Here is a 57,162-nt window from a genome sequence, read left to right as displayed (position 1 = left end):
ACCTTCTTCGGACCGCCGAGGACGACCTTGACGGTCTTGCTCTCCGCGCACTCCTGACCGATCGCCTCGAAGGCCGCCAGGTCCGCCCTGGCCTTCTCGAGGGCCATGATCGCCACTTCCTCGTTGCTCAGGGCGATGTCGATGGCGTTATCGGCCTCGTGGATCGCGTTGCGGAGGGCGGTGCCGGTCCGCTCCTTGTCCGCGACGACGCCGGGGACGAGGGCCTCGATCTCGGCCAGGGCCTTCTTCGCCAGCTCGACGGCCGCGGCGGCGGCCTCCCTCTGCTCGGGGGTGGCGTCCTCGGTCAGCTCCCGCTGGGCCTTCTCGGCCTCGCTGAGCTTCTCTCCGGCGGCCTCCCTGTCCTGGCCGACCTTGTTGACGGCCTTGACGGCGGCCTTGTACGCGATCACGAGGGGGTGGTCGGCCTTGTCGAGGGCCTTCCGGTCCGCCTTGGCCTTGTCGAGGACGGCGACGGCCGCGACGTGTGCCTTCTGCGCCTCGGTGACGGCGTCCTGCAGTTCCTTGTGCGTCGGCGGCTTGGCGTCCTTGCCGGCCGCCGGCTTCTGCGGGGAGGCGGACGACGGCTCGGTGCCGGCGAAGGCGGGGGCGGCGGACAGGAGCACGACCGGCGTGGTGACGGCGGCGGCCACTGCGGTCGCGAGAATGCGGCGGATCTTCACGTTGTGGACCTTTTCCTGGTCAGGGGGTCGAAAAAAGAGCGGGGCGTGCTCCTGCGGCTACTTCACGCGGCGCGACGCCACCGCGATCGTAGGTCCCGGCGCCCCGCCCCGGGAGACCCGTTTTCGCGGCCCGGATACGGGAGGAGGCACCATCGGGCACCCAAAGGGAACGAACGCGGACAGTTGCCCACGGAGGCCGCGCTTTCCGTGTGATCCATGTCATCCGCGCCCGGCGGCACGACCCGTAACGTGTCCCCCAACACCCGTGGAAAGCGAGGCAAGCACCGATGTCCGAGCACAGCCCGCTCGACCTGGCCGAGGGCGATCCCTTCGGCCCGCACAACCTCCCGTACGGCGTCTTCTCCACCGCCGAGGAGCCCGACCGGCGCCGGCTCGGCGTCCGGATCGGCGGGTACGTGCTGGACGCGGGGGCCGCGGCGCACGCGCTCGGCTCCCCCTACGCGTCACTGCTCGCACAGCCGAGCCTGAACCCGCTCCTCGCCGCCGGGCGGACCGCCTGGCGCGACGTCCGCCGGGCGCTCACGGCGTGGGTGACGGTCCCCGCGCACCGGGCGGACGTCGAGCCGCTCCTCCACCCGCTGGACGCGGTGACGCTGCACCTGCCGTACGAGGTCGCGGACTACGTCGACTTCTACGCGAGCGAGCACCACGCGACCAACGTGGGCCGGATCTTCCGCCCCGACGGCGAGCCGCTGACCCCCAACTGGAAGCACCTGCCGATCGGTTACCACGGACGGGCGGGCACGGTGGTGGTCTCCGGGACCGACGTCGTACGGCCCTCCGGGCAGCGCAGGGCGCCCTCCGACCCGGCCCCGGTCTTCGGGCCGTCGGTGAAGCTGGACATCGAGGCGGAGGTCGGCTTCCTGGTCGGCACCCCCTCGGAGCTGGGCCGGCCGGTGGCGCTCGGCGACTTCCGGGAGCACGTCTTCGGCCTGACGCTGCTCAACGACTGGTCGGCGCGGGACGTGCAGGCCTGGGAGTACGTGCCGCTCGGCCCGTTCCTCGGCAAGTCGTTCCAGACGTCGGTCTCGGCGTGGGTGACGCCCCTGGAGGCCCTGGACGCGGCCCGCACCGCCCCGCCCGCGCGGGACTTCCCGCTCCTGCCCTACCTGGACGACGCGGACGAGGAGGAGCAGGGCGGCTTCGACCTGCGGATCACGGTCGAGATCAACGGCGAGGTGGTGGCCGAGCCGCCGTTCTCCTCGATGTACTGGACGGCGGCCCAGCAGCTCGCCCACATGACGGTGAACGGCGCGTCGCTGCGCACGGGCGACCTGTACGGCTCCGGGACGGTCTCCGGTCCCGAGGTGGACCAGCGCGGTTCGCTCCTGGAGCTGACCTGGAACGGCCGCGACGCGCTCGAACTGTCCGGCGGGAAGCGGACGTTCCTGGAGGACGGCGACGAGGTCGTCCTGACGGCGTGGGCTCCGGGCCCGGACGGCACCCGGGTCGCCCTGGGCGAGGTCCGGGGCCGGATCGCCCCCGCCGTCGGCTGAGCCGCCCCCGGGGCGCGGGCCGCGGGCCGCGGCACGCGCCCGGGGTCTCAGACGGCCCGCCAGAGGGCGGGGGCGTTCGGCGGCTGCCAGCCGGGCTGGGCGGTGTGCGCCTGGAGGCAGACGTAACCCGTCCCGCCGTAGGTGGCGACGTCCCCGGCCCGGTAGGAGGTGCCCACCGCCCAGCTGCCCCCCGGCGGCTGGGTGGTCTGGGTGGGCGTCGGCGTCGGGCCGGGGTTCTGCGGCACGTCGAGGACGAAGTCGAAGGCGGCCTCGCGCGCGCCGCCCGCGTCCCGGACGGTCATGAGCAGCCGCGGGTCGAAGAGGCTGTCGGTGTTGTTGCGGGGCTCGCCCGGGAAGTACAGCTGCGTGGTGAGCACCGGGCGGCCGGGGGCCTGCGCCTTGACGTGGATGTGCCGGGTGCGGCCCGGGTAGAGGCCGGGCACGATCGTGGTGAGCTTGAAGGAGCCGTCGGCGCCGGTGAACTGGTGGCCGCGGAAGCGGAACCCGGTGTTGTCGTAGGCGCCGTTGGTGTCGGCCTGCCAGAAGTCCAGCAGTACGCCGGATATCGGCCGGCAGGCGCGCCCGAAGACGTATCCGCTGACGGTGAGCCGGACGCCGGGGGTGTTGGACTCCAGCAGGCTGGAGCGCAGCGGGGAGTTGGGCTTGAAGTACGGGCCCTCCATCTGCGCCGGGGTGGGGTCGTCGCCGTCGTCGCACGTGGGGGTGAGGGCGGGCGCCTCCTCGCCGCCGGTCAGGGTGCGGGCGAGCGCGGGGACGCCCATGAGCACCGCGGGGGCCGCCATGCCGGCCGCGAGCGCGGCCCGCAGGACGGTCTTGCGGCTGACGTGCCCGGTGCTGGTCTCGTGGTCCATGTGCCTGGCTCCTCGGGTGGGGGGCTGGGATCGGCAATGAACCTAGGGGCCCGCGGCACCGGGTTCGATGGACGGAACGCGGCGGTCGTGGTCTTTTCGGAAGCGCCCGGGGCTGCGGCCGACCTCCCTCCGGAAGAACCGGCAGAAGTAGGCGGCGTCGTCGAACCCGACCCGGGCGGCCACCTGCCGCACGGGCAGCCCGGTGGCGACGAGCAGCCGCTGCGCCTCCCGCACCCGCTCCTGGCGCAGCAGCGCGGCCGGCGTGCGGCCGGTGGCCGCCCGCACCACCTCGGTGAGGTGTCCGGGGGTCACCCCGATCCGATCGGCGCACTCCCGCACGGAGAGGCCGGCGGTCCCGGCGGTGCGGGCGAGCCGCAGGAACTCCTCGGCCAGGCCGCGCGGCGGCGGCAGGTCCCCGCCCGCGCCGCCGGGCAGCCGGGAGGCCCGGACGAGGAGCACGTGGAGCAGGGACCGCAGCACCCCGGCGAATCCGTCGGCCCCGTGCCGGTACTCCTCGGCCAGGTCGCCCATCAGCAGGCTCGTGCGCGCGTGGGTGGCGGCGTCGAGGTCGACCCAGGGCCGTTCCCCGAGCCGCCGCAGCAGTTCCTCGTCGTCGGGCCCGCCGACCAGGAACTCGGGCGTGAAGAGGACGAGCGACCCTTCGAGTCCGCGCACGCCCTCCCACTGGTGCACCTGTCCGGGCAGGATCACCCCGAGCTGCGGCGGCCGCACCTCGTACCGGTCCAGGTCGAGCACGTGGACGCCGCTGCCCTCGGTGACGTGCACGATCTCGTAGAAGGTGTGCCGGTGCGGGTACGCGGCCCGGGACATCGGTCCCATCGCGTCGAATCCCCCGGCCGCGAAGGGCACCCGGTCGGGCAGGCGGAGTTCGAGGCGGTGCACGGGCGGGTCGCCGGCCCTCGGGGCGTCGCAGGGGGTGCCTGGTAAGACGGTGGTGCCGCGCATCGTGCCGCTTCCCTTCCGAGGACTGGTACAGACCATTCGGGGCGGCTTCCACGATGGCACGGCGGCTGCCGGGGGTGAAGTGCGCGGAAGGGCCCGGCTCCTGGAGGAGCCGGGCCCTTCGCGCGCGTCCGTCCGGGGCTACCGCACGAACACGCTCGCCTGGTTCGCCAGGTCCAGGAAGTACTGCGGCGCGAGGCCGAGGACCAGGGTGACCGCCACGCCCGCCGTGATGGCGACGGTGGTGAAGGCCGAGGGGACGGCGACCGTGGGGCCGTCCGTCCTGGGCTCGCTGAAGAACATGAGCACGATGACCCGGACGTAGAAGAAGGCCGCGATCGCCGAGGAGATCACGCCGACCACCACGAGGGCGCCCGCGCCGCCCTCCGCCGCCGCCTTGAAGACCGCGAACTTCCCGGAGAAGCCGGAGGTCAGCGGGATGCCGGCGAAGGCGAGGAGGAAGACCGCGAAGACCGCCGCGACGAGCGGCGAGCGGCGCCCGAGACCGGCCCACTGGGAGAGGTGGGTGGCCTCGCCGCCCGCGTCCCGGACCAGGGTGACGACGGCGAAGGCGCCGATCGTCACGAAGGAGTACGCGCCCAGGTAGAACAGGACGGAGGAGATGCCGTCGGGGGTGGCGGCGATGACGCCCGCGAGCAGGAAGCCCGCGTGCGCGATGGACGAGTACGCCAGGAGCCGCTTGATGTCGGTCTGGGTGATGGCGACGATCGCGCCGCCCAGCATGGTGAGGATCGCGACGCCCCACATGACCGGCCGCCAGTCCCAGGTGAGGCCCGGGAGCACCACGTAGAGCAGGCGGAGCAGCGCGCCGAAGGCGGCGACCTTGGTTGCGGCGGCCATGAAGCCGGTGACCGGGGTCGGGGCGCCCTGGTAGACGTCCGGGGTCCACATGTGGAACGGCACGGCGCCGACCTTGAAGAGGAGTCCCATGAGGACCATGGCGAAGCCGATGAGGAGCAGCGCGTCGTTCCCCATGGTGTCGGCGAGCGCCGGGTTCACCGAGGCGACCGTCCCGTCGACGACGTCGGCGATCGTGGCGTACGAGACGGAGCCCGCGTAGCCGTAGAGCAGGGCGATCCCGAAGAGCAGGAAGGCCGAGGAGAAGGCGCCGAGCAGGAAGTACTTGACGGCCGCCTCCTGCGACATCAGCCGCTTGCGGCGGGCGAGGGCGCACAGCAGGTACAGCGGGAGGGAGAAGACCTCCAGGGCGATGAAGAGCGTCAGGAGGTCGTTGGCCGCCGGGAAGACCAGCATGCCCGCGACGGCGAAGAGGGCGAACGGGAACACCTCGGTGGTGGTGAACCCGGCCTTGACCGCCGCCTTCTCGTGGTCGCTGCCGGGCACGGCGGCGGCCTCGGCGGCGAAGGAGTCGACCCGGTGGCCGTGGTCGGCCGGATCGAGCCTGCGCTCGGCGAAGGTGAAGACCGCCACGATCGACGCGAGCAGGATGGTGCCCTGGAGGAAGAGGGCGGGCCCGTCGACCGCGATGGCGCCCATGGCCGCGATGTGGGCCTTGGTGGAGCCGTAGCCGCCGGCCGCCAGGCCGACGACGGCGGCGAAGGAGGCGGCGAGCGCGAGGACGCTCAGGAAGACCTGGGCGGTGTAGCGGCCCCTGCGGGGCACGAAGGCCTCGACGAGGACGCTGAGGACCGCGGCGCCGACCACGATGAGGACGGGCGCGAGCTGCGTGTACTCGATGTGGGGCGCCGGGATCTTCTCCAGCGGCTCGGCTGCGGTCGCCCACAGGGTGTGGACGGAGGATGCGACAGCGGGAGTGCTCACTTGGCCGCCTCCACTTCTGGCTGGGGGTCCTTCTGCTGGACGTCGGACATGGTGTGCCGCACCGCCGGGTTGACGACGTCCGTCAGCGGCTTCGGGAACACCCCGAGGAAGATCAGGACGGCGATCAGCGGGACGACCACGGCCAGTTCGCGCGGCCGCAGGTCGGGCAGCTTCCGGACCTCCTCCTTCACCGGCCCGGTCATCGTCCGCTGGTACAGGACGAGGGTGTAGAGCGCGGCGAGGACGATGCCGGTGGTGGCGATGACGCCGGCCACCGGGTAGCGGGCGTAGGTGCCGACCAGGACCAGGAACTCGCTGACGAACGGCGCGAGTCCGGGCAGCGACAGGGTCGCGAGGCCGCCGATCAGGAAGGTGCCGGCGAGCACCGGCGCGACCTTCTGCACGCCGCCGTAGTCGGCGATGAGCCGCGAGCCGCGCCGGGAGATCAGGAATCCGGCGACCAGCATCAGGGCGGCGGTCGAGATGCCGTGGTTGACCATGTAGAGCGTGGCGCCGGACTGGCCCTGGCTGGTCATCGCGAAGATGCCCAGGACGATGAAGCCGAAGTGCGAGATGGACGCGTAGGCGACCAGGCGCTTGATGTCCCGCTGGCCGACGGCGACGAGCGCCCCGTAGACGATGCTGATCAGGGCGAGGACGACGATCGCGGGCGTGGCCCACTTCGAGGCCTCGGGGAAGAGCCCCAGGCAGAAGCGGAGCATCGCGAAGGTGCCGACCTTGTCGACGACGGCGGTGATGAGGACGGCGACCGGGGCGGTGGCCTCCCCCATCGCGTTCGGCAGCCAGGTGTGCAGCGGCCACAGCGGCGCCTTCACCGCGAAGGCGAAGAAGAAGCCGAGGAACAGCCAGCGCTCGGTGCTGGTGGCGATCTCCAGGGAGCCGTTGGCCCGGGCCCCGGCGATCTCGGTGAGCGAGAAGTTCCCCGCGACCACGTACAGGCCGATGACGGCGGCCAGCATGATCAGGCCGCCGACCAGGTTGTAGAGGAGGAACTTGACGGCCGCGTAGGAGCGCTGGGCCGCCGCGTTCTCGTCGGAGCCCGCGTGGGCCCGGTCGCCGAAGCCGCCGATGAGGAAGTACATCGGGATGAGCATGGCTTCGAACAGGATGTAGAAGAGGAAGACGTCGGTGGCCTCGAAGGAGAGGATCACCATCGCCTCGACCATGAGGATCAGGGCGAAGAAGCCCTGCGTCGGCCGCCACCGCTTCGACGAGGTCTCCAGGGGGTCGGCGTCGTGCCAGCCGGCCAGGATGACGAACGGGATCAGCAGCGCGGTGAGCGCGATCAGCGCCACCCCGATGCCGTCCACGCCCAGCTCGTACCGGACCCCGAAGTCCTTGATCCAGGCGTACGACTCGGTGAGCTGGTACCGCTCGCCGCCGGGCTCGAACCGTGCGAAGACGATTCCGGCGAGGACGAGCGTGGCGAGCGAGACGAGCAGCGCCAGCCACTTGGCGGCGGTGCGGCGGGCGGCGGGCACGGCGGCGGTCAGGATCGCACCGACCGCCGGCACCGCTGCCGTCACCGTAAGGAGCGGGAAAGACATGGGAGTTACACCGCCCTCATCAGCAGGGTCGCGGCGATCAGCACCGCCGTACCTCCGAACATGGAGACCGCGTACGAGCGGGCGTAGCCGTTCTGGAGCTTGCGCAGCCGGCCGGAGAGCCCGCCGACGCCCGCCGCGGTGCCGTTGACCACGCCGTCCACCAGGGAGTGGTCGACGTAGACGAGCGAGCGGGTGAGGTGCGTGCCGCCCGTGACGAAGACGGCGTGGTTGAAGTCGTCCTGGAGCAGGTCGCGGCGGGCCGCCCGGGTGAGCAGCGAGCCGCGCGGGGCGACCGCCGGGACGGGCCGGCGCCCGTACTGGAGGTAGGCCAGGCCGACGCCGATCACCATGACGGCGACGGTGCAGGCGGTGACGGCGGCGGCGCCGATCGGCGGGTGGCCGTGCTCGTAGCCGGTGACCGGCTCCAGCCACTCGACGAACCCGGCGAACTCGAAGACCGCGCCTCCGGCGACCGAGCCGACGGCGAGCAGCACCATCGGGATCACCATGGACCTGGGCGACTCGTGCGGGTGCGGCGGGTTGCCGTTCTCGTCGGGCTGCCAGCGCTTCTCGCCGAAGAAGGTCATCAGCATCACGCGGGTCATGTAGTACGCGGTGATGGCCGCGCCGAGCAGGGTGACCGCGCCGAGGATCCAGCCCTCGGCGCCGCCCTTCGCGAACGCCGCCTCGATGATCTTGTCCTTGGAGAAGAAGCCGGACAGGCCGGGGAAGCCGATGATCGCCAGGTAGCCGAGGCCGAAGGTGACGAAGGTGACCGGCATGTACTTCCGCAGGCCGCCGTACTTCCTCATGTCGACCTCGTCGTTCATGCCGTGCATGACCGAACCGGCGCCGAGGAAGAGCCCGGCCTTGAAGAAGCCGTGCGTCACCAGGTGCATGATCGCGAAGACGTAGCCGATCGGGCCGAGGCCGGCCGCCAGGATCATGTAGCCGATCTGCGACATCGTCGAGCCGGCCAGCGCCTTCTTGATGTCGTCCTTGGCGCAACCGACGATCGCACCGAAGAGGAGCGTGACCGCGCCGACGATGGTGACGACGAGCTGCGCGTCCGGGGCGGCGTTGAAGATGTCGGCGGAGCGGACGATCAGATAGACACCGGCGGTCACCATCGTGGCCGCGTGGATGAGGGCCGAGACCGGGGTCGGGCCCTCCATCGCGTCCCCGAGCCAGGACTGCAGCGGCACCTGGGCCGACTTGCCGCAGGCCGCGAGGAGCAGCATCAGGCCGATCGCGGTCAGCGTCCCCTGCGAGGCCTGGCCGGTCGCCTCCAGGACCGGCCCGAAGGCGAAGGTCCCGAAGGTGGTGAACATGATCATGATGGCGATCGAGAGGCCGATGTCACCGACCCGGTTGACCAGGAACGCCTTCTTCGCGGCGGTGGCCGCGCTGGGCTTGTGCTGCCAGAACCCGATGAGGAGGTACGAGGCGAGGCCGACGCCCTCCCAGCCGAAGTACAGGAGCAGGTAGTTGTCGGCGAGGACGAGCAGCAGCATCGCCGCGACGAACAGGTTCAGGTAGCCGAAGAACCGGCGGCGCCGCTCGTCGTGCTCCATGTATCCGATGGAGTACACGTGGATGAGGGTGCCGACCCCGCTGATCAGCAGGACGAACGTCATGGAGAGCTGGTCGAGCTGGAAGGCCACGTCCGCCTGGAAGCCCTCGACGGGGATCCAGGTGAAGAGCCGCTGGTGCAGGGCCCGCTCCTCGGCCCCCTTGCCGAGCATGTCGGCGAAGAGCGCCAGGCCGATCGCGAAGGAGACGGCCGCGAGGAGCGTGCCGATCCAGTGGCCGACCCGGTCGAGCCGGCGGCCGCCGCAGAGCAGCACGGCCGCCCCGAGCAGGGGCGCCCCGACGAGCAGAGCGATGAGATTTTCCACGGTCAGCCCCTCACAGCTTCATCAGGCTTGCGTCGTCGACCGAGGCCGAGTGGCGGGCACGGAAGACGGACACGATGATCGCGAGCCCGACGACGACCTCCGCGGCGGCGACGACCATCGTGAAGAAGGCGACGATCTGGCCGTCGAGGTTGCCGTGCATGCGGGAGAAGGTGACGAACGCGAGGTTGCAGGCGTTGAGCATCAGCTCCACGCACATGAAGACCACGATCGCGTTGCGCCGGATCAGCACCCCGGCCGCGCCGATGGTGAACAGCAGGGCGGAGAGGTACAGGTAGTTGACGGGATTCACCGGTTGGCCTCCTCTTCGTCCCGGTCCCGGCCGAGCCGCTCCTCGGAGCGCTGCTCCAGGGCCTTGAGGTCGGCCATGGCCCCGGCGGACACGTCCCGGATCTGGCCCCGCTTGCGCAGGGTCCCCATGACGGTGAGCTCCGCCGGGGTGCCGTCGGGCAGCAGGCCCGGGACGTCCACGGCGTTGTGCCGGGCGTAGACGCCGGGCGCGGGCAGCGGCGGCACGTGCTTCCCCTCCCGGACGCGCTGCTCGGCGAGCTCGCGCTGGGTGCGGGCGCGTTCGGTGCGCTCGCGGTGGGTGAGGACCATCGCGCCGACGGAGGCGGTGATGAGGAGCGCGCCGGTGATCTCGAAGGCGAAGACGTACTTGGTGAAGATGAGGGCGGCGAGGCCCTCGACGTTTCCGCCGCGCGCGGCGTTGGCGGCGCCGAGGCCGGCGAACTCGGTGATCGAGGCGTTCCCGATGCCGGCGCAGAGCAGGACGCCGAAGCCGAGGCCGCAGGCGGCGGCCCACCAGCGCTGGCCCTTGAGCGTCTCCTTCAGCGAGTCCGCGGCCGTGACGCCGACCAGCATGACGACGAAGAGGAAGAGCATCATGATCGCGCCGGTGTAGACGACGATCTGGACGACGCCGAGGAAGTACGCGCCGTTGGCCAGGTAGAAGACCGCCAGGATGATCATGGTTCCGGCGAGGCAGAGCGCGGAGTGGACGGCCCTGCGCATCAGGATCGTGCACAGCGCGCCGACGACGGCGACGGTGCCGAGGATCCAGAACTGGACGGCCTCGCCGGTGGAGGTGGTGTACGCCGCGAGGGTCTCGGCGGCGAGGTGCGCGCTCACGCGTCCACCTCCTCGTCGGCGTCGTCCTTCTCCCCCTTGGAGACGGCGGTCTGGCGGACGGTGCCGGGCGCCGCGGTGGTGACGAGGCCCCGGTAGTAGTCCTGCTCGGTCATGCCGGGGAAGATCGCGTGCGGGGTGTCGACCATCTCCTCCTCCAGTCCCGCGAGGAGCTGTTCCTTGGTGTAGATCAGGTTCGCCCGGGAGGAGTCGGCCAGTTCGAACTCGTTGGTCATCGTCAGCGCGCGCGTGGGGCAGGCCTCGATGCACAGGCCGCACAGGATGCAGCGGGCGTAGTTGATCTGGTAGACGCGGCCGTAGCGCTCGCCGGGCGAGTAGCGCTCCTCCTCCGTGTTGTCCGCGCCCTCCACGTAGATGGCGTCGGCGGGACAGGCCCAGGCGCACAGCTCGCAGCCGACGCACTTCTCCAGGCCGTCGGGGTGGCGGTTGAGCTGGTGCCGGCCGTGGAAGCGGGGCGCCGTCGTCTTCTGCTGCTCCGGGTACTGCTCGGTCAGCCGCTTCTTGAACATGGCCTTGAAGGTCACGCCGAAGCCGGCCACCGGATTCTGGAAGTCAGACACCGTCCGTCTCCTTTCCATCACTCGCAGTAGCGGTATCGGGGGCGCCACTGGCAACGAGGTCCCGCTGGTGCCGCGGTCGGCGCCGGGGCACGGGCGGCAGGGTCTGTCCGGGCTTGGGCGGTACGGGGAAGCCTCCGGCCATCGGGTCGAAGTCCCGGTCCTCCTCGGGCGCGGGCGCCGCCGCCTTCGCCTTCCGGTCGCGGAAGAGGTCCACCACGAAGGAGAGGAGGAGCAGGGCGAGCACCGCCCCGGCCACGTACAGGACGATGTTCGTGAACGCGATGTTCTCGTTGCGCAGCGCCCGGACGGTGGCGACCAGCATCAGCCAGACCACGGAGACCGGGATGAGCACCTTCCAGCCGAGCTTCATCAGCTGGTCGTAGCGGACGCGGGGCAGGGTGCCGCGCAGCCAGATGAAGAAGAACAGCAGCAGCTGCACCTTGATCACGAACCAGAGCATCGGCCACCAGCCGTGGTTCGCGCCCTCCCAGAAGGTGGAGACGGGGTACGGGGCCCGCCAGCCGCCCAGGAAGAGGGTCACCGTCACGGCCGAGACCGTCACCATGTTCACGTACTCGGCGAGCATGAACATCGCGAACTTGATGGACGAGTACTCGGTGTTGAAGCCGCCGACGAGGTCGCCCTCGGACTCCGGCATGTCGAAGGGGGCGCGGTTGGTCTCGCCGACCATCGTGACGACGTAGATGATGAAGGAGACCGGCAGCAGGATCACGAACCAGCGGTCCGCCTGCGCCTCGACGATCGCCGAGGTCGACATCGACCCGGAGTAGAGGAAGACGGAGGCGAAGGCCGCGCCCATGGCGATCTCGTAGGAGATCATCTGCGCGCAGGAGCGCAGTCCGCCGAGGAGCGGGTACGTGGAGCCGGAGGACCAGCCGGCGAGGACGATGCCGTAGATGCCGACGGAGGCGACCGCGAGGACGTAGAGCATCGCGATCGGCAGGTCGGTGAGCTGCATCGTGGTGCGGTGGCCGAAGATCGAGACCTCGTTGCCCGCCGGGCCGAAGGGGATCACGGCGATCGCCATGAAGGCGGGGATCGCGGCGACGATCGGGGCGAGGACGTAGACGACCTTGTCGGCCTTCTTGACGATCACGTCCTCCTTGAGCATCAGCTTGACGCCGTCCGCGAGGGACTGGAGGAGGCCCCAGGGGCCGTGCCGGTTGGGGCCGACGCGGAGCTGCATCCAGGCGACGACCTTGCGCTCCCACACGATGGAGAAGAGCACGGTCACCATCAGGAAGGCGAAGCAGAAGACGGCCTTGACCGCCACGAGCCACCAGGGGTCCGTGCCGAACATGGACAGGTCTTCAGCGGCGAGCGGCACGCTCATGCCTGCACCTCCGTGACGTCGGCGGGGCGCGGGGTCGCCGGGCCGATGCGGACCAGGTCGCCCGGGCGGGCGCCGGTGTCGGAGAGGACGCCGTGCCCGGTCGAGTTCAGCGGGAGCCAGACGACGCGGTCGGGCATCTCGGTGACCAGGAGCGGGAGGGCGACCGAGCCGGCCGGGCCGGTGACCTCCAGGAGGTCGCCGTCCTTGACTCCGGTGTCGGCGGCGGTGTCGGCGGAGAGCCGGGCGACGGCCGCGTGCCGGGTGCCGGCGAGGGCGGTGTCGCCCTCCTGGAGGCGTCCGAGGTCGAGCAGGAGCCGGTGGCCGGCGAGGACGGCCTCGCCGTCGCCGGTGCGGGGCGCGGGCCGGCCGGGCTCGGCGGGCTCGGTGGCCCGCTCGTGGCTCCAGCCGCCGAGCCGGTCCAGCTCCCGCCGCACGGCCCTGAGGTCGGGCAGGGCCAGGTGGGCGTCGAGGGCGTCGGCCAGCATGTGCAGGACGCGGGTGTCGGTCGGGGCGAGCGGCCGGGTCATCTGCTCCGGCTTGAGCGCGGCCTCGAACATCCGGGCCCGGCCCTCCCAGTTGAGGAAGGTGCCGGACTTCTCGGCGACGGCGGCGACCGGCAGGACGACGTCGGCGCGGTCGGTGACCTCGCCGGGCCGCAGCTCCAGGGAGACGACGAAGGCCGCGTCGAGCGCCTCGCGCGCGCGTGCCGGGTCCGGCAGGTCGGCGACCTCGACGCCGCCGACGAGCAGGGCGGCGATCTCGCCGGTGGCGGCGGCCTCGACGATCTGGCCGGTGTCGCGGCCGTGGCGGACGGGGAGTTCGCGGACGCCCCAGGCGGCGGCGACCTCCTCGCGGGCGCGGGGGTGGGTCGCGGGCCGGCCGCCGGGGAGGAGCGCCGGGAGCGCGCCGGCCTCGACGGCGCCGCGTTCGCCGGAGCGGCGCGGGATCCAGACGAGCCGGGCGCCGGTGGCGGTGGCGGCGCGCAGGGCGGCGGTGAGCGCGCCGGGCACGCCCGCGAGGCGTTCGCCGACGGCGAGGACGGCGCCCTCCTGGCGGAGGGCCTCGGCGGCGGCGAGTCCGTCGCCGGTGAGGCCGACCCGGGAGGTGAGGGCGTCGAGCCACTCGGTCTCGGTGCCGGGGGCGGCGGGCAGCAGGGTGCCGCCGGTCTTCTCCAGGCCCCGGGTGGCGAACGCGGCGACGGCGTAGGTCTTCTGGCCGTGCTTGCGCCAGGCCTTGCGCAGCCGCAGGAAGACGCCGGGGGCCTCCTCCTCGGACTCCAGACCGACGAGGAGGACGGCCGGGGCGGCTTCGAGCGAGGTGTACGTGACGCCCGACCCGTCCAGGTCGCGGCCGTGTCCGGCGACGGCGGAGGCCAGGAAGTCGGCCTCCTCGCCGGAGTGCGTCCGGGCCCGGAAGTCGACGTCGTTGGTGTCGAGGGCGACCCGGGCGAACTTGGCGTACGCGTAGGAGTCCTCGACGGTCAGCCGGCCGCCGGCCAGGACGCCGGTGCGGCCTCGGACGAGCCCGCGGGCGGCGGCCTCCAGGGCCTCGGGCCAGGAGGCGGGCTCCAGTTCACCGGTCGCGGCGTTCCGCACGAGCGGGGTGGTGAGCCGGTCGCGCTGCTGCGCGTACCGGAAGCCGAAGCGGCCCTTGTCGCAGATCCACTCCTCGTTGACCTCCGGGTCCTCGGCGGCGAGCCGCCGCATGACCTTGCCGCGCCGGTGGTCGGTGCGGGTGGCGCAGCCGCCGGAGCACTGCTCGCACACCGACGGCGAGGAGACCAGGTCGAAGGGGCGGGAGCGGAAGCGGTAGGCGGCGGAGGTGAGGGCGCCGACCGGGCAGATCTGGATGGTGTTGCCGGAGAAGTACGACTCGAAGGGGTCGCCCTCGCCGGTGCCGACCTGCTGGAGCGCGCCGCGCTCGATCAGCTCGATCATCGGGTCGCCCGCGACCTGGTTGGAGAAGCGGGTGCAGCGGGCGCAGAGCACGCAGCGCTCGCGGTCGAGGAGGACCTGGGTGGAGATCGGGACGGGCTTCTCGTAGGTGCGCTTGACGCCCTCGAAGCGGGACTCGGCCTGTCCGTGGGACATGGCCTGGTTCTGGAGGGGGCACTCGCCGCCCTTGTCGCAGACGGGGCAGTCGAGCGGGTGGTTGACGAGCAGCAGCTCCATCACGCCGTGCTGGGCCTTCTCGGCGACGGGGCTGGTGAGCTGCGACTTCACCACCATGCCGTCGGTGCACGTGATGGTGCAGGAGGCCATCGGCTTGCGCTGGCCCTCGACCTCGACGATGCACTGGCGGCAGGCGCCGGCGGGGTCGAGGAGGGGGTGGTCGCAGAAGCGCGGGATCTCGATGCCGAGCTGTTCGGCGGCGCGGATGACCAGGGTCCCCTTGGGGACGGAGACCTCGATGCCGTCGATGGTCAGCGTGACGAGGTCCTCCGGCGGTACCGCCGCGCTGCCGCCTCCTGCCGGTCCGGACTCGGTGACGGTCATGCGGTCACCTCCTTGTGGTTGTCCGCCCAGGCGGTCGACTTGGCCGGGTCGAAGGGGCAGCCCTTGCCCGTGATGTGCTGCTCGTACTCCTCGCGGAAGTACTTCAGGGAGGAGAAGATCGGCGAGGCGGCGCCGTCGCCGAGGGCGCAGAACGACTTGCCGTTGATGTTGTCGGCGATGTCGTTGAGCTTGTCGAGGTCGGACAGTTGCCCCTTGCCGGCCTCGATGGCACGAAGGAGCTGGACGAGCCAGTACGTGCCCTCGCGGCAGGGGGTGCACTTGCCGCAGGACTCGTGGGCGTAGAACTCGGTCCAGCGGGTGACGGCCCGGACCACGCAGGTGGTCTCGTCGAAGCACTGGAGCGCCTTGGTGCCGAGCATGGAGCCGGCGGCGCCGACGCCCTCGTAGTCGAGGGGCACGTCGAGGTGCTCGTCGGTGAACATCGGGGTGGAGGAGCCGCCGGGGGTCCAGAACTTGAGGCGGTGGCCGGGGCGCATCCCGCCGCTCATGTCGAGGAGCTGGCGCAGGGTGATGCCGAGCGGGGCCTCGTACTGGCCGGGCGAGGCGACGTGTCCGGAGAGCGAGTACAGCGTGAAGCCCGGGGACTTCTCGCTGCCCATGGAGGTGAACCAGTCCTTGCCCCTGTTGAGGATCGCGGGAACGGACGCGATGGACTCGACGTTGTTCACCACGGTGGGGCAGGCGTAGAGGCCGGCGACCGCGGGGAAGGGGGGCCGCAGCCGGGGCTGGCCGCGGCGGCCTTCGAGCGAGTCGAGGAGCGCGGTCTCCTCGCCGCAGATGTACGCGCCGGCGCCGGCGTGCACGGTGAGTTCGAGGTCCAGTCCGCTGCCCAGGACGTTCTGCCCGAGGTATCCGGCGGCGTAGGCCTCGCGGACGGCCTCGTGGAGGCGGCGCAGGACGGGGACGACCTCGCCGCGCAGGTAGATGAAGGCGTGGCTGGAGCGGATCGCGTAGCAGGCGATCACGATGCCCTCGATGAGGGAGTGCGGGTTGGCGAAGAGGAGCGGGATGTCCTTGCAGGTGCCGGGCTCGGACTCGTCGGCGTTGACGACGAGGTAGTGCGGCTTGCCGTCGCCCTGCGGGATGAACTGCCACTTCATGCCGGTGGGGAAGCCGGCGCCGCCGCGGCCGCGGAGGCCGGACTCCTTGACGTACGCGATGAGGTCGTCGGGGCTCATCGCGAGGGCCTTGCGGAGGCCCCGGTAGCCCTCGTGGCGCTCGTAGGTCTCCAGGGTCCAGGAGTCGGGCTGGTCCCAGAAGGCCGAGAGGACGGGGGCGAGGAGCTTCTCCGGGCTGCTGTGGTTGATCTCGGTGGCCAAGGTCATCACTCCCCCTCCTGACCGGAGGTCTCACCGCGCGGGTGGACGATTCGACGGTGCGGCTGCTCGCCCTTGGCCAGTCGGAGGCCGACGAGCGAGGCGGGGCCCGCGCCGCCGGTGGCCTCGACGGCGCCGGGGCGCTCGTCGGGGAAGCCGGCGAGGATGCGGGCGGTCTCCTTGAAGGTGCAGAGCGGGGCGCCGCGGGTGGGTTCGACGGTCCGTCCGGCCCGCAGGTCGTCCACCATCTTCTTGGCGGACTCGGGGGTCTGGTTGTCGAAGAACTCCCAGTTGACCATCACGACGGGCGCGAAGTCGCAGGCCGCGTTGCACTCGATGTGTTCGAGGGTGACCTTGCCGTCCTCGGTGGTCTCGCCGTTGCCGACGCCGAGGTGCTCCTTCAGCTCGTCGAAGATGGCGTCGCCGCCCATGACCGCGCACAGCGTGTTGGTGCAGACGCCGACCTGGTAGTCGCCGGAGGGCTTGCGCCGGTACATGGTGTAGAAGGTGGCGACGGCGGTGACCTCGGCGGTGGTGAGGCCGAGGACGTCGGCGCAGAACGCCATGCCGGTGCGGGTGACGTGGCCCTCCTCGGCCTGCACGAGGTGCAGCAGCGGCAGGAGCGCGGAGCGGGAGTCCGGGTAGCGGGCGACGACGGCCCGCGCGTCCTCCTCCAGGCGGGCGCGGACGTCCGCCGGGTAGCCGGGGGCGGGGAGCTGGGGCATGCCCAGGCTGATCTGCTCGGTCATCGGTCGACGCCTCCCATCACGGGGTCGATGGAGGCGACGGCGACGATGACGTCGGCGACCTGGCCGCCCTCGCACATCGCCGCCATGGCCTGGAGGTTGGTGAAGGACGGGTCGCGGAAGTGGACCCGGTAGGGGCGGGTGCCGCCGTCGGAGACGACGTGCGCGCCGAGTTCGCCCTTGGGGGACTCGACGGCCGCGTAGGCCTGGCCGGGCGGGACCCGGAAGCCCTCGGTGACCAGCTTGAAGTGGTGGATCAGGGCCTCCATGGAGGTGCCCATGATCTTCTTGATGTGTTCGAGGGAGTTGCCGAGGCCGTCGGTGCCGAGCGCGAGCTGCGCGGGCCAGGCGATCTTCTTGTCGGCGACCATGACCTCGCCGGGCTCCAGGCGGTCGAGGCACTGCTCGACGATCCGCAGCGACTGGCGCATCTCCTCCAGGCGGATCAGGAACCGCCCGTAGGAGTCGCAGGTGTCGGCGGTGGGGACCTCGAAGTCGTAGTCCTCGTAGCCGCAGTACGGGTCGGTCTTGCGCAGGTCGTGCGGGAGGCCCGCGGAGCGCAGGATCGGTCCGGTGGCGCCGAGGGCCATGCAGCCGGCGAGGTCGAGGTAGCCGACGTCCTGCATGCGGGCCTTGAAGATGGGGTTGCCGGTGGCGAGCTTGTCGTACTCCGGCAGGTTCTTCTTCATGGTCTTCACAAACTCGCGCACGGCGTCGACGGCGCCGGGCGGGAGGTCCTGGGCGAGGCCGCCGGGGCGGATGTACGCGTGGTTCATGCGCAGGCCGGTGATCAGCTCGTACAGGTCCAGGATCATCTCGCGGTCCCGGAAGCCGTAGATCATGATCGTGGTGGCGCCGAGCTCCATGCCGCCGGTGGCGATGCAGACCAGGTGCGAGGAGAGCCGGTTGAGCTCCATGAGCAGGACGCGGACGACGCTGGCCCGGTCCGGGATCCGGTCGGTGATGCCGAGGAGCTTCTCCACGCCGAGGCAGTACGCCGTCTCGTTGTAGAACGAGGTGAGGTAGTCCATGCGCGTGACGAAGGTGGTGCCCTGCGTCCAGGTCCGGTATTCGAGGTTCTTCTCGATGCCGGTGTGGAGGTAGCCGATGCCGCAGCGGGCCTCGGTGACGGTCTCGCCGTCGATCTCCAGGATGAGGCGGAGCACGCCGTGGGTGGAGGGGTGCTGGGGCCCCATGTTGACGACGATCCGCTCGTCGTCGGCCTTGGCGGCGGACCGGGCGACCTCGTCCCAGTCGCCGCCGGTCACCGTGTAGACGGAGCCTTCGGTGGTCTCTCGCGGAGACGCGTGGGGAGTGGTCACGAGTAGGACCTCCGCTGGTCCGGAGCCGGGATCTGGGCGCCCTTGTACTCGACGGCGATGCCGCCGAGGGGGTAGTCCTTGCGCTGCGGGTGGCCCTGCCAGTCGTCCGGCATCATGATCCGGGTGAGGGCGGGGTGGCCGTCGAAGACGATGCCGAAGAAGTCGTACGTCTCGCGCTCGTGCCAGTCGTTCGTCGGGTAGACGGCGACGAGGGACGGGATCCTCGGGTCGGTGTCCGGGGCCGAGACCTCCAGCCGGATCATCCGGCCGTGGGTGAGCGAGCGCAGGTGGTAGACGGCGTGCAGCTCGCGGCCCTTGTCGTGCGGGTAGTGCACGCCGGAGACGCCGGTGCAGAGCTCGAAGCGGAGCGCCGGGTCGTCGCGCAGGGTGCGGGCCGTGCGGACCAGGTGCTCGCGCTCGACGTGGAAGGTGAGCTCGCCGCGGTCGACGACCGTCTTCTCGATGGCGCTCGAAGGGAGGAGGCCCTGCTCCTCCAGGGCGCCCTCGAGTTCGTCGGCGACCTCGTCGAACCATCCGCCGTAGGGGCGGGCGGCCGGGCCGGGGAGCCGGATCGAGCGGACGAGGCCGCCGTAGCCGGAGGTGTCGGCGCCGCTCTGGGCGCCGAACATGCCGCGCTGGACGCGGACCTCCTCGCCGTGGTCCCCGCGCTGGCCCGGCAGGTTCTGCGCGCTGAGGTCCTTCTCGGGGTTGGGTGTCTCGTCGCTCACCGGAGCAGACCCTTCAATTCGATGGTCGGCAGTGCCTTGAGCGCCGCCTCCTCCGCCTCGCGCGCCGCCTCCTCGGCGTTCACGCCGAGCTTGGAGGCCTGGATCTTCTGGTGGAGCTTGAGGATCGCGTCGATCAGCATCTCGGGGCGCGGCGGGCAGCCGGGCAGGTAGATGTCGACCGGCACGATGTGGTCGACGCCCTGGACGATCGCGTAGTTGTTGAACATGCCGCCCGAGGAGGCGCAGACGCCCATGGAGATGACCCACTTGGGGTCGGGCATCTGGTCGTAGACCTGCCGCAGGACGGGCGCCATCTTCTGGCTGACCCGGCCGGCCACGATCATCAGGTCGGCCTGGCGCGGCGAGCCGCGGAAGACCTCCATGCCGAAGCGGGCCAGGTCGTACCGGCCGGCTCCGGTGGTCATCATCTCGATGGCGCAGCAGGCGAGGCCGAAGGTCGCGGGGAAGACGGACGCCTTGCGCACCCAGCCCGCGGCCTGTTCGACCGTCGTCAGCAGAAAGCCGCTCGGGAGTTTCTCTTCGAGTCCCATAGGTGCCCCTCAGCCCCTCAGTCCCATTCCAGGCCGCCGCGCCGCCACACGTAGGCGTAGGCGACGAAGACGGTGAGCACGAAGAGCAGCATCTCCACGAGCCCGAAAAGCCCCAGGGCGTCGAAGGTGACGGCCCAGGGGTAGAGGAAGACGATCTCGATGTCGAAGACGATGAAGAGCATCGCCGTCAGGTAGTACTTGATCGGGAAGCGGCCGCCTCCGGCGGGCGTGGGTGTCGGCTCGATGCCGCACTCGTACGCCTCAAGTTTTGCCCTGTTGTACCGCTTTGGCCCGATGAGCGTGGCCATGACCACGGAGAAGATCGCAAACCCCGCACCCAGGGCACCGAGCACGAGGACGGGCGCGTACGCATTCACGCTCCTCGCTCCTTCCAGTCGTCCTTGACCGTTGGACCGCACCGCCGCGCCGTGAAAGATCGCCCCCATGTGAGGCAGTTCACAAGCCCGGCTGCCCCGCATCTTATGCCTGCCCATCTGTGATCTGCGACACGGGGTGCAGCAAGTAGTTTGTGATCTCCACCACCTGACGAAGGATCATGAAGCCGGATGAGCGGTGATCTTGTCGCGCGAAGCGCCCAGGTGATCACCAGATGTGACATCCGTACCGGAAATCGCTGCTCGGAGGGGGTGTCGCACTATCAAGTGTTGGCCCCTACAAGCAAATTGGCGATGGATGCGGACGGGTGATAAAGGGCCCGTCCGTCGCCCGGTCGGGGGGCCTCGCGTACGGAGGTGGACACGTGCGCGTTTTCACGAGCTCGAATGTGAGCTGCGTCACAACATGACGGTTCGAAAAGAAGGGGGCTTGGCCAAGGGCGTCAAGGAGTGGTAAGCGTCGGGCAATTCGGGCGTTTCAACGAAAACCCTTGATCAAGGCCCGGATGACCCATGCCCGATTTGCCCGTTACGGCGTCAATAAAGGCGCTACAGAAGCGGATTCACAGGTTCCGAACGTAACTGTGGCGCAACCCACGTTTCTTGAAGGAAACCATCGCGCCCTGATAGCGGTTGTTCCCATGTCCCAGACCGCTCACATACCCAGCCACCGGAAGCCCCGCCGCAGCGCTTCGAAGCTCGCGCTCCGCGCCGGAGTCGCCGGTGGCGTCCTCGGCACCATCGCGGTGGCCGGTGCCGCCGGACCGGCGAACGCCGAGCCGGTGACCGAGACCATCGAAATGCCCACCCTGGGCTCGCTCGACGTCGGCACGAACCTCGCGAGCGCGGTCGCCGCCTCCGCCGAGGCGTCCCAGCAGGAGGCCCTCGACCAGAGCCTCCAGAGCCTGGAGCAGGCCGCCTTCCAGAAGGCCTCCCAGGAGGCCAGGAAGGCCAAGGCCGAAGCGGACCGCAAGGCCGCGGCCGAGCGCGCCGAGCAGGCCCGCCTGAAGGCCGAGAAGGAGCGCCAGGAGGCCGAGGAGGCCGCCGAGCGCGCCTCCCGCACCAGCACGCGCACCCAGCTCGCCACGAAGTCCTCGGGCTCCTCGAACGACGGCGGCTCGTCCTCGTCGTCCTCCGACGGCGGTTCGAGCGCCTCGGACAGCGGCAGCCGCTCCGAGGCCCCCAGCGGCTCCGCCGCCTCGATCGTGGCCTTCGCCCGCGCCCAGGTCGGCGACTCCTACGTCACCGGCGGCACCGGCCCCAACTCGTGGGACTGCTCCGGCCTCGTCCAGGCCGCCTACCGCGCGGCCGGCATCGACCTGCCCCGCATCTCGTACCAGCAGTCGAGCATGGGCAGCTCCGTCTCCCTGGGCAACCTCCAGCCGGGCGACATCCTGTACTGGGGCAGCCGCAGCGGCTCGTACCACGTCGCCGTCTACGTCGGCGGCGGCAAGTACGTCGGCGCGCAGAACTCCTCCACCGGCGTCGTCGAGCGCTCCCTGGACTGGGACCCGCCGTCGGGCGCCGTGCGCATCCTCTGAGCGCTCGCGCTCGAAGCGCTCGCGCGCTCACGCGGAAGGGCCGCCACTCCTCGGGGGAGTGACGGCCCTTCGCCGTGCGCGGGGCCCGGTCAGGCCTTCGGGGCCACCTTCGACAGGCCGTTGATGATGCGGTCCATCGCGTCGCCGCCCGTCGGGTCGGTCAGGTTCGCCAGCATCTTCAGGGTGAACTTCATCAGGAGCGGGTGGGTCAGGCCGCGCTGGGTCGCGATCTTCATGACCTTCGGGTTGCCGATGAGCTTCACGAAGGCGCGGCCGAGCGTGTAGTAGCCGCCGTAGGTGTCCTTGAGGACCTGCGGGTAGTTCCGCAGGGCCAGTTCGCGCTGGGCCGGGGTCGCGCGGGCGTGCGCCTGGACGATGACGTCGGCCGCGATCTGGCCCGACTCCATGGCGTACGCGATGCCCTCGCCGTTGAACGGGTTGACCAGGCCGCCCGCGTCGCCGACGAGCAGCAGGCCCTTGGTGTAGTGCGGCTGCCGGTTGAACGCCATCGGCAGGGCGGCGCCCCGGATGGTGGTCGTCATGTTCTCCGGGGTGAAGCCCCAGTCCTCCGGCATCGACGCGCACCAGGCCTTGAGCACCTCGCGCCAGTCCAGCTCCTTGAACGCGGAGGAGGAGTCGAGGATGCCGAGGCCGACGTTCGAGGTGCCGTCGCCCATGCCGAAGATCCAGCCGTACCCGGGCAGCAGCCGGTCCTGCGGGCCGCGCCGGTCCCACAGCTCCAGCCAGGACTCCAGGTAGTCGTCCTCGTGCCGCGGGGTGGTGAAGTACGTGCGGACCGCGACGCCCATCGGCCGGTCGTCGCGCCGGTGCAGGCCCATGGCGAGGGAGATGCGGCTGGAGTTGCCGTCGGCGGCGACGACCAGCGGGGCGTGGAAGGTGACCTCGCGCTTCTCCTCGCCCAGCTTGGCGTGGACTCCGGTGATCCGGCCCGTGCGGTCGTCGATCACCGGAGCGCCGACGTTGCAGCGCTCGTACAGGCGGGCGCCGGCCTTCTGCGCCTGCCGGGCGAGCTGCTCGTCGAAGTCGTCGCGCTTGCGGACGAGTCCGTAGTCCGGGTACGAGGCGAGCTCCGGCCAGTCCAGCTCCAGGCGGACGCCGCCGCCGATGATCCGCAGGCCCTTGTTCCGCAGCCAGCCGGCCTCTTCGGAGATGTCGATGCCCATGGCGACGAGCTGCTTGGTGGCGCGGGGGGTGAGGCCGTCGCCGCAGACCTTCTCGCGCGGGAACGCGGTCTTCTCCAGGAGGAGGACGTCCAGGCCCGCCTTCGCCAGGTAGTAGGCGGTGGTCGAGCCGGCCGGGCCCGCTCCGACGACGATCACATCTGCGCTGTGCTCGGAGAGGGGCTGCTCGGTCACGACGGATCTCCCTAAGGGGTCGAGGGAAGGACGGGGGAAGTCTAGGGCGGAAGGACGGCGGGGGTTACGGCTTGAAGCCCCGGTGCAGGGCCACGATGCCGCCCGACAGGTTCCGCCAGGCGACCTTCGACCAGCCGGCCTTCCGGAGCAGGCCCGCCAGGGCCGGCTGGTCCGGCCAGGACCGGATGGACTCGGCCAGGTACACGTACGCGTCGGGGTTGGAGGAGACGGCGCGGGCCACCGGCGGCAGCGCGCGCATCAGGTACTCCTCGTACACCGTGCGCAGCGGCGCCCAGGTCGGGTGCGAGAACTCGCAGATGACGACCCGGCCGCCGGGCTTCGTCACCCGGTACAGCTCGCGCAGCGCCCGCTCGGTGTCCTGGATGTTCCGCAGCCCGAAGGAGATCGTGACCGCGTCGAACACGTCGTCGCGGAAGGGCAGCCTCGTGCCGTCGCCCGCCGTGAACGGCATCCACGGGTGGTTCTTCTTGCCGACCCGCAGCATCCCGAGGGAGAAGTCGCACGGGACGACGTACGCGCCCGCCCGCGCGAAGGGCTGCGAGGAGGTGGCCGTGCCGGCGGCGAGGTCGAGGACCTTCTGCGCGGGGCGGGCGTCGACCGCCTTCGCGACCTCCTTGCGCCAGCGGCGGTCCTGGCCGAGCGAGAGCACGTCGTTGGTGAGGTCGTAGTTGGCCGCCACGTCGTCGAACATCGACGCGACTTCGTGCGGCTGCTTGTCCAGGGTGGCGCGGGTCACGGGTGTTCGGCCTCGCAGAATCGGAGACGGGCGGGCGGTCCCATTGTCTCAGGACCCCTCGCGCCCCGGTCGGCAGGGCGCGCTCGGCGGCGCCGGGCGCGCCGGGCGTTCAGCGGGCCCGGTGGACCAGGCGCCCGCCGAGGACGGTGGCGACGCAGGTCGACGCGCCGAGGCGGACCAGGGAGGCCCGGTCGGGGACGTCGAAGACGGCGAAGCGGGCGGGGCCGCCCGGGACCGGCGCGGGCAGGAGGACCAGCGGGGCCGGGGAGAACGACGGCGGGCCGGGCAGCCGCTCCGGGCGGCGGCCGACGGCGAGGCCGGCCCGGCGCACGGCGTCCGCGGCGGCCCGGCCGCGCAGCTCGCCCGCGACCGCGACCGTCCCGTGGGCCAGGAGCCGCTGCACGCCCCGGCGCGCGGAGGCGCCCCGGCGCGCGGGGTCGGCCCGGAAGATCCGCTGCGCCCGCTCCCCCGTGATCGGCTCGGTGCCGAACCCCTCGGCCTCCCGGGGGTCCGGGTGGTACGTGCCTTCGAGCAGCTCGGGGGCGTACGGGTTGAGCAGGCCCGGGGTGAGGATGCCGGGCCAGCGCCGGACCCGCGCCCCGGGGCGGACGGCGGCCAGGTCCTCGTACGGGCCGACGGCGGCGACGAGGGCGCCGTCGACCAGGACGGCGCTCTCGGGGGTCGCCTCGGCGACGTGGATCGTCAGCACGGATCTCAGTTCGCGTCGAGGAGCTTCAGCTCCGGGTGGGCCGTGCCGCCCTCGATCGCGACGGACGAGATGTGGGAGACGACGCGCTCGTCGACCGGGTCGTTCGCCGGGTCGTCGTGGACGACCAGGTGCTCGTAGGTGGTGGCGCGCTGGGCCGGGACCCGGCCCGCCTTGCGGATCAGGTCGATGATCTCCAGGCGGTTGGAGCGGTGCTTGGCGCCGGCGGAGGAGACGACGTTCTCCTCCAGCATGATCGAGCCGAGGTCGTCGGCGCCGTAGTGCAGGGAGAGCTGGCCGACCTCCTTGCCCGTGGTCAGCCAGGAGCCCTGGATGTGGGCGACGTTGTCGAGGAACAGCCGGGCGATCGCGATCATGCGCAGGTACTCGAAGAGCGTGGCCTGCGTGCGGCCCTTGAGGTGGTTGTTCTCGGGCTGGTACGTGTACGGGATGAAGGCCCGGAAGCCGCCCGTCCGGTCCTGCGTGTCGCGGATCATGCGCAGGTGCTCGATGCGCTCGGCATTGGTCTCGCCGGTGCCCATGAGCATGGTGGAGGTGGACTCCACGCCCAGGCCGTGGGCGATCTCCATGATCTCCAGCCAGCGCTCGCCGGACTCCTTCAGGGGCGCGATGGCCTTGCGGGGGCGCTCGGGCAGCAGCTCGGCGCCCGCGCCGGCGAAGGAGTCGAGGCCGGCGGCGTGGATGCGGCCGATCGCCTCCTCGACGGAGACGCCGGAGATGCGGGCCATGTGCTCGATCTCGGAGGCGCCGAGGGAGTGGATGACCAGCTGCGGGAACGCGGCCTTGATCGCGGCGAAGTGCTCCTCGTAGTACTCGACGCCGTAGTCCGGGTGGTGGCCGCCCTGGAACATGATCTGGGTGCCGCCGAGCTCCACGGTCTCCGCGCAGCGGCGCAGGATGTCGTCGAGGTCCCGGGTCCAGCCCTTCCCGGTGTCCTTCGGCGCGGCGTAGAACGCGCAGAACCGGCACGCCGTCACGCAGACGTTCGTGTAGTTGATGTTCCGCTCGATGATGTACGTCGCGATGTGCTCGGTCCCCGCGTACCGGCGGCGGCGCACGGCGTCGGCGGCGGCGCCGAGGGCGTGCAGGGGCGCCGAGCGGTAGAGGTCGAGCGCCTCCTCGGGGGTGATCCGGCCGCCCGCGGCGGCGCGGTCCAGAACGGACTGCAGTTCGGCCTTCTCGGTCACCGGGTTCGTCCCTTTCGGAGGGGTACTGACAGACCGAACCAGCGTACGCCAGGGGCCCGGGGCGCCTCTCTCGGGGAGCGGCCGGGTCATTCCGGCGAACACGCGGGCGCGGGAGATCCCGCCGGACCCCGCCGGGCCGCCGGGTGAATGGAATGGAAACCCTCCCGCCCTTTCGGGCGTCCGCATTCCGTCCGGCCGTTCGCGCGCGCCTCCGGAATGGGCCCGGGGCACGACGGGAATTACACGCGTGCGAATATCCGGGCGCCCGTCCGGGGGCCGTGCGGTCAGCCGCGCGGAGGCCGGAGGAGTTCCACCTCGACGTCCGCCGGAAAACCGGTCGAGGGTCCGGTGCGGCGGGCGAACTCGCGCGCGCCCGCGAGTTGTTCGGGGCCGAAGCGGAAGTCGAGGGTGCGGAAGTACCGCTCCAGGAGTTCGGCGTCGAAGGCCTCCCAGCGGGCCGCCTGCTCGGCCACCTTGGTGACCTCTTCGAGGGAGAGGTCGCGGGAGGCCAGGAACGCCTGGTGGACCTCGTGGACGGTCTCCGGCTCGCGCGCCAGGTAGTCCTTCCGCACGGCCCACACGGCGAAGACGAACGGCAGGCCCGTCCACTCCTTCCACATCAGGCCCAGGTCGTGGACCTGGAGGCCGAGCCGGGGCGCGTCGTGCAGCGAGGCCCGGAGCGCGGCGTCGCCGATGAGGACGGCCGCCTCGGCCTCCTGCATCATCAGGCCGAGGTCCGGCGGGCAGGTGTAGTAGTCGGGCGACACCCCGTACCGCTCGGCCAGGAGGAGCTGGGCGAGGCGCACGGAGGTGCGGGAGGTGGAGCCGAGCGCGACGCGGGCGCCGTCGAGCTCCTCCAGGGGCCGCTGGGACACGATCACGCAGGACATCACGGGTCCGTCGCAGCCGACGGCGATGTCGGGGAGGGCCACCAGGCCGTCCGCGTGGCGGAGGTACTCGACGAGGGTGACGGGGCCGATGTCCAGGTCGCCCCGGACGAGCCGCTCGCTGAGCTTCTCCGGGGTGTCCTTGGTGAGCTCCAGGTCCAGGAGCGTCCCCGTGCGCGCCAGGCCCCAGTAGAGGGGGAGGCAGTTCAGGAACTGGATGTGCCCGACGCGGGGCCGGCTGCGCTGGTCGTCGGTTGCTTTGTCCACATCGTGAGGCTAGACCCGTCTCACGGACCGGGCATCGCCGGGGCACGCGCGTCAGCGCGGGAGAGGCGTTCAAACACTCGGGTGACGTGATCTTTCCCTCTACCCTCCCGAGCGCTCTGCGTGCTACGCTCGACGCAAGTTGCAGTTTGGTTTCCCTTGCAGTACAGAGCCTGCGGAGCATGTGACCCGCAGGCTTTTGTAGTTTTCAGACTTGTTTGCAGGTTCTGGAGCAGGGCAACCCTTTGGCCCAAGGAGGGCTTATGGCTACCGGAACCGTCAAGTGGTTCAACGCTGAAAAGGGCTTCGGCTTCATCGCCCAGGACGGCGGCGGCCCGGATGTCTTCGTCCACTACTCCGCGATCAACGCGAACGGCTTCCGTTCGCTCGAGGAGAACCAGCTCGTGACCTTCGACGTCACGCAGGGCCCGAAGGGCCCGCAGGCGGAGAACGTCTCCCCGGCCTAAGTTGCCCGGGTCGGCGATCGCGCACGACTAGAGCAGTACCCAAGGAGCCCCGCTCCGTGCCTCGCGGCACGAGCGGGGCTCCTGCCCTTTTCCGGGCGGATCAGCAGGTGGGGATCACGGTCCCGTTGTTGTCGCGGGCCTCGTCGTTGCCCCAGCGGGACAGGTAGTAGGCCGGGACGTGGGCGTTCCGCCCGTTCTTCCCCGCGTACACGGTGTCGAGGTCGGTCCGCAGCCACCAGTGGTTGTAGTTGCCGGAGGCGTCGCGGATCTCCTGGCCCCAGACCTTGCAGTAGACGTAGTTCGTGCCGGCGTTCAGCACGCCCTGGGCGTCGCCCGTGTTGGCCTGGGCGTAGCCGACGGCGTTGGCGAAGGTGTCGACCCAGTACTTCCCGCCCCCGCCGGAGCAGCCGTTGTCGCTGGTCAGGTGCCGGGAGCCGTAGGAGCCGGGGTAGGGCGCGAGGGAGGCGCCGTTGATCACGACGGGCTGTCCGACGCCGTTGTAGAGCTGCTCGTAGTGGATGTGGGCGCCGGAGCTGTTGCCGGTGGAGCCGGTGGTGCCGATCTGCTGGCCCTGGGAGACGGCGGCGCCGTGGGCGACCGCGTAGGCGTTGAGGTGGAAGTAGTACGTCTTCCAGCCGCCGCCGTGCTCGATCACGATGTAGTTCCCGGCGCCGGACGGCTGGGAGTAGCGGTAGGCGGTGCCGGACGCCGAGGCGAGGACCGGGGCCCCGGCGGTGCCGCCGCCGTCGGAGCGGACGAAGTCGAGCGCCTGGCGGACCTCGGCCGCATGGTGGCTGTAGGTCCATTTCTGGCCGCAGGCGAAGGGCGCCTTGAAGAGCGGCGCGGCCTGGGCGGGGGCCGCGGTGGCGAGTGCGGTGAGCAGGCCCGCGACGAGCGCGAGCAGGGTGCCGAGGGGGGTGATCCGTGCGCGCATGCGTCCTCCGGTGCGTGGGGGTGGCGGGGGTGGTGGAGCGTGGTGGGACAAGGGTCGACGCGCGTTGAACGGATCTCAGCGTGCCGGAAGATCGCGTGTCGCAGTAGACCGCGTGGGCCACACCCGGACCGGACCGGTTGCGTAGTCTGGACACATGACCGAACGCAAGCCGCCGGGAGTGAGCTTCGAGTCGTTCGTGGACAAGCAGATCCGCGAGGCGGCGGAACGGGGCGAGTTCCGGAGCCTGCCGGGCTTCGGGAAGCCCCTCCCCGACGACTCGGCGCCGTACGACGAGCTGTGGTGGATCAAGGGGAAGATGCACCGCGAGGGCGCGTCCGTGCTGCCGCCGGCGCTCGCCCTGCGCAAGGAGGCCGAGGACGCGGAGGCGGCGGTGGCCGGGGCCGTCTCGGAGAGCCAGGTCCGCCGGATCCTGGGCGAGGTCAACACGAAGATCGCCGAGGCCCTGCTGCGCCCGCCGCCCGGGCCGCCGCTGAACCTGCGGCCGTTCGACGTGGAGGCGATGGTGGAGCGGTGGCGGGCGGGCCGTTCCTGATCCCCCCGGCACCCCCGGTACGGCCGTACCGCCACACAGCCGTACCGCCGCACGGCCGCACGGCCGCACGGAAGGAGTCCGCATGAACAGCGCCGCTCTGCTGGTCGAGTCGTTCGGCCGGGTGCGCGAGGCCGTCCACGGGGCCGTGGAGGGCCTCACGGAGGACGAGCTGGCCGCCCGGACCGATCCGGAGGCGAACTCGATCGCCTGGCTCGTCTGGCACCTCACCCGCGTCCAGGACGACCACCTGGCGGGCGCCTTCGCCACGGAGCAGCTGTGGACCACCGAGGGCTGGGCGGACCGCTTCGGGCTGCCCTTCCCCGAGGAGGCCACCGGGTACGGCCAGACGAGCGCGCAGACGGGGCAGGTCCGGGCCGCCCCCGACCTCCTCCTCGGCTACCACGACGCCGTGCACGACCGGACGGCGGAGCTGGTCGGGGCGGTGACGAACGCGGACCTGGACCGGGTCGTGGACACCGCCTGGGACCCGCCGGTCACCCTCGGCGTGCGGCTGGTGTCGGTGATCGCGGACGACCTCCAGCACGCGGGGCAGGCGGCGTACGTGCGGGGCGTGGTGGAGCGGGGGCGGTGACGGGGCCGCCCCGTCACCGGGGCGCGAGCGGGACGGTCGCCCAGACCGTCTTGCCGACCTCCCGCTCCTCCACGCCCCACGCCGTGGCGAGGGCGGCGACGAGCAGCAGCCCGTAGCCGCCCTCGTCGGGCGTCGCGGACGGTGACGGCCGGCGTTCGCCGCGCGCGTCGGACAGCTCGATCCGCACGTGGTCGTCGCCGCGCTCCATCCGCACCTCGAAGTCCCTCCCGGACACCCGCCCGTGGAGGGCCGCGTTGTTGGCCAGCTCGGCGAGGACCAGCTCGGCGGCCTCGGCCCCGGCCCCGGTGACCTCCCATTCCCGCAGCTGCTGCACGCCCAGCAGACGCGCCAGGCGCGCGCCCCGGCGCGTGGCGGAGAGACGGAGCACGAACTCGCCGGTGGGGGTGGTGGTTTCTGACTTCATGCCCCGAGCGTGGCCCGCCGCTCCTACGCTGACCAGCAGCGACGTGACGACGCTGCGTAACGGTACGGGCACGCCAAGAGGGCGGTACGGATGTCGGGGAACGAGGAGGAGAGGCCGGAACGGCCCTCCGAGGTGGACGGTACGGCGCACCTTTTCCAGGCGCTGGGCAAGATCCTGAAGGTCCTGCGCCGCAACGCGGGCCTGAGCCAGGCGGAGCTGTCCGACCTGGCGCATTGCAGCGAGGACCTGATCTCCTCGGTGGAACGGGGCGTACGGACTCCGCAGCCGGACTTCCTGGTGCGGGTGGATCCGTTGGTGAAGGCGGGCGGAGCGCTGGCCGCGACGGCGGACGACGTGCGGGCGGCCCTGGCGAAGGCGCGGGTACGGCACCCGGACTGGTTCCGGGACTTCGCCCACGAGGAGGCGAAGGCGGTCGCGCTGCACTACTACGAGGTGCAGGCGGTGCCGGGCGTTCTCCAGACACCTGCGTACGCGCGCTCGCTATTCGAGCACAGCCGACCTTTGCTGGACGAAGCCACCATCGAGAAGCGGGTGGCGGACCGGATCTCGCGGCAGGTGCTGCTCGACCAGTGGCCCGCCCCGACGATCAGCTTCGTCCTGGAGGCAGCCGTTCTGCTCCGCCCGTTCGGCGGATCAGAAGTACACCGCGAGCAGTTGCTGCGCATCCTCGAAGTGGCCAAACGACGCACAATCGAGCTCCAGATCATGCCGCAGGACAAGCCCGAACACCCCTACTTGGGAGCCCCCTTCACCCTGATCACCGCGAAGGGACGGCGGGAGGTCGCGTACACCGAGATCTACGGTCACTCCAGGCTGATCACCGACCCGGAAGAAGTGCGCATGTACACCGAGCGCTATGGGATTATCCGGGCGCAGGCACTCACCAAGCGCGAGTCCCTGGACTGGATCGAGAAACTGCTGGGAGAACGATGAACACCGCGCAACTGGCCTGGTTCAAGAGCAGCTACAGCGGTCCCGAGGGCGGCAACTGCATCGAGATCGCCTACGACTGGCGCAAGTCCAGCTACAGCAGCGGCGAAGGCGGCAACTGCGTCGAGGTCGCCGCCCACCCCGCCACCGTCCACGTCCGTGACTCCAAGGTCCCGCACGGCCCCCAGCTCGCCGTGGCCCCCGCCGCCTGGGCCGCGTTCGTGGACGTGGCCGCCGCCGTGTGAGCGACGCGCGGCCCGTCCTCGTCCGGACGGCCGGGCCGCGATCGCCAGGTCGCGGCCCGTTCGTCGCTTCTCCCACATCAGGCCGTTTTCCGTACAACCCCCCTGACGGCCCGTGTGTCTTTCGGTGTGGAGCGCGCGAAGCGCCTCGAAAGACTCAAACAGGGGGATACCACCATGTCTCGTCCGTCCGGCACCCTGGCCGCCGCCGTCGTCACCGTCCTCGCCCTGACCTCCGGGGCGGTCGCCACGGCTCCGGCGTTCGCCGCCACCGCGTCCGGCGCCGCGAGCGCGTCCGCCCGGCAGGAGAAGCCGGTGGCGTTCCCCGAGCGGAGCGAGATCGTCGGCGCCGGGGAGAAAGGTTTCCTCAGCCGGGGCGGGTCGCTGCTCTGGACGGACCTGAAGACCGGCGCCACGACCGAGCTGCCCGGTACGCCGATCGCGGGGAACGGCTCGGACACCGTCGCCGTGACCGTCTCCCCGAACGTCTTCCGGTTCTACGACATGGCGTCGGGCGCCGAGCCCGTCACCCTCGACCTGAGCGACCGGAAGACCTCGTACACCCCGGCCTGGTTCGCCGACGGGACGCTCGCCCTGTGGGCCGACAACGGGCTGCGCCTGGTGAGCAAGGAGGGCGACGAGGTCACGGAGCGGACGGTGCCCGGCGTCCGGGCGGACGGCGCGTGGCGGCCCGACGCCTCGCCCGCCGGTCCCGGCGAGTTCGCCGTGGCCTCCGAGTCGAACGGGACGTTCGCGGTGGCGGTCGTCGACATCGCCACCGGCACCGCGACCGTGTCCCGGACCACCGCCAAGGCGGTGGACGACGTCGCCGCGTCGCGCACCTCCGTCACGTGGGCCGAGCTGCCCGACCCCGGCAAAGTCGACCTGGTCGTCCTCGACCGGGTCACCGGGAAGACCACGACCACCCGGCTGAACGGCGACCGGGCGCGGGTCGACGTGCTGGGCGGCTGGGCCCTCGACGCCGACCCGCGCGGACTGGTGAACGGCCGGTTCCCGGACCTGGTCCCGCTGACCGCGCGCTCCCTCGGGGACCCGGCCGTCACGGTCCGGCTGCTCGACCACGCCTCGTCCTCGGCCACGGCCCCCGACGGCAGCCTGCTGGTGCGCGGCGGCACGAAGGAGCACGGCGAGGGCCTGTACCGCGTCTCCCTCGACGCGCAGGGCTCCCCGGTCGCCGCGTTCGTCGCCGGCAGCGGCGAGTCGGCCGGTCTCGGCACGCCGGAGATCCTGGTCCCGGAGACGGTCACCCTCGACACCAACCACGCCGGCGTGCTGTTCTCCTGGGGCCTCGCCCGCTCCAACGTGAAGGGGACCCTGACGCTGCGGCACACCGCGAGCGGGCTGACCCGGCACGACACGTTCACGGCCGCGTACGCGGACAAGCCCCCGTTCCGGATCTCCTACAGCTGGAACGGGCTCATGGAGAAGGCGAACGCCCCCGCCGGCGCGTACACCTGGGAGTTCAGCGCCACTCCCCTCAACGGCGTCGGCGACCCCGTGACCGCCACCGGCTCCTTCACCGTGCTCCGTCCCGTCGCCGCCCGGCACGACTTCGACGGCAACGGCGCCCCGGACGTCCTGGCCCGCGACGCGGCCGGCCGGCTGTGGCGCGACGACACGTACTTCCCCGACCAGCAGGTGATGCCCGCCGGGCGCTCCTCGCTGGGCCACGGCTGGAACGTGTACGACCGTATCGAGGTGGCGGGCGACCTCGGCGGCTCGGCCACGGACGACCTCGTCACCCGGGACGAGAGCGGCGGCCTCTGGCTGTACGAGGGCAAGGGCGACGGCGGCTTCCTGCCCCGGAAGAAGATCGGCACCAACTGGGGCGTCCACGACAGGATCAGCGGCGGCAGCGACCTGAACGGCGACGGGAAGAACGACGTCATCGCCGTCGACAAGGCCGGCGCGCTGTGGCTCTACCCCGGCACCAGGAACGTCAACGCCCCGCTCGGCGACCGCAAGAAGATCGGCACCAACTGGGGGATCTACAACCTGGTCACCGCCACGGGCAACATGGCCGGCGCGGCCCCGGGGGACATCCTCGCCCGCGACAAGGACGGCGTCCTGTGGGTCTACCTCGGCAACGGCGACGGCACCCTCCGCCCCCGCGCCGAGGTCGGCGGCGGCTGGGGCGCGTACACCCACCTCGTCCCCATCGGCAACGCCGACCGGTACGGCCGCCCCGACCTGCTCGCGGTCGGTCCCCGGGGGACGTACGTCTACGGGGCCAAGGGCGTCTGGAACGACCTCTTCGCGCCGCGCCGCGAATCCGGCCTGTACGCGGGCGAGACGACCGCCTTCGACCTCTACTCCTGACGCTCCCGCCGTGCGGGACCGGGCACGTCCCGGCCCCGGCCCCGCACGGCCGCTTCGGCCCCAACTCCCCGTAACCTGAGCGGTATTCAGCTCCCGTGAGCGCTCGGATATCGTGTGGCCCATGCGGGGGGAAGCGGAAGACGACTCACATCGGGACGATCTGAACGGCAGCGGGGCGATGCCCCTGGAGCCGGGCGATCCACGCCGGATCGGGGCGTTCAGACTGCTCGGCGTGCTCGGGTCCGGCGGCATGGGGCGGGTCTATCTCGGCGCCGTGCCGGGGAAGTTCGCCGCCGTGAAGCGGGTGCTGCCGATCCTCGCAGAGGACGCGGACTTCCTGGGCCACTTCGGGCACGAGCTGGACAACCTGGCCCGGCTGCCCGGCGGGGCCAACACCAAGCTGCTCGCGAGCGACCGCACGTCGAAGCCGCCGTGGTTCGCGACCGAGTTCATCCCCGGCATCACCCTCGACGAGGCGATCCGGCTCAACGGCGGCCCGCTGACCGGCGGGGCCCTGTGGCGGCTGCTGCGGGGCGCGGCGGCGGGCCTGCGGGTCGTGCACGGCACCGACATGGTGCACCGCGACCTCAAGCCGTCCAACGTGATGCTGACCGGGGAGGGGCTCTCCCTCATCGACTTCGGCGTCGCCCGCGCCGCCGACCAGAGCCGGCTGACCAGGACCGGCATGGTCATCGGCACCCCGGCCTACATGGCGCCCGAACAGGCCGTCGCGGAGCGGGTCCTGACCGGCGCGGCCGACGTCTTCGCGCTCGGCAGCCTCCTGCTGTACGCGGCGAACGGGCGGCCTCCGTTCGGCGACGGTTCCGGCCCCGACCTGCTCTACCGGGTGGTCCACGGCGCGCCCGACTTCGGGGGCCTGGCCGAGGCCGACCCCGCGCTCGCGGAGCTCGTACGGAAGTGTCTCTCCAAGGATCCGGCGGACCGGCCGACCGCCGCCGAGCTGGTGGAACTCACCGAGGAGCGGGCGGCGGGGGCCGCCTGGCCGGACGCCGTCGCCGCGCGGATCGCGGAGCGGGCGGCCTTCGCCTCCGGGGCGCCCACGGCCGAGCGGCTCGCGGAGCTGGAGGCGGCCGATCCCGACCGGGACGTTCCGACGGCCTCGCTCACCCCGCAGGCCGGGAAGGAGCCCGCGACGGCCTCGCCGGACGTGCTCGCCGCGACCGCCGCCGGGGGTTCCGGGAAGCCGGAGAGGCGGCGGAACCGGTTCGTCATGCTCGCCGTGCCCGTCGTCGTGGCGACCGGCACCACCCTGACCGTCGCCCTCGGGCCGTACGAGGTCGGGCGGCTCGGCGCGGCCCCGCAGGACTCCGCCTCCCCGACCGCCGTGGCCTCGCAGCCGGGGGCGGTCCCGTCGCCGGTCGGCCCGTCGGCCGGATCTCCCGTTCCTTCGGCGCCGAAGCCGTCGTCGGGGGCGCCGTCGGGGGTTCCGTCCGGGCAGCAGCCGCCGGGGGCGGTTCCGCCGCCGGGTGACGGTGGGGGTGCGGTCGGCGGCGGTGGCGGAGGGGTCCTGCCGGGCGGCTCGGGGTCGGGTTCGGGCGGCTCGGGATCGGGCGGCGACGGAACGGCTCCGACCACGCCCTCCGGCGGTACGAAGACGACCCGGCCCCCGGCCCCGAAGCCGACGACCCAGAAGCCGGCCCCTCCCCCGTCGACCGGCGGCGGTGCGGCGCCCTCGGGGACGTACTCCCTGGAGAACGGGACGAGCGGCGACTGCCTGGCGGAGCACAATCCGGGCTTCGGCGTCCTCGTCACGTCCGTCGCGTGCGGCTCCGAGAGCAGCAACGGCACCCCCTACCACTTCGCCTGGAAGTACGTGTCCGGCTCGGGCGGAACGTTCCGGCTGGTCAACACGTACAGCAGGCGCTGCCTCCAGCCGGCGGGCAACACCAGCGTCACCACCGTCGCCTGCAACGGCTCCTCCCTCCAGTCGTGGAAGGTCTTCTCCTCGTCGTCCGCCGGGCGCCTCCTCAAGAACGCGAGCGACGGAAAGTGCCTGATGGCGGGGGCGTTCGCGTCGACCTACACGTGCGGGGGGAACCAGGGCGGCCAGATCTGGCGGAACATCGGCGCCCTGTAGCCCGCGCGCGGGCGCGCGTATACCGATTCGCAACCGAAACCCCGCCCGGTCGAGACCCACTACGTGTACACGTCATTACGCTCGGTTCTCATGGTCACCACCCCGCACGAGCCCCCCGCCCACCCCGCCCCTCCGGTGTACGTCGTCGGCGGCGGCCCCGGGGGGCTCGCGGTCGCCGCCGCCCTGCGCGGGCGGGGCGTCCGGGCGGTCGTCCTGGAGAAGTCCGACGCCGTCGGCGCCTCCTGGCGCGCCCACTACGACCGGCTGCGGCTGCACACCACCCGGCGGCTCTCCGGGCTCCCGGGCCTGAGGATGCCCCGCTCGTTCGGCCGCTGGGTCGCCCGCGCCGACGTGGTCCGCTACCTGGAGAAGTACGCGGAGAAGCACGAGCTGGAGGTCGTGACCGGCGTCGAGGTCTTCGGCATCGAGCGGTCCGGCGCGGAGTGGGTCCTGCACGCGACCGGCGGGCGCCGGCTCGTCGGCAGCGCGGTGGTCGTGGCCACCGGCTTCAACCACACCCCGAGCCTGCCCGAGTGGCCCGGTCTGGACGCGTACGGGGGCGAGGTGAGCCACGCGCGCGCGTACCGCGCCCCGGAGCCGTACGCGGGCAGGGACGTCCTGGTCGTGGGCGCCGGGAACACCGGCGCCGAGATCGCGGCCGACCTCGCCGGCGGCGGCGCGAAGCGGGTGCGGCTCGCGGTGCGGACGGTCCCGCACATCGTGCGGCGCACGACGGCCGGGTGGCCGGCCCAGCGCACCGGCATCCTGGTGCGGCGGCTGCCGGTGCCGGTGGTCGACCGGCTGGGGGCCGTGATGGCCCGCTTCGCCGCACCCGACCTCTCGGCGTACGGACTGCCCCGGCCGGACACCGGCCTCGCCACCCGCCAGCGGCAGGGCACGATCCCGGTGCAGGACGTGGGCCTGGTCGACGCCGTGCGGTCCGGGAAGGTGGAGGTCGTCGCGGCCGTCGAGGGCTTCGAGGGCGGCGAGGTGCTCCTCGCGGACGGCACCCGGATCGCCCCGGACGCGGTGATCGCCGCGACCGGCTACCGCCGCGCCCTGGAACCCCTGGTGGGCGGCCTGGGCGTCCTGGACGAGCGGGGCCGCCCGGTGGTGCACGGGGCCCGCTGCCCCCGTGACGCCCCGGGCCTGTACTTCACCGGCTTCACCAACCCGATCAGCGGCATGTTCCGCGAGCTGGCGATCGACGCGGAGAAGATCGCGCGGGCGATCGCGCGCCGGGCGGCGCGGGCGGAGGCGAAGGCGAGGACGAAGGCGAAGGCGGAAACGAGGACGAAGGCGAAGGCGGAAACGAGGACGAAGGCGAAGGCGGAGGCGAAGGCGAAGGCGGAAACGAAGGCGGAGGCGAAGGCGGCCGGGAGCGCGAAGGCCGCCGGGGACGTCACGCTCCCGCCGGAAGCCCCGGCTCCGGCCGGGGGCGGCTGATGACCAGGGCCATCAGGGCCGCCACCGCGCACAGCGCGCCCGAGGCGTACCAGACGACGTCGTAGGTGCCGAAGACGTCGCGGGCCAGGCCGCCCGCGAAGGCGACGACGGCCGCGCCGACCTGGTGGGAGGCGAGGACCCAGCCGAAGACGATCGCCGAGTCCGCGCCGAAGTGCTCGCGGCACAGGGCCATCGTGGGCGGGACGGTGGCCACCCAGTCCAGGCCGTAGAAGACGATGAAGAACAGCATCGGCGGGTGCACGGACGGCGCGAGCAGGATCGGCAGGAAGCAGAGCGAGATCCCGCGCAGCGCGTAGTAGACCGCGAGCAGCCGGCGGGCCGAGAAGCGGTCGGTGAACCAGCCGGAGGCCACCGTGCCGACGACGTCGAAGACCCCGATGACGGCGAGCAGTCCGGCCGCCGCCGTGATCGGCATGCCGTGGTCGTGGGCGGCGGGCACGAAGTGGGTGCGGATCAGGCCGTTGGTGGAGGCGCCGCAGATCGCGAAGGACCCGGCGAGGAGCCAGAAGGGGCCGGTGCGGGCCGCCTTGAGGAGGACGGTGACGGCCCGGCGGGCGGCGCCCGTGACGGGCGCGGGCTTCTCCACGTACTCCCCGCCGTACGGGGCGAGCCGGACGTCCGCCGGGTGGTCGCGGAGCAGCAGCCAGACGAACGGGACGACGGCGAGCGCGGCGAGGGCGACGGTCACGGCGGCGGGCCGCCAGCCGTGGTGCTCGACCAGCCAGGAGAGCAGCGGCAGGAAGACGAGCTGGCCCGAGGCCCCGGCGGCGGTGAGGACGCCGGTCACCAGGCCCCGGCGGGCGACGAACCAGCGGTTGGTGACGGTCGCGGCGAAGGCCAGGGCCATGGAGCCGCTGCCGAGGCCGACGAGGATCCCCCAGTAGAGGACGAGCTGCCAGGCGGCGGTCATCCACACGGTGAGGAGCGAGCCGAGCGCGATGACGGCGAGGGCGACGGCGACGACCCGGCGGATGCCGAAGCGGTCCATGAGCGCGGCGGCGAAGGGGGCGGTCAGGCCGTAGAGGGCGAGGTTCACCGAGACCGCGAACCCGATCGTGCCGCGCGACCAGTGCAGTTCGGCGTGCAGCGGCTCGATCAGGAGGCCCGGCAGGGAGGCGAAGGCCGCGGCGCCGATGATCGTGACGAAGGTGACCGCCGCGACGGACCAGGCGCGGTGGAAGCGAGGGGCGCGGACCGGTCCGCCGTCGGGCGTGCGGGCGGGGGTCTCGGTTGTCTGAGCCATGCCGTCGAGCATCCCGGCCGCTCCCGTCCCCCTGCCATTGGCCCGGACGACAGCTTTCCAACGGATCGGGCCATCCCTTCCGTCGGAGCGGGAGCCGGAAGGGCGCCGCCGCCGGGGGCGAGGTCTGGATCGGCTACCAGGCGGTCGCGCCCCTGCTGTCCGTCGCGCTCCTGGCGAGCGCCGCCCCCGCGCGCCTCACGCCCTCGGCAGCGTCCTGATCGGGCGTACGGAGAGGAGCGCGGCCACCACGAGGACCGCGACGCCCGCCCCCGCCAGGAGGACGTGCTCCGTGCCGGCCACCGCCGCGACCGGGCCCGACAGGGTGCGGCCGACGCCCATCATCAGGAGCGATCCGGCCACGTCGTACGCGTGCATCCGGTTCAGCGCCTCCTGCGGCACGTGCGTCTGGACGGCGGTGGACCACATCACCAGCCAGTACGCGAAGGCCGCCCCGCCGATGAACTGGCCCGCGCCGAGCAGCTCCACGGGCGCGCCCAGGCCGAGGAGGGCGAGGTTCACGGGCAGACCGAGGAGGGCGACCGCGCCCCACGCGAGGGGACGGCCCGGGCGCAGCCGGAGGGCGAGCAGGCCGCCGGCCGCGCTCCCGGCCCCGTTGACGGCCATCAGGACGCCGTACGCGGCCGGCCCGTGGTCCCCGGTGACCAGGCTCGCGGTGAGCGGCACCATGGGCCCGGCGACCGTCAGGCCGTACACCGTCCAGATGGAGATGACCCCCCAGAGCCAGCTCCGGGAGCGGAACTCGCGCCAGCCGCCGGCGAGTTCGGCGCGCAGGGAGTCGCGCCGCATCGTGTCGGAGGGGAGCGGGGCGAGCCGCATCGGGGCGAGGCAGAGGGCGCTGACCGCGAAGGTGGCGCCGTTGACGGCGAAGGCGGCGCCCGCGTTCCAGACGGCGACGAGGAGGCCCGCGGCGGCCGGTCCCGCCATGGTCGTCAGGGCCTCGACGACCCGCAGGACGGCGTTGGCGCGCTGCACGTCGGGGGCGATGCGCGGGATCGTGGAGGCGACGCCCGGCTGGAAGAGGGCGGCGCCGACGCCTCCGGTGACGGAGAGCGCGTACACCGCCCACAGGGGCGGGCTGCCGAGCGCGAAGGTGACGGCGAGGACGGCGGCGCCGGGCAGCCGCAGCAGGTCCGCGAGGATCATCATGCGCCGGGCGGTGAACCGGTCGGCGAGGACGCCGCCGAAGAGGACGAAGAGCGCGAAGGCGGCCGTCCAGCTCCCCAGCGCGTAGCCGACGGCGGAGCCGGGGTGTCCGGCGCCGAGGAGTCCGGCGGCGTAGGCGACGGGGACCATGCCCTCGCCGAAGACGGCGGCCCCGCGGGCGACGAAGAAGAGCCGGAAGTTACGGTTCCAGAGGGCGGACGGCCCGTCCGGGACGGGCGTCCGCCCCGGGCCCCCGGGCCCGCGCGCACCACCGCCCCACGTGCCGTCCTCGTGCGCGCCCCCGCGCGTGCTGGCGTGCGTGCTGGTGCGCGTCCTGTCGTACGTGTTGTCCGTCACGGTTCAGAACAGCTACCGGAAACTGGTCTGGACCACCACTGGTTTTCCTCGCCACCGCTCTCGGAGGGAGCACCGCCCGTGCCGTCGCCGCACCGCGTCGCCGTCCTCGCCCTGCCCGGCATCCTCCCCTTCGAACTGGGCATCCCGCACCGCATCTTCGGCCTCGCCCAGGACTCCGGGGGCCGGCGCCTGTACGAGATCGTCACCTGCGCGACGGCCGCGGGCCCGGTCCGCACCGACGCCGACTTCGCCGTCCAGGTGGAGCACGGCCCGGAGGCCCTCGCCACCGCCGACACGGTCGTGGTGCCCGCCTCGTACGAGCTGGGGCCGGTCTACGAGGAGGGCAGGCTGCCCGCCGAACTGGCCGCCGCCCTCGCGCGCATCCGGCCCGGCACCCGGCTGGTCTCCATCTGCACCGGCGGGTACGTGCTCGCCGCCGCGGGCTTCCTCGACGGGCGCCCGGCCACCACCCACTGGACCTCCGCCGAGCACTTCCAGCGCCTCTTCCCGAAGGTGCGGGTCGACGCGGACGTCCTCTTCGTCGACGACGGCGACGTGCTGACCTCGGCGGGCGTGGCCGCCGGGATCGACCTGTGCCTGCACCTGGTGCGGCGCGACCACGGGACGGCCGTCGCCAACGAGGTGGCCCGCAGGACGGTCGTGCCGCCGCACCGGGACGGCGGCCAGGCCCAGTACGTCGCGCGGCCCCTGCCGCAGGCCGGGACGCACACCACGACCTCGGCCCGCGCCTGGGCGCTGGCCCACCTCCACGAGCCGATCCAGCTGCGGGACCTGGCGGAGAAGGAGGCGATGAGCGTGCGGACGTTCACCCGCCGGTTCCGCGACGAGGTCGGCGTCAGCCCCGGCCAGTGGCTCACCCGGCAGCGCGTCGAACGCGCCCGGCACCTCCTGGAGTCCACCGACCTGCCCGTCGACCGGGTCGCGCGGGACGCCGGCTTCGGCACGGCCCAGTCGCTGCGGACGCACCTGATGAGCGCGATCGGGGTGACCCCCACCTCGTACCGGCGCACGTTCCGCGTCACGGACGCGGAGGCCGCGCCCGGGGGCTGAAGTCCGTACCTCGGAAGGCCGGAAAGGAGGGCCTCCACACCTCCGAAGACCGGGGGCGTGCACGCTGCGGAAGGCCGGAGGGAGCGTCCGCGCCACGGAAAGCCGGAGGGAAGGGCGTCCACACCTCCGAAGGCCGGGCGTCCGGGCGGCGGCGCGCTCGCGCGCGCCCCGAGCACGGCACGGACCCGCCGCCACCCGGCCGCGACCCGCGCGCGCCGAGGGCCCAGCGGGCCCTCGGCTCCCCTCACCGCGAATCGCTCACCCCAGGGTGGGCAAAACGGCACGAACCGTCAACAGGACACCCGTCCGGGCGACACCGGGAAGCCCGGCACTCCCGGGCCTCCGGGCACCACCGCGACCCCCGACCCCACCGCGGACACGGGCGCCGCGGCGGACGCGGGCGTCACCGTGGACGCGGGGGCGACCGGGGCCCGGTCCACCTCGCACCAGATGCTCTTGCCGAGGCCCTCGGGCTGCCAGCCCCAGCGGTCCGCGAGGCCGTCCACCAGCTCCAGGCCGCGCCCGTTGGTGTCGTCGCCCTGCGCGTGCCGGGGCTTCGGCGGGCGGTCGCTCGCGTCGGCCACCTCCACCCGCACCCCGCCCTCCGCCGCGAACAGCATCCGCAGCACGGCCGGGCAGCCCGTGTGCACCACGGCGTTGGTCACGAGCTCGGAGATGATCAGCACCAGCGCCTCCGCCAGCGGTTCGTCCTCCCCTATGCCCGAGCCGGCGAGCCGTGACCGGGCCCACCTCCGGGCTCGCCCCACCTCCGCCGGGTCCGGCCCGACCTCCAACTGAACCTGAAGCACCTGCACCGTTCACACCACCCGAACCGGCGGACACATCGCCTCGCGCCTCACAGCCATCGACGCCCTTACGGAACGTGATTCCCTTGCGAGACAGCATGGTTGACGTACAGTCACCGCAACAAGCGCTTCGGGCATATTCCAGCGCGAAGGAGTACGCATGGTCCATACTGTGCGACGCACGCTGCGGGGAGTCGAACAGGAGGGCGCGGAGCGCCTCCTGGGGGCGCGAACGGGGCGCATTCCGGGACGCGGAGTCACCGCGGGGGCGACACCGGCACGATCCGGGTCAACGTGCGCTCGCATCCCACGGAGAGTACCGGAGCCGGAGGCCGACTCCGGGCCGTGACGACCCCGCCGCGGGACACGACCGGGTATCGACGTTCCGTCACGCGCCGGGACCGGCGGGGAACCCCCGGGAGGCGTCCACGCCGTCCCCGGCTCCGGAGTGCGGGTGGCGCGGCGCGGGGATGAGACCGGTCGGGACGGAGAGCGTGAGGGTCTCCGCGTCCCGGTGGCCGGCGGGGACGGCGGGGGCGGCGGCCGGAACGGCGGCGGCGCGGGCCGCGGGTGCCGGCGTCGGCTCCGGCGGGTTCCCGTCCCGGCGGACGCGGGCTCCGCCCGGCCGCGTCTCGCGCCGGACGTCCTGGACCGCCCGCTTGAGGCCGGCGCGCATCCACGTGCCGACGGGTCGTTCGACGAAGCGGTGGATGAGCCAGGCCACGGCCATCATGCCGACGGTCACCATGACGACCAGGGGGACGGCGGGGACCCGGTCGCGCAGCTCGTGGATGATCGTCATGCCGATGAACATGTGGATGAGGTACAGCGGGTACGTGATGGCTCCCGCGTGGGTGAGCCACTTCCACCGGACGCGGTCGAACGCGCCGAGGGCGATCGCCCCGACGAGCGCGAAGCCGGCGACGACGACCAGCCGGGCGGGCCAGGTGGGCATCGACTCGGCCAGCTCCCTGCCGAGGCTGACCTCCATGCGGTAGTCCACGTACCGCTGGGACAGCAGGAGCTGGAACCCGACGATCGTCCAGAGGATGGCGTTGGGACCGTAGCGGCGCATGAGGTAGAAGGCCATGCCGGCGATGAAGTACGGCGCGTAGACGGGCATGGCGAACTGCTTCAGGAGCTCGCTGCCCATGACCGGCGCCAGCGCCGCGGCGGCGGTCCACACGCCGCAGAACACCAGACAGGTGCGGTACGTCACCCCGAAGAAGACCACCACGGCCATCAGCAGGTAGAACTTCAGCTCGACGAAGAGGGTCCAGTACACCTTGTCGACGGAGGGCGTGTTGTTCCCGCCCTGGAGCATCGTCAGGTTGGTGATCACCGTCCCCCAGCCGTCGATGTCGCTGACCACCGGCCACGTCTTCACCACGATCGCGGTCATCAGGACCGCCACCCAGTACGCGGGGAAGAGCCGTGTCAGGCGCGATATGGCGAAGTCGCCCAGGGTGCGCCCCCACACGCTCATGCAGATGACGAATCCGCTGATGAGGAAGAAGATCTCGACGCCGAGCCAGCCGAAGCGGGCGAAGTGGTGCGCGGTGGGGAAGATCGTCGCCGTGGAGTGGCCCCACGGGTCGGCGGTGGCGACGTAGTGGTAGAAGACCACCATGAGGGCGACGACCAGACGCAGTCCGTCCAGCGCGTACATCCTGTTGTCCCGGCCGGAAGCGGCCATTCCTACAACCTCCAGGCCCCCGGTCGGGGGAGCGGTGACGAGGTGCCGCCTTCCAGGGGGCCGCGCGCGGGCTCTCCCCCCGGGGGCGCGCGGAGCCCCGGCGGCCCGGTCGTGCCGATCGGCTCGCGATCGGGCGCGACATGTCAAAGGGGTGGTGCGGCGACATCCTTTTCCGGCTGCCGCAGGAGCCAGGGGGACGCTTGCGTTCAAAAGATCTTGAGCGAAATCTTTCGAATCTGAGCAATCCATATGAAGCGTTGATCTGACCTGCTCAAAAAGTAAAACATATGCGTTGGCTGTGAAGCCGGTTTGGTTAGCGGTTCGTTACGTGCCGGTAGCGTCGGCGGCGGGCGCGGGCCGGCTCCCTTACCACCCGGCCCCCCGTCAAGGGCGCACTTGCGGCAAACAGGGGTGCGCCGTCGGCACGGCGCACTACTTTGGAGGGGAACCGGAGGGTCGGCACGGGCGGAGGGTCGGATGGCGAAGGACACACCACCGCGCTGGGACCGCAGGATGCAGCAGCGGCTGGCGCGCGGGGAGGCCGCCGCGCTCGGCGAGCTGTACGACCGGTTCGCCTCGCTGGTGCACAGCCTCGCCCACCGGGTCCTCGACGACGACGCGACGGCCGACCAGGTCACCCGCGAGGTCTTCGGCTACATCTGGGAGAACCCCGACGCGTACGACCCCCGGCAGGGGAACATGCGCGCGTGGGTGGCCGGGCTCGCCCAGCGGCAGGCCGTGCACCGGCTGCGGCTCGCGGAGGCGACGGCGTACGCGGAGACGGGGATCGGCTCCGCCGAGGAGCTGGAGCAGAAGGTGCGCCGGGCCTCGATCGCGGCCCGCGCCGACTACATCGTGACGTCGATGCCCGCGCCGCTGCGGGCCGCGCTCGAACTCGCCTACTTCCAGCGGCGGGACTACCGCCAGACCGCCGCCGACCTCGGCGTCACCGAGGACGAGGCGCGCCGGCGCCTCCGGCTCGGCCTCCAGCTCCTCTCCACGGCGCACACCCGGCCGCCGCTCGAAGGGACCTCCCCACCCGGCTACGGACGGGCCCTGTGAGCGGGGCGGACGACGACGCGGACCGCGTCGCGCGCGCTCCCCGGATACCGGGCCCCCGCCGGTCCGCGGACGACCACGCGGACCTGACGACCCGGCCGGGTCCGGCGGAACCGCGGGAGCCGGACGAACCGGATGGACCGGAGGAGGAAGGGCCGGTGGAGGAGCCGGAGGGGGAGGGGCCGGTGGAGGAGCCCGCCGTGCCCGTCCTCGGCCACGGCGTGCTCAAGTCCCTGCTCGGGGCCTGGGCGCTCTCCGCGTGCTCGGCCGGGGAGACCGCGGCCGTCGAGGCGCACCTCACCGAGTGCGGCCCGTGCGCCGACGAGGCCCTGCGGCTGCGCGACGCCGTCGCCCTGCTCCACCGCGACCGCGACCTGGACCTCGATCCGCTGCTGCGCTCCCGGGTCCTGGAGAACTGCCTCGGCCGCCGCCCGGCCCGCATCCCGGTCCCCGACTGGGTCACGCCGTACGACGCGGAGACCGCCCGGCTCGACGCGCTGCTGCGGGACATCGGCGACTCCGAGTGGCACGCGCCGGTGCGGCTCAAGTGGTACGAGGAGGACCGGCCGGTCCGCCGCAAGGCGACCGTCGCCGGGGTCATCGGCCACCTCTTCGCCGTGGACGGCCTGGTGGCCGGGGCCCTCGGGCTCGACGACCCGCTGGGCGGCGGCACGCCCGAGCTGTCGCCGTCCGAGCGGACCGAGGCGTTCTGGTCGGGCCTGGGACGGCCGCCGGGCCGGGGCCTGCGGGAGCCCTGGCGGGACCAGAGCCACACCCTGATCCGCACGGTCTCCTTCGCCGGGCGCGGAGTGGCCGACCTCACGGTCACCTACAAGGACTTCGCGCTGCCGCTGCGGGACTCGCTCCTGGAGCGGGCCTTCGAGTGCTGGCTGCACGCGGACGACATCGCGAACGCGGTGGCGTACCCGTACGACCCGCCCTGCGGCGCCCATCTGCACGAGATGATCGGCCTGGCGACGCGGCTGCTCCCGGCGGCCCTGGCCGGGCGCCGCCGCACCGGTCTCGCCTCGCCCGCCCGACACCTCGTCGCGGCGGGCGCGCCGGGCCGCTCGCTGCACCTGGAGGTCGAGGGCGCGGGCGGCGGCCACTGGTACATCGCCCTGGACTCCCCGGCCGCGATCGGCGACCCGGACCAGGCGGTGGCCCAGGTCGCCATGGAGGGCGTCGAGTTCTGCCAGCTCGTGGCGGGCCGCATCTCCCCGGAGGAAGCGGCGGCGGGCCAGGACGGCGACCGCGAGGCGATCCGCGACGTCCTGGGCGCGGCGGCGTCCCTCAGCCGGCTGTAGGGCGGCCCCGGGGCTCGTCCGGCCGGCCGGGGCCCGGGGACGTTCTACGCGAAGACGACCGTGCGGCTGCCGTTCAGCAGGATGCGGTGCTCCGCGTGCCACTTGACCGCGCGGGCGAGCGCCTGGCACTCCACGTCGCGGCCGATCGCGACGAGCTGGTCCGGGGTCACCTCGTGGCCGACCCGCTCGACCTCCTGCTCGATGATCGGCCCCTCGTCGAGGTCGGCCGTCACGTAGTGCGCGGTCGCGCCGATCAGCTTCACGCCCCGGGTGTGCGCCTGGTGGTAGGGCTTGGCGCCCTTGAAGCTCGGCAGGAAGGAGTGGTGGATGTTGATGATCCGGCCGGAGAGCTGCTTGCAGAGGTCGTCGGAGAGGACCTGCATGTAGCGGGCGAGGACGACCAGCTCGACGTTCTCCTCGCGCACGAGGTCGAGCAGTTCGCCCTCCGCCTCCGCCTTGTTGTCCTTGGTGACGGGGATGTGCCGGAACGGCAGCCCGTACGAGCCGACCAGCTCCTCGAAGTCCGTGTGGTTGGAGACCACGGCCACGATCTCCACCGGCAGCGCCCCGATCCGGGAGCGGAACAGCAGGTCGTTCAGGCAGTGCCCGAACTTCGACACCATGAGCACGACCCGCATGCGCTCCTCGGCCCGGTCGATCCGCCACTCCATGCCGAAGGCGTCGCCGACCGCCGCGAAGCTGGCCCGCAGCTTCTCCACGTCCACGGGCGACTCGGCCGAGAAGTGGACCCGCATGAAGAAGAGCCCGGTGTCCCGGTCCCCGAACTGCTGGCTGTCCTCGATGTTGCATCCCGTGATGAAGAGGTAGCTCGACACGGCGTGCACGATGCCCTGCTTGTCGGGGCACGAGAGGGTGAGGACGTACTGGTCGGTCATTCCGCCAGCCTGCCACACCCGGCCGGTGGCGAGACGCACCGTCCGTCAGGCGGAACGGTTCAGGACCGCGTCATGATACGGAGCAGGTCGAGGGAGCGCGGGGGCGTGTCGGGGTCCTCGCCGTCGGCGAGCGCGAGGCGCACGTGGGCCTCGCGGGCGGCCCGTACGGCCTCCGGCCAGCCCTGGTGCTCCAGGTAGGCGGAGACGGGCGCGTCGGGTCCGACCTGGTGCAGGATGCGCAGCACCCGCAGGACGGCGACGTCGACGAGGGCGGCCTCGCCGGAGTCCCGGAAGATCGCGCCGACGTACTTCTCGGCGGACCAGTTGTCGAGCCAGGTGTCCTCGACCAGGCGGTAGACGGCGTCGGTGACGTCGCCGTACCCCTCCCGGCCGGCCAGCCAGGTCGTCTCGTGGAACGCGGGGTCGGAGAGCATGTGCAGCGCCGAGCGCACGTTGCTGCGCCAGCGCCACCACGGCATGTCGTTGAGCGGCATGCCGCCCATGGTGGAGGAGCGACGGCCGCGACGGGAAGGGTTCCCCGAACCGGGGACCGGACCGGGGGACGGACCGAGGGGCGGTTCGGAGGCCGGGCCCGCGTGGGGACCGGGGACCGGACCGGTGGTGGGGTCGGTGGCTGGACTGGACACGTTTCGATCGTACGTTCCCCTGCCGGACGGGTGGACCCACCCCCGGCCGACCCCCGCAATTCACCCTCCCGTCACCCACCGTCGACCCGTACTCACTCCCGCGTTACCCCCGGGGAGGAAACGTGCGTGTCCATGACCGGCAGGCGACTGACCCCACTCCTCGCGTACGTCACGGCCACGGCGGCCGGTGCGTCGCTGCTCACCGGATGCGGTGTGATCCCCGGGGCCACGGGGGGCTCCCGGGAGCCCATCACCGTGATGACCTGGGCACCCGACCGCACCAAGGCCACCAACATGCCCGGCATGCCCGCCATGGCGCAGGCCTTCGCCCGCTGGGTCAACTCACAGGGCGGCATCGACGGGCACGAACTGCGCGTCCTCACCTGCAACGAACGCAACACCTCCGAGGGGGCCGCCGACTGCGCCGGCCGGGCCATCGACGAGAAGGCGGTCGCCGTCGTCGGCTCGTACAGCCAGCAGGGGCGCGTCTTCATGAACTCCCTCGAAGCGGCCGGCATCCCGTACATCGGCGGCTACGGCGTCACGGACGACGAGTTCACCAGCCCGCTGTCGTACCCCGTCAACGGCGGACAGGCCTCGCTGGTCGCCGGGCACGGCATGCAGCTCGCCGACGTCTGCGAGAAGGTCGCGCTCGTCCGGCCCGACACCGTCGGCGGGGACCGGCTGCCCGCCCTCCTCGACTCCGGCCTGCGCGGGGCGAAGCACGGCGGGGCCGTCGACATCCCGGCCGCCGAGGACGCCGCCGAGTACACGCGGCCGGCCGGGCGGGCCAGGACCGGGGCGAAGGGCGCGGGCGGCTGCGTGACCGCCGTGCTCGGCGAGCGCACCCAGACCTTCTTCGACTCCTTCCGGCGCCTGCCGGAGAAGGAGGAGCGGAGCGGGAGCGGGAAGGACGGGAAGGGCGGCGGCATCCGCATCTCCTCGGTCCTCGGCAGCGTCGACCAGCCCGTGATCGACCGCACCGGCGGCGCCCACAGCCCCTTCGAGGGCGCGTTCGTCACCGGCTGGTACCCGGAGGCGGGCGACAAGAGCTGGGCGCCGATGCGCAAGGTCGTCCGGGAGCACGCGTTCGTCGACAACCGGGTCGACCCGGCCGACACGGGCGTCCAGACCACCTGGATCGCGTACACGGTCCTCAAGGAGGTCGTGGAGTCCCTGGACCGGGACCGGATCACGGCGACGGAGATCGCCCACGCCCTCGACCGGGGCGAGCGGATCGACACCGGCGGCCTCACCCCGGCCCTGCGCTGGAAGTACACGGACCTGCTCGGCGCCTCCGGCTTCCCCCGGATCGTCAACCACCAGGTGACCTTCCAGGTGGTGCGCCAGGGGCGGCTGGTGGCGCAGAAGCCCGGCTTCGTCGACGTCGGCGCGACGCTCCTCGGCGTCTCCTGACCTCCCGGCCACCGGTACCCGGCTCCCGCCCCCGGTCCCTCCCGGGACCGGGGCCTCAGAGCTGGTGGTAGGCGCGCTTCTCCAGTCCGTACGTGTCGGCGGTCGGGTTCCACAGCCCGGACGCCTTCTTCTTGGCCCTGGTGGCGGTGCCGCTGTCCTTCTCGGCCGCGCCCAGGTGGTTCGTCCTGCGGGCCTTGCCGCCCTTGCAGCCGTCCTCGGCCTTCACCTGGTCGGCCCACGCGGCGTAGTGGTCGTCGGCGGACGCGGAGGCCTTCCAGGCCTCGACGAGCGCGGCGGTCAGCCTGGCGTTGTCCGGGACCTTGTCGACCGACAGCGACTGGAGCCTGGTGATCAGGCCCCGGCGCTGCTCGGCGGCGCCCCGCAGGTCCGCGGCGGCCTTGTCCAGGTTCTTGCACCGGTTGATGGACGCGACCGAGTTGATCACCGTGTCGCGGCTGTCGCTGCTGGTCGCGAGGAGCTTGCTCAGCTCCTGCGCCTGGCCCTCCGCCGGGTCGGCCGGCTTCTCCGAGGGCTGTCCCGCGGCGGGCGCGGAGGAGGACGACGCCACGGTCGCGCCGCTCTTCTCCGGCTCCTTCTTGTCGTCGTCGCCGCCGCTGAGCAGCGCACCGGCGCCGAGGCCGACGACCGCGCAGCCGACGACGACGACGGCGATCAGGGCGACCGGCGACTTGCGGCGCGGCGCGGGCTCCTCGTCGTAGTAGGCCTCCTCGTAGCCGTACCCCTGCTGCGGGGGCTGCGGGGGCTGGTGCTGCGGCGGCTGGTGGTGCTGCGGGGGCTGCTGGTACGGGCCGGGGGCCGGGGGCGGCGTCCGGTGGCCCGGCGGCTGCTGCGGGGCCCGGGGCGCCTCCGTGCGGAAGAGGCTGTCGAACTCGGCGGGCGGCTGCCGCTCGCCGGACGCGTCCGGGGGCACGGGGGCGATGTACCGGGTCGCGTCGGAGGCCCCGGCGGGGCCGGGGCCGCCCTGGTGCGGCAGCGGGCCCGTGCCCGGGAACCGGGTCGAGCCCCCGCCGTCCTGCTGCGGCGGCACCGGCGCGATGTGCTGGGTGGCCTGCATGTCGGATGCGGCCGGGTGCGGGTAGCCGTAGCCGGGCTGCGGCGCCTGCGCCTGGGCCTGGTGCGGGTAGCCGTAGCCGGGCTGCGGCGCCCCGGTCGGCGGCATCGCGCCCGGCACCGGCGCGATGTGCTGGGTCGCCTGCATGTCGGCGGCGGGCCCCGGGCCCGGGTAGCCGTAGCCGGACTGCGGGGGTATCGGCGGCAGGTACTGCGTGGACTGCATGTCGGCGGCGCCCGGTGCCGCCTCCGGGGGCAGCGGCTGCGCGGGCGGCAGCGGCTGTCCGCCCGGCTGACCGCCGGCGGGGGCCCAGCCGCCGTCCCACGACCGCGCTCCCCCGTGGGCACCGTCGTGCGCGGGGGGCACCGCCGGGTACTGCGGTTCCGGACCCTGTCCGTTCTGCGTCACCGGGACTCCTACTGATGGACCTACGGAATCGTCGGTTCACGCTACCGGGTGGGCCCGGGGCTCCGCACACACGTGTGAGGCCGGTTACAGAACTGGTTCACGCGACCGGCCCGGGGCCCCTCCGGCCGGGCTCAGGCCGCGTACAGCTCCATCCGCACCCCGAACTCCCGTACCGCGGGCTCCCCGGAGAACGGCTCCAGGCGGTCCCTCAGGTCCTCCAGGTACTCCATGCCGCGCGACGAGCGCAGCGTGCCCAGGAGTTCGAGCGCCCGCGTCCCCGTCCGGCAGGCCTGCTCCACCTCCCGCTGCTGGATCCGCGCCGCCGCGAGCAGGGCGAGGCCGATCGCCCGCCGCCGCGCGCGCGTCTCCGGGTGCCCGGCGACCGACTCCTCCGCCGCCCGCGCCGCCGCCTCCGCGCGGCCCAGGTCCCGGTAGCAGTGGGCCAGTTCGTCCGCCAGGTACGCCCGGTCGAAGTGGGTGATCCACACGGGCTCGTCGCCCGCCTCCGGATCGGCGAGCTCCAGGGCCCGCACGGCGGCGCCCGCCGCGGCCTCGAAGGCGCGGTCGTCACCCATCAGGGCGTGCCCGCGCGCCTCCGCCGCGAAGAACATCGCCTCCGCCCTCGGCGGCACCTTCCCGCGCGCGCCCTCCTGCGCCGCCCGTGCCAACTGGGCGATCTCCCGGGGGTTTCCGAGCTGGGCGGCGAGGTGGCTCATGGAGGCGGCGAGCACGTAGCCGCCGTAGCCCCGGTCCCCGGCCGCCTGCGCGAGCCGCAGCGCCTGGATGTAGTACCGCTGGGCGAGGCCCGGTTCGCCGGTGTCCACCGCCATGTACCCGGCGAGCTCGGTCAGTCGGGCGGCGGCGGCGAAGAGCTGTCTGCCCACCGCCTCGCGGTACGAGCCGGACAGCATCCCCGCCACCACGCTGTCCAGGTAGTGCACCACCACCGGGCGCACGTGCCCGCTGCCGAACCGCCGGTCGAGGTCGACGAGCGCGGCCGTCGTCTCCCGGACGGCCGCCACGTCCGCGACCCCGACGCGCGCCCCGGCCGTCCGGGCCACGTGCGCGTCCGGCACCGTGATCAGCCAGTCGCGGCTGGGCTCGACCAGGGCGGAGGCCGCCACCGTGGAGCCGGACAGGAACTCGCGGCGCCCCACGTCGCTGCGCCACAGCTCGCAGACCTGCTCGATCGCCCCGGGGACGGTCGGCGCGAACTGGAGGCCCACCCCGGCGGCGAGGTTCCGGCCGTTGGCCATGCCGACCTCGTCGATGGTGACCGTGCGGCCCAGCTTGCGGCTCAGCGCCTCCGCGATGATCCCGGGCGCCCGGCCGCGCGGCTGCTGCCCGCGCAGCCAGCGCGCCACGGACGTCTTGTCGTACCGCAGGTCGAGGCCGCGCTCCGCGCCGACCGTGTTGACCCTGCGGGCGAGGCCGGCGTTGGAGCAGGCCGCCTCCTGGATGAGCGCCCGGAGCCGTTCGTTGACCTGACGCGGAACGAGTGGCCTGGCTGCCATGAAGTACCCCCTGAGGCCGTGCGGGTGATCACTGGGAAGGGATCACTGCCCGGCGGATATCCGGTCAATGCCGATGTGAACACGCGAAACCGGACACGTCGGCCGCGTGTCCCGCCGGCGCCCCCACCTGTGCGTACCCGTCCCCGCGCCCCGGCCCTCCGCGCGCCCCCGTCCGTGCACCGGTGCGCCCCGCGTGCGGAATCGTTGCGCCACCCCCCTTCCCGGCCCCGCCCGTAACCCCGGGTGGTGCCGGGAGTTGTGCTCACCGTGGAAGAGACCATCGGAGTCACGGAGGCCGCGCGGGTCCCCGAGCAGCGGAGCGAGCCGCTGCTGGACAGCGCCGTGCGGTACGCGGAAGAGCGGCACTGGGACGTGGTTCCAGGGACCTGGCTGGAAGCCGCCGAGGGCCGGGAGCGGTGCTCCTGCGGCGCGGACGACTGCGCGCTGCCGGGCGCCCATCCGTCCCGGCCCGACTGGTCGACCCAGGCCACCGGCAGCGGGGTCGGAGCCCGGCGGATGTGGACGAAGCAGCCGAGGTCCTCGATCCTGCTGCCGACCGGCCGCACCTTCGACGCGATCGAGGTGTCCGAGTCGGCCGGCTTCCTCGCGCTCGCCCGCATGGAGCGGATGGAGCTGATGCTCGGCCCGGTGACCTGCGCCCCGGACCGCCGGATGTACTTCTTCGTCCTGCCGGGCGCCGCCGCGAAGGTCCCGGACCTCGTCCGCAGGCTGGGCTGGGTCCCGTCCTCCCTCGACCTCACGACGCGCGGCGAGGGGTACTGCGTGGCGGCCCCGCCGACCCGGGTCGGCGGCCGGGGCGCCGTGCAGTGGGCCCGCCGCCCCACCCCGGCGAACCGCTGGCTCCCCGACGCGGAGGAGCTGATCAGCGCCCTCGCCTACGCGTGCGGGCGGGAGGCGGCGGACGCGAGGACGGCCCGGGCCTCCTGACTCCTGGGCCCCCGTGGGGCCGCCCGTAGGGTGGGCCCCGTAACGACGGGGACGACCGAGGGGCTGACAGAGCATGCCTGACCAGGCATCAGAGGGAGTGTTCGGCACGGCGGGCACGGCACCGGGGGACGGTGCCGTGCCCGCCGTGCGGGTCGAGGGGCTGTGGAAGCGCTTCGGGCAGCAGATCGCGGTGCACGGGGTCGACCTGGTCCTGCCCGCGGGGAGGTTCATCGGGCTCGTGGGGCCCAACGGAGCGGGCAAGACCACCACGCTCTCCATGATCACCGGCCTGCTGCGGCCCGACCAGGGGCGGATCCTGGTCGCCGGGGACGACGTGTGGGCCGGCCCCGAGTCGGTCGCCCGGGTCAAGGCCCGCATCGGCATCCTGCCGGAGGGCCTGCGGCTCTTCGAGCGCCTCTCGGGCCGTGAACTCCTCGCCTACGGCGGCCGGCTGCGGGGCCTGCCCGGCGCCGAGGTCGACAAGCGCGCCGACCAGCTCCTGGACGTGCTCGGCCTGACCGGCTCGCAGCACAAGCTGGTCGTGGACTACTCGACCGGCATGCGGAAGAAGATCGGCCTGGCGGCGGCCCTCCTGCACAACCCCGAGGTCCTCTTCCTCGACGAGCCCTTCGAGGGCGTCGACCCGGTCTCCGCGCAGACCATCCGCGGCGTCCTGGAGCGGTACACCGCGTCCGGCGCGACCGTCGTCTTCTCCAGCCACGTCATGGAGCTGGTCGAGTCGCTCTGCGACTGGGTCGCCGTCATGGCGGCGGGCCGGATCCGTGCCCAGGGCCCGCTGGCCGAGGTCCGGGGCGACGCGCCCTCGCTCCAGGCGGCCTTCCTGGAACTGGTGGGCGCGAACGAGCGCGCGGCGACGGGGGATTCGCTGGACTGGCTCGGCGGCGGATCCGGCTCCGCCGGGAACGGCACGGGCACGGGCAGGGGCTCCGCGAGCGGCACGGGCACGGCGAGCGGCACGGGCACGGCGAGCGGCACGGACGCGGCGGGCGGCACGGGCTCCGCGAGCGGCACGGGCACGACGAGCGGCACGGGCACGACGAGCGGCACGGGCACGACGAGCGGCACGGGCACGACGAGCGGCACGGACGCGGCGAGCGGCACGGACGCGGCGAGCGGCACGGACGCGGCGAGCGGCACGGACGCGGCGAGCGGCACGGACGCGGCGAGCGGCACGGGCACGGCGGGCGGCGCGCGTGGTGCGGGCACGGGCGGGGTCCAGTGATGAGCGCCGTCCCCACCGCCACCGCCCCCGCGCCCTCCTCCGCCGCCCCCTCGCTCACCTCCGTCTTCGTGCGGCTCAAGCTGTCGCTGCTCCGCAACGGGCTGCGGCAGTCGGGCGGACGGACCGCCGCGTACGTCGTCTCCGTCGTCTTCGGCGTCCTCTTCGCGGCGGGGACGCTGCTCGCCTTCGTGCTCGTCCGGGGCCACGAGAACGCCGGCCCGGTCGCGATCCTCCTCACCGGGGTGGTCGCGCTCTCCTGGGCCGTGATGCCGCTGTTCGTGCCGAGCGGCGACGAGACGCTCGACCCGTCGCGGCTCGTGATGCTGCCGCTGCTCCCCCGCCCGCTGATCCGCGCGCTGCTCGTGGCCTCGCTCGTGGGCATCGGCCCCGTCCTGACGCTGCTGCTCGCGTTCGGCGCGGCCCTGTCCGTGGCGCACGGCGCCGCCGCGACGGTCGTCGCCGTGCTCGCCGTACCGCTGGTGGCGGTCACCTGCGTGGCGCTCTCGCGGGCCGTGGCCGCCGCCAACATCCGCCTCCTCACCTCCCGCAAGGGCCGGGACCTGGCGCTGCTGAGCGGTCTGGTCATCGCGGTCGGCATCCAGGTCGTGAACTTCGCGGCCCAGCGGCTCAGCGAGCCGGGCGGGATGGACGCGGTCGCGCCGGCGGCGACCGTCGTCGGCTGGCTGCCGCCCGCCGCCGCGGTCGGCGCGGTGGACGCGGCGAGCGACGGCGACCTCGTGGCGGCGACGGCCCGGCTTCTGCTCACGGCGGCGACGCTCGCCGGGCTCCTGTACTGGTGGGAGCGGAGCCTCGTGCGGCTGATGGTCGAGCCGGACGGCTCCACGATCGGCGCGGCCCCGGACACGGGGTCCCGGGGGAAGGACGGCGGCACGGGGTTCCTCGGCCGGGTCCTGCCGGCCGGGCGCACGGGCACGGTGATGGAGCGGAGCCTGCGCTACGTCTGGCGGGACCCGAAGACGAAGGCGGCGTGGGTCACCTCGCTCGCCATCGGCCTGATCGTGCCGCTGTTCAACGCGCTCCAGGGCGCGGGCTCGATCTACTGGGCGTGCTTCGCCTCCGGCATGCTCGGCATGCTGATGTACAACCAGTTCGGGCAGGACACGTCGGCGTTCTGGATGGTCGCGCAGACCATCTCGACCCCGGCCGACGCGTACGCCGAGCTGCGGGCGCGGGCGCTCGCGCTGCTCGCCGTCACCCTGCCGTTCACGGTCCTCGTGACGGTCCTGACGGCCGCCTTCCTGGGCGACTGGGAGCGCCTTCCGGAGGGCCTCGGGCTGGCGTTCGGCCTGCTCGGGGCGATGCTGGCGACGGGCGCGGTGGCCTCGGCCCTCTTCCCGTACTCGATCCCGCAGGACAGCGGCTACAAGAACGTGGTCCCGGGGCAGGCGGGCCTGGCCTGGATCTCGATCTTCGGCGGCATGCTGGTGGCGGCGGTGCTGTGCGCCCCGCTGATCGGCGCGGCGGTCTACCTCCACCTGGCCGGCCACCACTCCCTCCTCTGGCTCGTCCTCCCGGCCGGGGCCCTCTACGGCGCGCTCCTGGTGTGGGCGGGCCTCAGGCTGGCGGCGCCGCGCACGGCGAGCCGCCTGCCGGAGATCCTGGCGGCGGTCAGCAAGGGCTGACGGGGTCCCCGTGGAACGGGCGGGGGGGCCCCGGGGGGGCGGGGGGCCCCGGGGGGCCCCCCCGGGCGGGGCCCGGGGGGGGGGGGCCCCCCCCCGCCCCCCCCCAACCCCCACACCCACTCCCACACCCACCGGACCGACCGGGGGGGGGGGGGGGGGCGCGGGGGGGGGGGGCGGGGGGGGGGGGGGGGGGGGCGCCCGGGGCCCCCCCGCCCGTTCCGGTCCCGTGGGTCAGAAGGCGCCGCCGAGGCCCCACCAATCGCCGTCGACCCGCGCGCCCGACGCGAGGCCGCCGGTGCCAAGGCCCCGGTAGTGGACGAGCCAGCCCGGGTGCCCCGGGTAGCCGTCGATGGCGTAGCTCTCGTTGGTGACGGTCGAGAGGTCGGGGCGGCCGTCGCCGGTGGTGTCGCCGACCGCGAGGAAGTCGTCCATGGCGTTCCAGCCGCCGGAGCCGATCATCTTGCGGGCGGCGAAGCCGCCGGAGGTAGTGCCGGGGTAGAGCCAGAGCTTGCCCGTGGACCTCTCCCGGGCGATCAGGTCGACGCGGCCGTCGCCGTTCATGTCGCCGGGGCCGACCAGGGCGTTCATCGCGTTCCAGCCGCCGCTGCCGAGCAGCTTGCGGGGACCGAGGCCGCCGGAGGCGGTGCCGGGGTAGAGCCAGAGCCTGCCCGTGGACTTCTCGACGGCCAGCAGGTCGGCGCGGCCGTCACGGGAAAGGTCGCCGGTGCCGGCGATCCGGCCCATGCCGTTCCAGCCGCCCGAACCGAGGAGCTTGCGCGTCCCGAACGAGCCGGTCCCCGTGCCGGGGTACAGCCACAGCTTGCCGGTCGAGGGCTCGCGGGCGAGCACGTCCTCCCTGCCGTCGCGGCTGAAGTCGCCGTGGCGCACGAAGGAGTCCAGGGCGTTCCAGCCGCCGGAGCCGACCATCCGGCCCGAACCGTCGCCGGGCAGGAACCAGAGCCGGCCCACCGTGTCCCGGGAGAGGACGTCGGCCCTGCGGTCCCCGTTCAGGTCGCCGAAGCCGGCCGCCTTGGGGGCCGTCTCCGCGTACCACCAGGGGTGGGCGGGCTGGGAGCACTCCCGCCTCGCCGGGACGAACTTGATCGAGGAGATCGGAGTCGGCCCCCAAGTGGTCCACGAGCCGTTGCTCGACGGGGCCTGGGCCGAGTAGCCCTCGTACGCCTTGTAGTCGCGGGCCTCGTACAGGCAGGCGTACAGGGACGTGCGGTTGATGTACGAGACGAACCGGTTGCCCGCCGGGCCCGGAGCGGGCATGTTCGTCTTCGTCTTGAACATCGTCCCCTTGGCGTCCTCCTGCGTCCAGGCACAGAAGTAGCCCTTCGGGCAGTCGCCCACGGCCGCTCGGGCGGGCGCGGCCGTGGTGACGGCGACGGTCCCCAGGGCCGCGAGGCCCAGCAGGGAGGCCAGTCCCCGCTTCATCGTCTTGCGCATGTGTTCCCCTTTCCCCGGGGAAGACCCGCGAACGGCCGGATGGTTGTACGGGGACGCGGTCCCGCCGGGCGGTCTCCGCGCCGGGGCCTTCGGGTCAGAGTCCCGGTGCGGGCGTCCGTCCCGCCCGGCGGTCGGCGATCAGGAGCAGGACCGGGCCGAGGGCGACCCAGGGGGCGGGGGTCAGGGCCGGGACCGCCGCGCCGGTGCCGTCGAAGGAGGCGAGGGAGCGCAGCGGGCTGCCGGAGGCGCCGGGGGGCAGGACCCGGCCGAGGGTCGACCAGCCGGAGGGGAGCCGGTGGGGGCCGCTGCCGGGGCCGGACGGGGGGTTGTCCAGGAGCATCATGACGGCGGCCCCGGCCGCGCCCCTAGGGGGCGTCTTCAAAGGTGATCATGCGATGGGGGATCATGCTTGTCGTGGTGCGTCGTCATGAGCTTTCGGATGCCGAATGGGCTGTGC

49 protein-coding genes and 2 pseudogenes (1 of these 51 only partly in view) are annotated in these 57,162 nt (G+C 72.8%); 17 read left to right on the top strand and 34 right to left on the bottom strand.

The genetic code is table 11. The features are described 5' to 3' along the window. A protein-coding gene (locus tag ACIQKA_RS31290; RefSeq protein WP_391094398.1) for a peptidase crosses the window boundary here: on the bottom strand, positions 1-680 show its 5' portion. 646 nt of this gene lie to the left of the window's left edge; the window shows 680 of its 1,326 coding nt (coding positions 1-680); the start codon lies at positions 678-680; its stop codon lies off the left edge, out of view. Positions 681-967: 287 nt separating this feature from the next. Between ACIQKA_RS31290 and fahA the strand changes: the two genes are divergently transcribed. After that, positions 968-2,197 carry a fumarylacetoacetase gene (gene fahA, locus ACIQKA_RS31285; RefSeq protein WP_383184977.1) on the top strand — a complete coding sequence of 410 codons (1,230 nt, stop codon included), beginning with the start codon at positions 968-970 and terminating at the stop codon, positions 2,195-2,197. A 47-nt stretch (positions 2,198-2,244) separates the two neighbouring features. On the opposite strand, the gene ACIQKA_RS31280 is transcribed toward fahA, so the two are convergent. From ACIQKA_RS31280 to ACIQKA_RS31205, 16 genes are all read right to left on the bottom strand, one after another. Further along, positions 2,245-3,069, bottom strand: a complete 825-nt coding sequence (locus ACIQKA_RS31280) for a carbohydrate-binding protein (protein WP_390110714.1) — start codon at positions 3,067-3,069, stop codon at positions 2,245-2,247. Positions 3,070-3,111: 42 nt separating this feature from the next. Beyond that, complete coding sequence (locus ACIQKA_RS31275) at positions 3,112-4,035, bottom strand: AraC family transcriptional regulator (protein WP_383157073.1); 924 nt, start codon at positions 4,033-4,035, stop codon at positions 3,112-3,114. A 138-nt stretch (positions 4,036-4,173) separates the two neighbouring features. Beyond that, on the bottom strand, positions 4,174-5,835 hold the full coding sequence (gene nuoN, locus ACIQKA_RS31270; protein ID WP_383157074.1) for an NADH-quinone oxidoreductase subunit NuoN: 1,662 nt from the start codon (positions 5,833-5,835) through the stop codon (positions 4,174-4,176). Next, positions 5,832-7,403, bottom strand: coding sequence for an NADH-quinone oxidoreductase subunit M (locus ACIQKA_RS31265; RefSeq protein WP_351969379.1), 1,572 nt, complete (start codon positions 7,401-7,403; stop codon positions 5,832-5,834). Before ACIQKA_RS31265 ends, nuoN begins: the two co-directional genes overlap by 4 nt. Positions 7,404-7,408: 5 nt before the next feature. Beyond that, positions 7,409-9,301 (bottom strand): NADH-quinone oxidoreductase subunit L, encoded by a 1,893-nt coding sequence (gene nuoL / locus ACIQKA_RS31260; RefSeq protein WP_383157077.1) that lies wholly within the window; start codon positions 9,299-9,301, stop codon positions 7,409-7,411. A 10-nt stretch (positions 9,302-9,311) separates the two neighbouring features. Then, complete coding sequence (gene nuoK / locus ACIQKA_RS31255) at positions 9,312-9,611, bottom strand: NADH-quinone oxidoreductase subunit NuoK (protein WP_030208826.1); 300 nt, start codon at positions 9,609-9,611, stop codon at positions 9,312-9,314. After that, the gene (locus ACIQKA_RS31250) at positions 9,608-10,450 is read right to left on the bottom strand and encodes an NADH-quinone oxidoreductase subunit J (protein WP_383430378.1); all 843 of its coding nucleotides are present in this window, start codon (positions 10,448-10,450) and stop codon (positions 9,608-9,610) included. The genes nuoK and ACIQKA_RS31250 overlap by 4 nt, the downstream gene beginning before the upstream one ends. Then, positions 10,447-11,046 carry an NADH-quinone oxidoreductase subunit NuoI gene (nuoI, locus tag ACIQKA_RS31245; RefSeq protein WP_383157084.1) on the bottom strand — a complete coding sequence of 200 codons (600 nt, stop codon included), beginning with the start codon at positions 11,044-11,046 and terminating at the stop codon, positions 10,447-10,449. Before nuoI ends, ACIQKA_RS31250 begins: the two co-directional genes overlap by 4 nt. Beyond that, positions 11,021-12,382, bottom strand: coding sequence for an NADH-quinone oxidoreductase subunit NuoH (gene nuoH, locus ACIQKA_RS31240; protein WP_402543045.1), 1,362 nt, complete (start codon positions 12,380-12,382; stop codon positions 11,021-11,023). Before nuoH ends, nuoI begins: the two co-directional genes overlap by 26 nt. Beyond that, complete coding sequence (locus ACIQKA_RS31235) at positions 12,379-14,877, bottom strand: NADH-quinone oxidoreductase subunit G (RefSeq protein WP_402543044.1); 2,499 nt, start codon at positions 14,875-14,877, stop codon at positions 12,379-12,381. The genes nuoH and ACIQKA_RS31235 overlap by 4 nt, the downstream gene beginning before the upstream one ends. Further along, positions 14,874-16,226, bottom strand: a complete 1,353-nt coding sequence (nuoF, locus tag ACIQKA_RS31230; protein WP_383157091.1) for an NADH-quinone oxidoreductase subunit NuoF — start codon at positions 16,224-16,226, stop codon at positions 14,874-14,876. Before nuoF ends, ACIQKA_RS31235 begins: the two co-directional genes overlap by 4 nt. Then, entirely contained in the window at positions 16,223-16,963 is a 741-nt protein-coding gene (nuoE, locus tag ACIQKA_RS31225; RefSeq protein ID WP_366376359.1) for an NADH-quinone oxidoreductase subunit NuoE, read from the bottom strand. Before nuoE ends, nuoF begins: the two co-directional genes overlap by 4 nt. Then, on the bottom strand, positions 16,960-18,282 hold the full coding sequence (locus ACIQKA_RS31220) for an NADH-quinone oxidoreductase subunit D (RefSeq protein ID WP_383157093.1): 1,323 nt from the start codon (positions 18,280-18,282) through the stop codon (positions 16,960-16,962). Before ACIQKA_RS31220 ends, nuoE begins: the two co-directional genes overlap by 4 nt. After that, positions 18,279-19,010, bottom strand: coding sequence for an NADH-quinone oxidoreductase subunit C (locus tag ACIQKA_RS31215; RefSeq protein ID WP_383157096.1), 732 nt, complete (start codon positions 19,008-19,010; stop codon positions 18,279-18,281). Before ACIQKA_RS31215 ends, ACIQKA_RS31220 begins: the two co-directional genes overlap by 4 nt. Next, on the bottom strand, positions 19,007-19,561 hold the full coding sequence (locus ACIQKA_RS31210; protein WP_366376353.1) for an NADH-quinone oxidoreductase subunit B family protein: 555 nt from the start codon (positions 19,559-19,561) through the stop codon (positions 19,007-19,009). The genes ACIQKA_RS31215 and ACIQKA_RS31210 overlap by 4 nt, the downstream gene beginning before the upstream one ends. Positions 19,562-19,578: 17 nt before the next feature. Beyond that, entirely contained in the window at positions 19,579-19,938 is a 360-nt protein-coding gene (locus ACIQKA_RS31205) for an NADH-quinone oxidoreductase subunit A (RefSeq protein WP_019888619.1), read from the bottom strand. Positions 19,939-20,597: 659 nt separating this feature from the next. Here ACIQKA_RS31205 and ACIQKA_RS31200 point away from each other — a divergent pair. Then, positions 20,598-21,497, top strand: coding sequence for a C40 family peptidase (locus ACIQKA_RS31200; RefSeq protein WP_383157100.1), 900 nt, complete (start codon positions 20,598-20,600; stop codon positions 21,495-21,497). Positions 21,498-21,586: 89 nt separating this feature from the next. Here ACIQKA_RS31200 and ACIQKA_RS31195 read toward each other — a convergent pair. The 5 genes and pseudogenes from ACIQKA_RS31195 to ACIQKA_RS31175 all read right to left on the bottom strand — a co-directional run. Next, positions 21,587-22,951, bottom strand: a pseudogene (locus ACIQKA_RS31195) (geranylgeranyl reductase family protein); the annotation flags it as partial. Continuing rightward, positions 22,938-23,630, bottom strand: a complete 693-nt coding sequence (locus tag ACIQKA_RS31190) for a demethylmenaquinone methyltransferase (protein ID WP_383157403.1) — start codon at positions 23,628-23,630, stop codon at positions 22,938-22,940. The pseudogene ACIQKA_RS31195 and the gene ACIQKA_RS31190, both read right to left, overlap by 14 nt. 109 nt (positions 23,631-23,739) lie before the next feature. Next, complete coding sequence (locus ACIQKA_RS31185; protein WP_383157405.1) at positions 23,740-24,339, bottom strand: hypothetical protein; 600 nt, start codon at positions 24,337-24,339, stop codon at positions 23,740-23,742. A gap of 5 nt (positions 24,340-24,344) precedes the next feature. Then, positions 24,345-25,544: a cyclic dehypoxanthinyl futalosine synthase gene (mqnC, locus tag ACIQKA_RS31180; protein ID WP_383157407.1), complete on the bottom strand. Its 1,200-nt coding sequence runs from the start codon at positions 25,542-25,544 to the stop codon at positions 24,345-24,347. Positions 25,545-25,828: 284 nt separating this feature from the next. Further along, positions 25,829-26,698: a menaquinone biosynthetic enzyme MqnA/MqnD family protein gene (locus ACIQKA_RS31175; RefSeq protein WP_383157410.1), complete on the bottom strand. Its 870-nt coding sequence runs from the start codon at positions 26,696-26,698 to the stop codon at positions 25,829-25,831. A gap of 260 nt (positions 26,699-26,958) precedes the next feature. Between ACIQKA_RS31175 and ACIQKA_RS31170 the strand changes: the two genes are divergently transcribed. Further along, on the top strand, positions 26,959-27,162 hold the full coding sequence (locus ACIQKA_RS31170; protein ID WP_015035453.1) for a cold-shock protein: 204 nt from the start codon (positions 26,959-26,961) through the stop codon (positions 27,160-27,162). A 100-nt stretch (positions 27,163-27,262) separates the two neighbouring features. Here ACIQKA_RS31170 and ACIQKA_RS31165 read toward each other — a convergent pair whose 3' ends face one another. Continuing rightward, complete coding sequence (locus ACIQKA_RS31165; protein ID WP_402543043.1) at positions 27,263-28,096, bottom strand: M23 family metallopeptidase; 834 nt, start codon at positions 28,094-28,096, stop codon at positions 27,263-27,265. 154 nt (positions 28,097-28,250) lie between these two features. Here ACIQKA_RS31165 and ACIQKA_RS31160 point away from each other — a divergent pair, with 154 nt between their 5' ends. Beyond that, positions 28,251-28,649 (top strand): DUF1992 domain-containing protein, encoded by a 399-nt coding sequence (locus ACIQKA_RS31160; RefSeq protein WP_383157416.1) that lies wholly within the window; start codon positions 28,251-28,253, stop codon positions 28,647-28,649. A gap of 82 nt (positions 28,650-28,731) precedes the next feature. Then, the gene (locus ACIQKA_RS31155; protein WP_390110700.1) at positions 28,732-29,241 is read left to right on the top strand and encodes a DinB family protein; all 510 of its coding nucleotides are present in this window, start codon (positions 28,732-28,734) and stop codon (positions 29,239-29,241) included. A gap of 13 nt (positions 29,242-29,254) precedes the next feature. Here the strand turns inward: ACIQKA_RS31155 and ACIQKA_RS31150 are convergent, their stop codons facing one another. Continuing rightward, complete coding sequence (locus ACIQKA_RS31150) at positions 29,255-29,665, bottom strand: ATP-binding protein (RefSeq protein ID WP_402543042.1); 411 nt, start codon at positions 29,663-29,665, stop codon at positions 29,255-29,257. Positions 29,666-29,755: 90 nt separating this feature from the next. Here ACIQKA_RS31150 and ACIQKA_RS31145 point away from each other — a divergent pair, with 90 nt between their 5' ends. The 5 genes from ACIQKA_RS31145 to ACIQKA_RS31125 all read left to right on the top strand — a co-directional run bounded on the left by ACIQKA_RS31145 (position 29,756) and on the right by ACIQKA_RS31125 (position 36,742). Then, the gene (locus ACIQKA_RS31145) at positions 29,756-30,619 is read left to right on the top strand and encodes a helix-turn-helix domain-containing protein (RefSeq protein ID WP_383157422.1); all 864 of its coding nucleotides are present in this window, start codon (positions 29,756-29,758) and stop codon (positions 30,617-30,619) included. Beyond that, the gene (locus ACIQKA_RS31140; RefSeq protein ID WP_391094382.1) at positions 30,616-30,861 is read left to right on the top strand and encodes a DUF397 domain-containing protein; all 246 of its coding nucleotides are present in this window, start codon (positions 30,616-30,618) and stop codon (positions 30,859-30,861) included. The genes ACIQKA_RS31145 and ACIQKA_RS31140 overlap by 4 nt, the downstream gene beginning before the upstream one ends. Positions 30,862-31,035: 174 nt before the next feature. Beyond that, a complete protein-coding gene (locus tag ACIQKA_RS31135; protein ID WP_402543041.1) occupies positions 31,036-33,198 on the top strand; it encodes a VCBS repeat-containing protein in 2,163 nt (720 codons plus the stop codon). A 121-nt stretch (positions 33,199-33,319) separates the two neighbouring features. Further along, positions 33,320-35,296 carry a protein kinase gene (locus ACIQKA_RS31130; protein ID WP_402543040.1) on the top strand — a complete coding sequence of 659 codons (1,977 nt, stop codon included), beginning with the start codon at positions 33,320-33,322 and terminating at the stop codon, positions 35,294-35,296. Between the two features lie 90 nt (positions 35,297-35,386). After that, positions 35,387-36,742, top strand: a complete 1,356-nt coding sequence (locus ACIQKA_RS31125; protein ID WP_402543039.1) for a flavin-containing monooxygenase — start codon at positions 35,387-35,389, stop codon at positions 36,740-36,742. Here ACIQKA_RS31125 and ACIQKA_RS31120 read toward each other — a convergent pair. Both ACIQKA_RS31120 and ACIQKA_RS31115 read right to left on the bottom strand, forming a co-directional pair. Then, positions 36,699-38,006, bottom strand: a complete 1,308-nt coding sequence (locus ACIQKA_RS31120) for an MFS transporter (RefSeq protein ID WP_383430353.1) — start codon at positions 38,004-38,006, stop codon at positions 36,699-36,701. The two genes, ACIQKA_RS31125 and ACIQKA_RS31120, sit on opposite strands and share 44 nt — an antisense overlap. A 195-nt stretch (positions 38,007-38,201) precedes the next feature. Further along, positions 38,202-39,527 carry an MFS transporter gene (locus ACIQKA_RS31115; RefSeq protein WP_402543038.1) on the bottom strand — a complete coding sequence of 442 codons (1,326 nt, stop codon included), beginning with the start codon at positions 39,525-39,527 and terminating at the stop codon, positions 38,202-38,204. 78 nt (positions 39,528-39,605) lie between these two features. On the opposite strand from ACIQKA_RS31115, the gene ACIQKA_RS31110 reads away from it, so the two are divergent. After that, entirely contained in the window at positions 39,606-40,598 is a 993-nt protein-coding gene (locus ACIQKA_RS31110) for a GlxA family transcriptional regulator (protein WP_383157436.1), read from the top strand. A gap of 290 nt (positions 40,599-40,888) precedes the next feature. On the opposite strand, the gene ACIQKA_RS31105 is transcribed toward ACIQKA_RS31110, so the two are convergent. Then, complete coding sequence (locus ACIQKA_RS31105; RefSeq protein ID WP_383157439.1) at positions 40,889-41,413, bottom strand: ATP-binding protein; 525 nt, start codon at positions 41,411-41,413, stop codon at positions 40,889-40,891. Positions 41,414-41,792: 379 nt separating this feature from the next. Then, positions 41,793-43,100: an acyltransferase family protein gene (locus ACIQKA_RS31100; RefSeq protein WP_383157440.1), complete on the bottom strand. Its 1,308-nt coding sequence runs from the start codon at positions 43,098-43,100 to the stop codon at positions 41,793-41,795. Positions 43,101-43,577: 477 nt separating this feature from the next. Here ACIQKA_RS31100 and ACIQKA_RS31095 point away from each other — a divergent pair, with 477 nt between their 5' ends. Together ACIQKA_RS31095 and ACIQKA_RS31090 are read left to right on the top strand one after the other, a co-directional pair. Next, entirely contained in the window at positions 43,578-44,162 is a 585-nt protein-coding gene (locus ACIQKA_RS31095; RefSeq protein ID WP_383157442.1) for a sigma-70 family RNA polymerase sigma factor, read from the top strand. Continuing rightward, positions 44,159-45,466, top strand: coding sequence for a maleylpyruvate isomerase N-terminal domain-containing protein (locus tag ACIQKA_RS31090; RefSeq protein ID WP_402543037.1), 1,308 nt, complete (start codon positions 44,159-44,161; stop codon positions 45,464-45,466). Before ACIQKA_RS31095 ends, ACIQKA_RS31090 begins: the two co-directional genes overlap by 4 nt. Before the next feature lie 44 nt (positions 45,467-45,510). Here ACIQKA_RS31090 and purU read toward each other — a convergent pair whose 3' ends face one another. Continuing rightward, positions 45,511-46,362: a formyltetrahydrofolate deformylase gene (gene purU / locus ACIQKA_RS31085; RefSeq protein ID WP_383157446.1), complete on the bottom strand. Its 852-nt coding sequence runs from the start codon at positions 46,360-46,362 to the stop codon at positions 45,511-45,513. Positions 46,363-46,421: 59 nt separating this feature from the next. After that, positions 46,422-46,865 (bottom strand): hypothetical protein, encoded by a 444-nt coding sequence (locus tag ACIQKA_RS31080; RefSeq protein WP_125666827.1) that lies wholly within the window; start codon positions 46,863-46,865, stop codon positions 46,422-46,424. Between the two features lie 276 nt (positions 46,866-47,141). Between ACIQKA_RS31080 and ACIQKA_RS31075 the strand changes: the two genes are divergently transcribed. Then, positions 47,142-48,425 (top strand): ABC transporter substrate-binding protein, encoded by a 1,284-nt coding sequence (locus tag ACIQKA_RS31075; RefSeq protein WP_391094375.1) that lies wholly within the window; start codon positions 47,142-47,144, stop codon positions 48,423-48,425. 55 nt (positions 48,426-48,480) lie between these two features. Here the strand turns inward: ACIQKA_RS31075 and ACIQKA_RS31070 are convergent, their stop codons facing one another. Continuing rightward, complete coding sequence (locus ACIQKA_RS31070; protein WP_402543036.1) at positions 48,481-49,905, bottom strand: hypothetical protein; 1,425 nt, start codon at positions 49,903-49,905, stop codon at positions 48,481-48,483. 131 nt (positions 49,906-50,036) lie between these two features. Further along, on the bottom strand, positions 50,037-51,419 hold the full coding sequence (locus ACIQKA_RS31065) for a transcriptional regulator (protein WP_383157453.1): 1,383 nt from the start codon (positions 51,417-51,419) through the stop codon (positions 50,037-50,039). A 258-nt stretch (positions 51,420-51,677) separates the two neighbouring features. Between ACIQKA_RS31065 and ACIQKA_RS31060 the strand changes: the two genes are divergently transcribed. From ACIQKA_RS31060 to ACIQKA_RS31050, 3 genes and pseudogenes are all read left to right on the top strand, one after another. Next, positions 51,678-52,367, top strand: coding sequence for a bifunctional DNA primase/polymerase (locus tag ACIQKA_RS31060; RefSeq protein ID WP_390110674.1), 690 nt, complete (start codon positions 51,678-51,680; stop codon positions 52,365-52,367). A 73-nt stretch (positions 52,368-52,440) separates the two neighbouring features. Beyond that, positions 52,441-53,277, top strand: a pseudogene (locus ACIQKA_RS31055) (ABC transporter ATP-binding protein); the annotation flags it as partial. 332 nt (positions 53,278-53,609) lie between these two features. Next, positions 53,610-55,253, top strand: a complete 1,644-nt coding sequence (locus ACIQKA_RS31050; protein WP_391094373.1) for a transporter — start codon at positions 53,610-53,612, stop codon at positions 55,251-55,253. A 231-nt stretch (positions 55,254-55,484) separates the two neighbouring features. On the opposite strand, the gene ACIQKA_RS31045 is transcribed toward ACIQKA_RS31050, so the two are convergent. Together ACIQKA_RS31045 and ACIQKA_RS31040 are read right to left on the bottom strand one after the other, a co-directional pair. Then, on the bottom strand, positions 55,485-56,705 hold the full coding sequence (locus ACIQKA_RS31045; protein WP_402543035.1) for an FG-GAP-like repeat-containing protein: 1,221 nt from the start codon (positions 56,703-56,705) through the stop codon (positions 55,485-55,487). Between the two features lie 94 nt (positions 56,706-56,799). Continuing rightward, positions 56,800-57,087 (bottom strand): hypothetical protein, encoded by a 288-nt coding sequence (locus ACIQKA_RS31040; protein ID WP_402543034.1) that lies wholly within the window; start codon positions 57,085-57,087, stop codon positions 56,800-56,802. Positions 57,088-57,162: the final 75 nt, after the last annotated feature.

It is taken from the genome of Streptomyces sp. NPDC092045, assembly GCF_044756005.1.
Classification (GTDB): Bacteria; Actinomycetota; Actinomycetes; order Streptomycetales; family Streptomycetaceae; genus Streptomyces.
This window is presented reverse-complemented; position numbering and strand designations above follow the sequence as displayed.

Coding starts and splice junctions, on each gene's coding strand:
- ACIQKA_RS31050 (WP_391094373.1), top strand. CDS start 53,610: ATGAGCGCCGTCCCCACCGCCACCGCCCCCGCGCCCTCCTCCGCCGCC.
- ACIQKA_RS31125 (WP_402543039.1), top strand. CDS start 35,387: ATGGTCACCACCCCGCACGAGCCCCCCGCCCACCCCGCCCCTCCGGTG.
- ACIQKA_RS31075 (WP_391094375.1), top strand. CDS start 47,142: ATGACCGGCAGGCGACTGACCCCACTCCTCGCGTACGTCACGGCCACG.
- ACIQKA_RS31145 (WP_383157422.1), top strand. CDS start 29,756: ATGTCGGGGAACGAGGAGGAGAGGCCGGAACGGCCCTCCGAGGTGGAC.
- ACIQKA_RS31150 (WP_402543042.1), bottom strand. CDS start 29,665: ATGAAGTCAGAAACCACCACCCCCACCGGCGAGTTCGTGCTCCGTCTC.
- ACIQKA_RS31065 (WP_383157453.1), bottom strand. CDS start 51,419: ATGGCAGCCAGGCCACTCGTTCCGCGTCAGGTCAACGAACGGCTCCGG.
- ACIQKA_RS31100 (WP_383157440.1), bottom strand. CDS start 43,100: ATGGCCGCTTCCGGCCGGGACAACAGGATGTACGCGCTGGACGGACTG.
- ACIQKA_RS31080 (WP_125666827.1), bottom strand. CDS start 46,865: ATGGGCGGCATGCCGCTCAACGACATGCCGTGGTGGCGCTGGCGCAGC.
- ACIQKA_RS31095 (WP_383157442.1), top strand. CDS start 43,578: ATGGCGAAGGACACACCACCGCGCTGGGACCGCAGGATGCAGCAGCGG.
- nuoE (WP_366376359.1), bottom strand. CDS start 16,963: ATGACCGAGCAGATCAGCCTGGGCATGCCCCAGCTCCCCGCCCCCGGC.
- ACIQKA_RS31235 (WP_402543044.1), bottom strand. CDS start 14,877: ATGACCGTCACCGAGTCCGGACCGGCAGGAGGCGGCAGCGCGGCGGTA.
- nuoH (WP_402543045.1), bottom strand. CDS start 12,382: ATGAGCGTGCCGCTCGCCGCTGAAGACCTGTCCATGTTCGGCACGGAC.
- ACIQKA_RS31275 (WP_383157073.1), bottom strand. CDS start 4,035: ATGCGCGGCACCACCGTCTTACCAGGCACCCCCTGCGACGCCCCGAGG.
- ACIQKA_RS31130 (WP_402543040.1), top strand. CDS start 33,320: ATGCGGGGGGAAGCGGAAGACGACTCACATCGGGACGATCTGAACGGC.
- ACIQKA_RS31210 (WP_366376353.1), bottom strand. CDS start 19,561: ATGGGACTCGAAGAGAAACTCCCGAGCGGCTTTCTGCTGACGACGGTC.
- nuoI (WP_383157084.1), bottom strand. CDS start 11,046: ATGGAAAGGAGACGGACGGTGTCTGACTTCCAGAATCCGGTGGCCGGC.
- ACIQKA_RS31265 (WP_351969379.1), bottom strand. CDS start 7,403: ATGTCTTTCCCGCTCCTTACGGTGACGGCAGCGGTGCCGGCGGTCGGT.
- ACIQKA_RS31200 (WP_383157100.1), top strand. CDS start 20,598: ATGTCCCAGACCGCTCACATACCCAGCCACCGGAAGCCCCGCCGCAGC.
- ACIQKA_RS31160 (WP_383157416.1), top strand. CDS start 28,251: ATGACCGAACGCAAGCCGCCGGGAGTGAGCTTCGAGTCGTTCGTGGAC.
- ACIQKA_RS31120 (WP_383430353.1), bottom strand. CDS start 38,006: ATGGCTCAGACAACCGAGACCCCCGCCCGCACGCCCGACGGCGGACCG.
- ACIQKA_RS31280 (WP_390110714.1), bottom strand. CDS start 3,069: ATGGACCACGAGACCAGCACCGGGCACGTCAGCCGCAAGACCGTCCTG.
- ACIQKA_RS31140 (WP_391094382.1), top strand. CDS start 30,616: ATGAACACCGCGCAACTGGCCTGGTTCAAGAGCAGCTACAGCGGTCCC.
- ACIQKA_RS31170 (WP_015035453.1), top strand. CDS start 26,959: ATGGCTACCGGAACCGTCAAGTGGTTCAACGCTGAAAAGGGCTTCGGC.
- ACIQKA_RS31165 (WP_402543043.1), bottom strand. CDS start 28,096: ATGCGCGCACGGATCACCCCCCTCGGCACCCTGCTCGCGCTCGTCGCG.
- ACIQKA_RS31045 (WP_402543035.1), bottom strand. CDS start 56,705: ATGCGCAAGACGATGAAGCGGGGACTGGCCTCCCTGCTGGGCCTCGCG.
- purU (WP_383157446.1), bottom strand. CDS start 46,362: ATGACCGACCAGTACGTCCTCACCCTCTCGTGCCCCGACAAGCAGGGC.
- ACIQKA_RS31135 (WP_402543041.1), top strand. CDS start 31,036: ATGTCTCGTCCGTCCGGCACCCTGGCCGCCGCCGTCGTCACCGTCCTC.
- ACIQKA_RS31155 (WP_390110700.1), top strand. CDS start 28,732: ATGAACAGCGCCGCTCTGCTGGTCGAGTCGTTCGGCCGGGTGCGCGAG.
- fahA (WP_383184977.1), top strand. CDS start 968: ATGTCCGAGCACAGCCCGCTCGACCTGGCCGAGGGCGATCCCTTCGGC.